This window comes from Pseudomonas sp. GW821-FHT02H09, from assembly GCF_059421425.1.
The window spans coordinates 1-57,330 of sequence record NZ_JBWKVA010000011.1; the positions used below are offsets into that span (position 1 = coordinate 1).

The following is a 57,330-nucleotide window of genomic DNA, read 5'->3' on the forward strand; positions in this document are numbered from 1 at the left end:
TAGCATCACCGCGGTGTTTCAGATACACCGAGGTGTCTGCATCGCGAGCAAGCCCGCTCCCACATTAGATTGGTGTCGCCAAGGGGATTGCGCTTGAGGGTTAAGCCTTAAAACCCATCTCCACCGAGATCATCCGCGCACTGTCCAGCAGCATGTTCTTGAAGCGTTCGCGATTGTCCGGGGAGTCCATGATTGCATCCGGGCCGGACAGATTGATTGCAGCGACCACCTCGCCGCGGTGGTCGCGGATAGCGGTGGCAATGGCGGTGGAGTAATCGGAGCGGTGCAGTACCCAGCCCAGTTGTCGATCCTGTTCGGCGATCTGCTGCAGCTCGGGCAAGGTCTTGGGCGCGGGCGCCGGGTAGTCGTCGAGCCGTACGTGCTGGTACAGGCTGACCAGGGTGGCTTCGCTCAAATCGCTGAGCAGCACCCGACCCATTGCGGTGCAATGGCAGGCAATGCGCGTACCGATGGGCACGTTGACCGACAAGCGTTGGGAGGCGAAAGCCCGGTAGATGTAAACGCTGTCGGTCTGCTCACGCACGGCCAGGTGACAGGACAGCGAGCTGCGGTCACGCAAGGTGTTCAGGTGTGGGATCGCGATGTCCACCAGATCACGGCTGGCCAGGTAGGTGAAGCCATTGGCGATCACCTGCGGGCCGAGTTCATAGGTGTTTTTCCCGGCTTTTTTCAGATAACCCATGCCATTGAGCGTCTGCACGATGCGGTAGATCGACGACACGCTGAGCGCCAGGCGCTCGGCGATATCGTTCATGCTCAGCACCCGTTCGCTGCTGCTGAACAACTGCAGAATCCACAGCCCGCGCTGCAAGGCCGGGACACGGTAATCGCTGTCGAGGGTGGGGTCTTCGATGCTGTTCATGGAGTCTCCTGCAGGAGTAGCCGGGCCATCACGCGGTGAGTCAGGTACGCCGTCTCGCGAGCAAGCTCGGCTCCTACAGTGGAATTGCGCCAGATCTGGATGGTGTGATTGGCACATAACCTGTAGGAGCCGAGCTTGCTCGCGAGGCGGCCTATAAGGCACGAAAATCCCTCAGGCAGACCTCATCCCGCCAACAACGCATCAATACCCACCGGTTCGCCACCGAACTCCTGCATCGCATCCAGCAACGCACCCCACAAATATTGCGCCGAAGCCCGGTCGCAGAGGATGTGGAACAGCGGCAGGTCCGGTTGCGAGGCATTGATGATGATCGCGCTCATGCGCGCCACCGAGGTCTGTGCCACGGCACCGGTGGCGAACGCCTGTTGCCGCAGATCGACGCCACAGACCTTGGCCATTACCGAGCTGACGTGTTCGCCGGTCAACACCAGCCAGGCGTGGCTGTCCTGCCGCGGCAGCAGGTAGCAGGCGCTGGAGGACAGTTGCCATTGGGCTTCGAGCTTCTGAAGCCTGGCTCCCGCGTCCTGCAAGCTGCCGAGCAGGAAATACTCGGTCTGGGAAAGGCGTGCGACGCTGCTGCCATCGGCCTGCACGACGCAGCGGTTAGTCGCGCTCGGCAGTTCGAATTGTTGCGCGTGCAGATGCGCGGCGGCATCGGCACCACGAAAGCCGACCCGCGCCAGATTGCTCAGGTCGAGCAGGGCGCAGCTCGCCAACTGCGCGGTTTCGTCCTGGTCGCCGTAACGGCTGACGATCAGGCTGTCGCCCAGACGTGCCAACCGGGCGTTTTCCTGTAAGGCAGACAATGGGCTGCGTTCGCGAAAATCTTGTGCAGTGACCATGCTCACAACTCCTGGCGTTGGCTATCGACATCGAAGAACGGCAGTTTGACCACCGTGGCCTGTACCACTTGCGCGCCCTCTACCCGAATCGGAATCTGTTGCCCCGGTGTGCTCTGATCGACGGCGGCATAGGCCAGTCCGATGATCATGCCCAGCGTTGGCGAATATTCGCAGGAGGTGACGTTGCCGCTGATGTCTGGGCCCTTGAGCACCAGATGACCTTCCAGCGGCTGGCTGCTGCCCTTGGGCAAGGTGAAACCCACCAGTTTGCGCTTGAGCGGCTGGGCTTCGAGGATGTCCACGGAGCGCCGGCCGACGAAGAACGGCTTCTTGCGCGAGATCGCCCAACCCATGTCGATTTCTGCAGGGTGGGTCATGCCATCGGTGTCCTGGCTGATGATCACGTGGCCTTTTTCCAGCCGCAGCAAGCGCTGTGCTTCGACGCCGAACGGGCGAATGCCCTGTTCACGTCCGGCGTCCATCAGCGTGTCCCAGAGGTATTCGGCATAACGCGCCGGCACATGGATCTCATACCCCAGCTCACCGACGAAGCCGACCCGCATGACCCGAGCGGCGATCCCGGCCACCGTGCCCTGACGCACACCCAGGTAAGGGAAGGCGTCAGGCGAGAGGTCGATATCGGCGCAGACCTTTTCCAGCACCTTGCGCGATTCGGGCCCGGCCAGGTTGACCGCCGCGATGGCCGCGGTGACGTTGGCAATGTCGACGTTCAGCCGCCATTGCACGTTCCACTTGAGCATCGACTGATAGATCCGGTCGACGCCGCTGGTGGTGGCCGTGACATAAAAATGTTGATCGGCCAGCCGCGCACAGACGCCATCGTCGATGACCACACCGTGTTCGTTGGTCATCAACGCATAACGGGTGCGGCCAATCGGTTGTTTGGCGAACGCGAAGGTGTACATCCGCTCCAGCAGTTCGGCGGCATCCGGGCCGCGAATGTCCAGGCCACCCAGGGTCGAGACGTCGATCAGACCGACGCTTTTGCGCACATGACAGGCTTCTTCCTGCATGCAGCGCTCACGGCTGGCCGGTTGGCCATTTTTGTCCTTGAAGCCGTAGTAGGCCGGACGCTGCCAGTTACCGGCCGGCATCATTTTCGCCCCGGCCTGTAGATGACGCTGATGGATGGCGGTACGCCGGATCGGGTCGAAACTGCGACCGGCGATGTGTGCCAGTTTTTCCGCCTCGAACGGCGGGCGAGCGGTGGTGACGCCGGTTTCGCTGACAGTGCGCTGGGTGCTGGCGGCCACCAGACGCGCCGTTGGCAGTGCCGAGTGCCGACCTTGCGAAGGCCCCATGCCCACGGTGGAGAAGCGTTTGACCAACTGCACGTCGCGATAGCCGTGGCGCGTCGCGTTGATGATGTCGCGGATTTGCAGGTCTTCATCGAAGTCGACGAATTCCTTGCCGCTCGGGTGCGCGAAGATTGGCCAGTCGAAGTTGACCCGATATTCGAGGCTCAGCGCCTGCTCCTGATGCTCCACAGCCAGGCCCAGGGCCAACGCCGCTTGCGCACCGACTTTGGCACCGTCCTTGAGTACGTTTTCCAGCAGGTGCCGACCGTTGACGGAACCGGCGATGGCGAGGTTTTTCGGCAGGCCGGTGATGGCGAACTCTGCCACCGGGTCGGCGTAGGCCAACTTGCCACCGGCCTGACAGGCCAGTTGATAGACCGGCATGTAGCCAGCCGTCATGCACAGCAAATCGCAATCGAGTTGCAGACGTTCCTTGCCCACTTCACCACGCGCCGTGATGCGCCGGATATCGACGCCGCTGATGTGGCGCATGCCTTTGCTGTGCAAGGCTTCATAAACGGTGTGTTGCAGGTGCACGGTAACGCCCAGGCGTTTGAGCTCGGTGCTCAGACGCGCATCGTCGGCGCCGTTGCGCATGTCGACTACGGCTGCGACTTCAACCCCTTGCTCCAGCAAATCCAGCGCGGTGCGATAACCGTCGTCGTTGCCGGTCAGGACCACCGCGCGTTTGCCGGGTTTGACCGCGTACAACTTCATCAAGCGTTGCGCGGCGCTGCACAGCATCACGCCGGGCAGGTCGTTGTTGCGGAAAATCACCGGCTGATCGAAGGCGCCCGAAGCGATGATGCATTGGCTGGCGCGCACTTTGTACATGCGCTTGTCCTTGATCACCGGCAGGTAGTTGTCGGTGAACCAGCCGTTGCAGGTCGCTTCAGTGAGAATCTGGATGTTGGCGTGCTGGCTGACTGCGTTCACCAGCGCCTGGCGCACGTCATCGGCCTGAGCGCCCTGCACGTCGAAGCGTGCATAGGTGAGTGCGCCGCCCAATAGACGCTGTTGTTCGATCAGCAGCACTTTGGCCCCGGCATTGGCGGCGGTCAGTGCTGCCTGCAAGCCGGCGGGCCCGGCGCCGACCACAGCCAGATCGACGAACAGGTAAGCCTTGTCGTAATACTGCGGCTTGAAATCCAGGTTGAGGATGCCCAGCCCAGCCTTTTTGCGAATCAGCGGCTCCCAGATTTTCCACATGCCCTTGGGCTTGTAGAACGAGCGGTAATAAAAGCCCACCGGCATGAATCGCGAGAATTTGCCCAGCAGCGCATCCCGGTCATTGTCCAGGGAGCCGGCATAGTTTTGTCCGCTGACCTGGACACCGGCCTGCAGCCAGTGAGTATCGGCCAACACATTAGGCTCTTGCGGCAGTTGCACCAGGGTGTTGGCGTCTTGCCCGGCCATGGTCAACGGGCCGCGTGGGCGGTGGTATTTGAACGAGCGCGAGAGCAAAAAACGGCCGCTGCCGAGCAAGGCGCTGGCGATGCTGTCACCGGCAAAGCCGGAATAGGGCTTGCCGTCGAAGTTGAAGGGCAACGGGCGTTGCCGATCGATCAGCAGGCCCATGGGCAGCGGCAAGCGGCTTTCAAAGGTGGAATCAGGCTGGCTCATTGCTGTGCTCCGCAAGGCTGAACTCGACGCGCTGGTTGTAGATTTCGCGAGCATCGAAAGTGCGCAGGATTTCGTCGGTAACGGTGTGGCGCTCGGCCAGGAACCAGTAGCTCGAGGCGTTGTGCATCCACCACTCGCGAACCACGCCGGCGGCGTTCTCGCTGTTGAACACGTAATGCGCCCATTGCGCGTCGCTGCAGGTCACCGGGTCGGGCATATCCTTGAACTCGCCGCCGTAGGTGAACTCGGTGATATTGCGCGGCCCGTTCAGTGGGCAATTCATGACTTTCATAGGTTTCGCCCCTTAGTGACTGGCCGCGGTCGCGCCCATCTCGTTGACTTGCTGGAAGGTCGAGAAGCGTTCCAGGCCAAAAGGCTTGATCAGGTCCGGAACCTTGCCACCGGAGGCGACCAGTTCGGCCATGGTCTTGCCGCAGATCGGCGTGGCCTTGAAGCCCCAGGTGCCCCAACCGGCATCCAGATAGTAATTGTCGACCGGCGACAGGCCCATGATCGGGCTGTAATCGGGGGTCATGTCGGTGATCCCGGCCCACTGGCGCATCAGTTTGGCATTGGCCAGGAACGGGAACATTTCGATGGCGGCAGAAATCAGGCTTTCCTTCAGGTCCAGGGTCGAGCGGGTGTTATAGAGCGGGTAGGGGTCGGAGCCGCCGCCGAACACCACTTCGCCACGGCTGGTCTGCTGCACGTAACAGTGCAGCGCCGACGAGCTCACCAGCGGATCGAGGAACGGCTTGAACGGTTGGGTGACCATGGCTTGCAGCGGATAGCAGACGATGGGCATCTCGATTTTGGCCTTCTTGGCCATCAATGAACTGTGCCCGGCCACGGCTTGTACCGCGCAGCCGCACTGAATCGTGCCGCGGTTGGTTTTCACTGCGGTGATCCGGCCATTTTCGATAATCAGGTCCTGCACTTCGGTCAGCTGATGGATTTCCACTCCGCGTTTCGCTGCGCCCTTGGCGTAGCCCCAGGCCACGGCGTCATGGCGGGCGGTGCCGCCGTCGATATGCCAGAGGCCGGCCAGGACCGGCAGGTGGCCGGGGTCGAGGTTGAGGCTGGGCACCAGCTCACGGATCTGCTGACGGTCGATCATTTCCGTACGGCCACCGAAATGCTTGTTCACCTCAGCGCGTTGGCGGAAAGCCCGGACCGTTGCGTCGGTGTGGGCGAGGGTCAGTTGGCCGCGCTCGGAGTACATGATGTTGAAGTCGAACTCGTTGGACAGGTCCTTGAACAACTTCACCGACTCGCTGTAGAAACGCACGCCTTCGCTGGTCAAGTAGTTGGAGCGAATCACTGCGGTGTTACGCGCCGTGTTGCCGCCACCCAGATAGGATTTTTCCAGCACCGCGACATTGGTGATGCCGTGGTACTTGGCCAGGTAATAGGCAATTGCCACGCCATGACCGCCGCCGCCGATGATCACTACGTCGTAGGAAGACTTGAGTTCCTTGGGCGGTGGCAGGTCCATCTCAGCCGTGTACTCGGAGGAGAGGCCGTACTTCAAGAGATTAAAGGGCATCACGCCTCCTGGATCGGCGGTTGAGTGGCAGGCGAGTCGGCAGCCCGCTGCAGTTGCAGGCGGGTGGCGATCACGGTGTTTTTCAACAGGTAGGCAATGGTCATCGGGCCGACACCGCCGGGCACCGGGGTAATGGCGCTGGCGACGGTGCGGGCGCTGGCGTAATCGACATCGCCCACCAGGCGGCTGCCGTGTTCAGTCTCGATGCGGTTGATGCCGACATCGATCACCACCGCGCCGGGTTTCAGCCAACTGGCATCGATCATCTGCGCACGGCCGACGGCAGCCACCACGATGTCCGCCAGACGGCACAGGGCTGCGGCGTCGACGCTGCGCGAATGCACCACGCTGACCGAACAGTGGGCCTGCAACAACAGGGTCGCCATGGGCTTGCCGACGATGTTCGAGCGGCCGATCACCACCGCATGCTTGCCGCTCAGGTCACCGCAAGTGTCGTGCAACAGGCGCATGCAGCCGCTTGGCGTACACGGCGTAAGGACTTCCTGGCCCTGGACCAGACCACCGACGTTCTCCCGATGAAAGCCGTCGACATCCTTGATCGGGTCGATCGCCTGAATCACCGCGCCTTCATCGATATGCGCCGGCACCGGCAGTTGCACGAGAATGCCGTTGACCGTCGGATCGGCGTTCAGCTCGGCGATCACCGCGAGCAATTGCGCCTGGCTGGTGGTCGCGGGCAAGCGCTGTTCCAGTGAACCGATTCCGGCCTCTTTGGCGCGCAGAATCTTGTTGCGCACATAGACCTGACTGGCCGGGTCTTCACCGACCAATACCACGGCCAGCGTCGGCGTCACCTGCTGTTGTGCCAGTTCACGGACTTCGGCTGCGACCTCGCTGAGGACCTGGGAAGCGATGGCTTTGCCGTCGATGTCGCGGGCGAGTGGGATAGAACTGTTCATCGGAAGATCACCGTTTTTTCGCGATTGATGAACACCCGGTGTTGCAGGTGATATTTGACGGCTTTGGACAGCGCGACGGTTTCCGTGTCGCGGCCGATAGTCACCAGATCGTCTGCCTTGTAGGCGTGATCGACCCGTTGCACCTCCTGCTCGATGATCGGACCTTCGTCCAGGTCCGAGGTGACGTAGTGCGCTGTCGCGCCGATCAGTTTCACCCCGCGCTGGTGGGCCTGGTGGTAGGGCTTGGCACCCTTGAAACCAGGCAGGAACGAGTGATGGATGTTGATCGCCCGGCCCGACAATTGCTTGCACAGGTCATCGGAGAGGATCTGCATGTACCGAGCCAGTACCACCAGCTCGGTCTGCGTTTCTTCAACGATCTTCAGCAGCGCGGCTTCCTGCTGGGCCTTGGTGTCCTTGGTCACCGGCAGGTAGATGAAACGGATGCCTTCACGTTCGGCCATGTGCCGCAGCTCCAGATGGTTGGAGACGATGGCGGTGATCTGCATGTCCATCTCGCCTTTGTGGTGGCGGTACAGCAGGTCGGTCAGGCAGTGGTCGAATTTGCTGACCATGATCAACACGCGCATCGGTTGGGCGACTGCGTGCAATTGCCAGTCCATGTTCAGTGCCACGGCCACTTCATCGAAGCCCCGGCGCAAGGTTTCGATGTCACCCGTGACGCCGCTGTTGAAGCGAAAGACCGCGCGCATGAAGAACTGACCGGTCTCCTCGTCGTCGAACTGCGCCAGTTCGCTGATGTAGCAGCGGTTCTCGGCGAGAAAGGAGGTCACGGCGGCGACGATACCCGATGTCGCCGGGCAGCTGATCTTGAAAATGAAGTGGTCCGGTTCGGTACTCATTACGGGTCCTCGCAAGGGTGACATACAGGCTAAGGGGGCTGTGGAGTCGATGAATATTCATCGGTGGGAATTAAATTCATCGCTGAATAAAAATTCTCTGTACGAATAAAATATTCCTGTGGCGCTTTTTATAGGTGAAATAAAAAACGCCGTCCAGCGTTGTTTTGGTTTTTTTGCGAGGAGGAAGAAAGGAGGCGCGAGGGGAGGAGGGTTGTTCTGGATGTTGTATCGTGGCCAAGCGCTGATGCCCTGTAGCAGCTGCCGCCGGGCTGCGTCCGGCTGCGAAGCAGTCGTAAAATCGGACCCTGCGGTGTTTCAGGTTAACCGTGGAGGTTGGATTTACGACGGCTACGCCGCCGAACGCAGGCTACGCCAGCTGCTACGGGGGATGTGCTGAGCCTTGATCAGTCGTCGCCGTAGTTCATGATCGACAGCAGGTGGATCGGCACTTTCACCAACTGCTCGGGGCCGTGAGGGACTTCGCCATCGAAGGTCAGGCTGTCGCCGGCTTTCATGTGATAGAGCTGGTTACCGTGGCGGTAGACGATTTCGCCTTTGAGCAGATAGAGAAACTCGGTGCCCGGATGGGAGAAGGTCGGGAACTCTTCGCTGGCATCGTCCATGGTGACCATGTAAGCCTCGAAGGTTTTCTTCGGCCCACGGGTGTGGTTGAGCAGGTGATAGGTGTGGCCTTTCTCGGTGCCGCGACGCACCACCTGCATCCCTTCACCCTTGCGCACCAGCAGGGCGCCACTGCCTTGCTGGTCGTATTGACTGAAGAGTTTCGACATCGGCATACCGAGGGCGTCGCACAGGCGGCTCAAGGTATCGAGGCTGGTGGACACCTGGGCATTTTCGATCTTGCTGAGCATGCCCTGGCTGATACCGGCCAGTTGCGCCACATCGGCAATCTTCAATTCCTGCAATTGCCGCTGCCGCTTGATTTGCATGCCCAGATATTGCTCGAGCCTCAAGCGGGGCTCGGCCTCGGTGGGAATCACTTTGTTCATGCTTCATTTCCGATCATGAATATAAATTTCGCACTATGAATGTGCGATGCACTCCTGCTGCTACCCGTCATTTCTCCAGCCTGAGCGGTTCCAGCATGTCTGAAGTTTGCCCGTTGCGACACTCATTTCCCTGACGAGCCCTTGAAACACCAGTGTTTCCTGGCGCCAGGCGCTGTGCAGCGGCTATCTGAAAGCAAATCTGGCAAGGCAATTGCATTCTCATTAGGAAAGTAAATTTCTTTGTGAGAATAATCGGGTTGGCTTCAGGTCTCGTCCAGCTGAATTCTAGCACTGGGCAATCGTTAACGACTTCGGCCGACCCTCCCAGCAGATCCCGCTGTTTTGCCTTGCTCGAGGAGTCATATGTGATGTTGCCCACAGATACACAACGAATCATCGATGAGCACAAAATCAAATACGTGCTGGCTCAGTTCGTGGATATTCACGGCTCGGCGAAAACCAAGTCGGTACCTGTTTCCGGGTTACAGACGGTGATCGACAGTGGCGCCGGCTTTGCCGGTTTTGCCATCTGCGGCATGGGCATGCAACCCCACGGCCCGGACTTCATGGCCAAGGGCGACCTGAGTACCCTGACCGCGGTGCCTTGGCAGCCGGGTTACGGGCGCATCGTCTGCGTCGGCCATGTCAACAACGAACCCCATCCTTACGATTCGCGTTACGTCTTGATGCGCCAGGTGGAGCGCCTGAGTGCTCGCGGCTGGACCCTCAATACCGGCCTGGAACCTGAGTTCAGCCTGTTGCGTCGTGACGCCGAAGGCAAGCTATGCAGCGTTGATGCCAGCGATAACCTGGACAAACCCTGCTACGACTACAAAGGCCTGTCGCGCTCGCGGCAGTTCTTGGAGAACCTTACCGAAGCGTTGCAAAAAGTCGATTTCGACATCTATCAGATCGATCACGAAGACGCCAACGGCCAGTTCGAGATCAACTACACCTACAGCGATGCGCTGACTTCGGCCGATCGTTTCACCTTCTTCCGCATGGCCGCCGGTGAAGTCGCCAACGACCTGGGGATGATCTGCTCGTTCATGCCCAAGCCTGACCCCAAACGTGCGGGCAACGGCATGCACTTTCACTTGTCGATCGCTGACGCTGTGAACAAGAACCTGTTCCATGATTCCAGCGACTCAAGTGGCATGGGCCTGTCGAAAATGGCCTATCACTTCGCGGCCGGCCTGCTGGCCCATGGTCCGGCGTTGTGTGCTTTCGCCGCGCCGACGGTCAACTCTTACAAACGCCTGGTGGTCGGCCGTTCGCTTTCCGGTTCGACCTGGGCTCCAGCGTTCGTTGCCTACGGCTCCAACAACCGCTCGGCGATGGTCCGTGTCCCTTATGGGCGCCTCGAGTTTCGCCTGCCGGATGCCGGTTGCAACCCATACCTGGTCAGCGCCGCGATCATCGCTGCCGGCCTGGACGGCATCGACCGCAAGCTGGAAGCAGGGCCGCCGTGCAACGAAAACCTCTACTCCCTGAGCCTCGAAGAAATCGCTGGCCGTGGCATCGCCACCTTGCCGCAAAGCCTCAAGGAAGCCTGTGACGCGCTGGATGCCGATCCGTTGTTCCGGGAAAAACTCGGAAGCGAAATCGTCAACGAGTTCATCGAGCTCAAACGCATGGAATGGGTCGAGTACAGCCGCCACGTCTCCGATTGGGAGATCCAGCGCTACACCGAATTTTTCTAAACGAGCCTTTTCAACCACCCGTTTTGTATCGACCCGGTACCTCTGATCGAGGAACCGGCTGCCCAGTAGGAGAAATGTATGTGCGGAATCGTAGGTCTGTACTTGAAGAATCCAGCGCTGGAGTCCCGGCTTGGCAAACTCTTCGAACCCATGCTGCTGTCGATGACCGACCGTGGCCCGGACAGCGCCGGCTTTGCCATTTATGGCGATGAAGTGGCTGAAGGCTCGGTCAAGCTGACCCTGCAAAGCACGGTGCCCGGTTTTGACTTCAATGCCCTGATGGGCGCGCTGGAAGGCCGGCTCGGCCAGTCCGTGAACTGGTTTCAGAACGCCAGCGCAGTGGTGTTGAAAACCCCCGCCAAAGAAGCCGCTGTTCGCAGTGCGCTGGCCGAACTGGCGCCGGGCGTGCGCATCATGAGCGCCGGTCAAAGCATTGAAATCCTCAAGGGCATGGGCTTGCCCAAGGAGATCTCCGAGCGTTTCAACCTCGCCGGGATGAAAGGCAGTCACATTATCGGCCACACCCGCATGGCCACCGAAAGCGCCGTGACCATGGAAGGCAGCCACCCGTTTTCCACCGGTGCCGACCTGTGCCTGGTGCACAACGGCTCGTTGTCCAACCACTTCCGCCTGCGCCAGGAACTCAAGCGTCAGGGCATCGTGTTCCAGACCGAGAACGACACTGAAGTCGCCGCCGGTTACCTGGCCTGGCGCCTGCAACAGGGCGACTCGCTGAAAGTGGCGCTGGATCACGCGCTGGACGACCTCGACGGCTTCTTCACGTTCGCCATCGGCACCCGCAACGGCTTCGCGGTGATCCGCGACCCGATTGCCTGCAAGCCGGCGATCCTCGCCGAAACCGACGACTACGTCGCCATGGCCTCGGAATACCAGGCGCTTTCGAGCCTGCCCGGCATCGAGAACGCCAAGGTCTGGGAACCGGCGCCATCCACCATGTACATCTGGGAACGCAAAAGCGCCTGAGGAGCCCCGTTATGAAAACTATCGATCTATCTGTCAGTGAAGTACGCGAGCTCAATCAGGGGCTGCACGACCAGGCCAGACAACTGAGCTTTGCTGAGTGGGTGGTGACCCATTCCAACGGCGCGCACAACATTGCGGTCGGCGTTGACCAGGAACTGTTCATCGATATCCAGGGCCACGCCGGTTACTACTGCGCAGGCATGAACAAGAAAGCCCACATCACTGTGCACGGCAACGTCGGCACCGGTGTGGCGGAAAACATGATGTCCGGTTCGGTACGGGTCAAGGGCAGCGCCTCCCAGGCCGCTGGTGCCACCGCTCATGGCGGCTTGCTGGTGATCGAGGGCGACGCCGGTGCGCGTTGCGGGATTTCCATGAAAGGCATCGACATCGTGGTCGGCGGCAGCATCGGCCACATGAGCTGCTTCATGGGCCAGGCCGGGCGTCTGGTGGTCTGCGGCGACGCCGGGGATGCCTTGGGCGATTCGCTGTACGAAACCCGGATCTACGTACAGGGCAGCGTGCAGTCGCTGGGGTCGGACTGCATCGAAAAAGAAATGCGCGACGAACATCTTGCCGAGCTCAAAGCGTTGCTGGATCAAGCCGGTTTCACCGCTGACCCGAAAGCCTTCAAACGCTACGGTTCGGCCCGTCAGTTGTACAACTTCAAAGTCGATAACGCGTCCGCGTACTAAGGAGAACACAATGAGCGACAAACCTGTTCCGGTCCTGCGCGAATCCGCGACCTTCGACCGCCTGAGCATTCAGGAAATCCAGCGCGCCGCCGAAACCGGCATCTACGACATTCGCGGTGGTGGCACCAAGCGCAAGCTGCCGCACTTCGATGACTTGCTGTTGCTCGGCGCCAGTGTTTCCCGCTATCCGCTGGAAGGCTATCGCGAGAAATGCGGCACCGATGTGATTCTCGGCAACCGCTTCGCCAAAAAGCCCCTGCACCTGAAGATTCCGGTAACCATTGCCGGCATGAGCTTCGGCGCCTTGTCGGCGAATGCCAAGGAAGCCCTGGGCCGTGGCGCGACCATCGCCGGGACCAGCACCACCACCGGCGACGGCGGCATGACCCCGGAAGAGCGCGGACAGTCCCAGCACCTGGTTTATCAGTACCTGCCATCGCGTTACGGCATGAACCCGGATGATCTGCGCAAGGCCGATGCCATCGAAATCGTCCTGGGGCAGGGCGCCAAACCAGGTGGCGGCGGCATGCTGCTGGGCATGAAAGTCACCGAGCGCGTGGCCGGGATGCGCACGCTGCCCATCGGCGTCGATCAACGCAGTGCCTGCCGTCACCCGGACTGGACCGGGCCGGACGACCTGGCGATCAAGATCGCCGAAATCCGTGAAATCACCGATTGGGAAAAACCGATCTACGTGAAGATCGGCGCGAGCCGTCCGTACTACGACGTCAAACTGGCGATCAAGGCCGGTGCCGATGTGATTGTGCTCGACGGCATGCAAGGCGGCACAGCGGCGACTCAGGAAGTCTTTATCGAGCACGTCGGCATTCCGATTCTCGGCGCCATCCCGCCTGCGGTGCAGGCGTTGCAGGAGGAGGGCATGCATCGCAAGGTGCAGTTGATCGTTTCCGGCGGTATCCGTAACGGTGCCGACGTGGCCAAGGCCATGGCCCTCGGCGCGGATGCGGTGGCCATTGGTACGGCGGCGTTGATCGCCCTGGGTGACAACCATCCACGTCTGGACGAGGAACTGCGCAAGCTTGGTTCGGCCGCCGGTTTCTACGATGACTGGCAAGCGGGCCGCGACCCGGCGGGCATCACCACCCAGGACCCGGAGCTGTCCAAACGGCTTGATCCGGTGGAGGGCGGTCGACGTCTGGCCAACTACCTGCGGGTGTTGGTCCTCGAAGCCCAGACCATGGCCCGGGCCTGCGGCAAGTCGCACCTGCATAACCTCGACCCTGAGGATCTGGTGGCCTTGACCGTGGAAGCCGCCGCCATGGCCCGCGTGCCGTTGGCCGGGACTTCGTGGATTCCCGGGCAGCAATACTAAACGCGGAACCTGTGGGAGTGGGCTAGCCCCAATGCCAGTGAGTTAAGGGTATGTGTAGGAGCGAGCTTGCTCGCGATAGACGTTAACAATAACGCGCGCTTGCTGAATCAACGCGCCGCCCTTGAGCCCATCGCGAGCAAGCTCGCTCCTACATACCCTTAACTGCCCGGCATTAGGGCAAGCCCGTTCCTACAGGTCTCCGGTTTTACCCCTAACGGGCACAGACCCGTATGCACCGCGAGGCCTCATGGCCTCGCACTTTCCTTGCTCTGCCAGCCCCCTTTAGACGACTTTCCTGCTCTGGAGCTTGCTGACAATGATTCCATTCCCTGATTCACGGCTGACCTTCTCCCGGCTGACGCTGATGTTCGCGGCACTGTGCCTGTCGCCTCTGGCCTCGGCGGCCGATGTCACCCTGGACACTGGTACCACCGCCTGGATGATGACCGCGACGATGTTCGTGTTGTTGATGTGCATTCCGGGCCTGGCGCTGTTTTATGGCGGGATGGTCCGGGCAAAAAATTTCCTCTCGGTGTTCACTCAGTTGCTTGCCATCGCCGGGGTGATCGGTGTGCTGTGGGTGGTCTACGGCTACAGCATCGTCGTCGACGCGACCGGTATGGTCGCCGGTGAAGTCAATCTGAACAGCTTTATCGGCGGTTTCAGCAAAGTGTTCATGCTCGACATGACCCACGACAGCCTGGTCGGCAGTATTCCCGAAGGCGTCTACAGCGTGTTCCAGATGTCCTTCGCGATCATTACGCCGGCGCTGATTGCCGGTGGTTTCGCCGAACGCATGAAGTTCAGCGCCGCGCTGGCGTTCATGGCGCTGTGGTTCACCTTTGTCTACGCGCCAGTCGCACACATGATCTGGGGCGGCCCCGGCGGCTTGATGGTCAATTGGGGGGTACTGGATTTCGCCGGCGGCACCGCGGTGCATATCAATGCGGGCGTGGCGGCACTGGTGGCGTGCCTGGTACTGGGCAAACGCAAAGGCTACCCGAACGTCGCGATGCCACCGCATAACCTCGGTTTCACCCTGATGGGCGCCGGTCTGCTGTGGGTTGGCTGGTTCGGATTCAATATCGGCTCGGGAGCCGCGGTGAATACCGGTGCCGGGATCATCATGCTGACCACCCAGGTGGCAGCGTGCGCCGGGGTCGTCGGCTGGATGCTCACCGAATCCCTGATCCAGGGTCGGCCCAGCGCGCTCGGTGCGGCCTCAGGTGCATTGGCCGGCCTCGTCGGTATCACCCCGGCCTGTGCTTTTGTCGGTCCGGCCGGCGCCTTGGCGATTGGCCTGATCACCGGGGCCGCATGTTTCTTCGGCGTCAGCCAGTTGAAGCAGAAACTTGGTTACGATGATTCGCTGGATGTGTTCAGCCTGCACGGCATTGGCGGAATCGTCGGTGCGATCCTGACCGGCATCTTCGCGTCTCCTGCATTGGGCGGGTATGTCGAGAATCTGGATATCGTGACTCAGGTGCTGACTCAGTTGAAGGGCGTCAGCTTCACCTTCGTCTATTGCTTTGTCGTGAGCCTGATCATCCTCAAGGTACTGGAATGGAGCATTGGCCTGCGCACCAGTGGCGAGAACGAGACAGTGGGCCTGGACCTGGCCGAGCATGACGAGCGTGCTTACAGCGTGTGATCCGGCAGGTTAAAAAAGATGAGGAGCCTTGGTTCCCAATGCCAGTCAGTTAAGACATTACGCGGACCGTAGCAGCTGGCGAAGCCTGCGTCCGGCGGCGAAGCCGTCGCAAATCCTGCTTCCACGATTTGTCTGGAATACCGCAGTGACTGTTTTACGACTGCTGCGCAGCCGGACGCAGCCTTCGGCAGCTGCTACGGGGTACAGTGCTGAACTTAAAAATCCTTAACTGACTGGCATTAGCCTTGGTTCCGGCTTTTTTGTAGGAGCCGAGCTGAACTGCGATGAGGGCGTTGCTGCCACAGCAAATTTCTGGCGGTCAAGCTCATCCGCTTTACCGCTTCTCAGCTAAGTCTTTGCTTCTGTTGATTAATCCCGGAGAATCGCGCCCCTGTTACGGCCGGGGCGCTGCCTGTCAGCTTTTTCTGACTCGCTCCGGCTGTGTGGCAAATGACCGGAATGCGGAGATCCGACCGGATGAATGATCAGGCCAATAGCGTCGACGAACGCTTTGATGCGGCGGTACCAGCAAGCCTAAGTAGCTGGAATCGTCATGACACTACCTGGATGCTGGGCCTGTTTGGCACGGCAATCGGTGCGGGTACCCTGTTTTTGCCTATCAACGCTGGTCTAGGCGGCTTCTGGCCGTTGTTGATTCTGGCGCTGCTGGCGTTTCCGATGACTTTTTATGCGCACCGCGGCCTCAACCGCTTCGTGCTCTCCGGCCGTGCGGGTGCGGACATCACCGAAGTGGTCGAAGAGCATTTCGGGATCAAGGCTGGCGCGCTGATCACCTTGTTGTATTTCTTCGCCATCTTCCCGATTCTGCTGATCTACAGCGTAGCCCTGACCAACACCGTGGGCAGTTTCCTCGAGCACCAGTTGCACATCATGCCGCCACCGCGGGCGATTCTGTCGTTCGTGCTGATTCTCGGCCTGTTGGCAGTGGTGCGCTGTGGCGAACAGGCGATCGTCAAGGCCATGAGCCTGATGGTCTATCCGTTCATCGTTGCGTTGCTTTTCCTGGCAGTGTTCCTGGTTCCGCACTGGACCGGCGGCATTCTCGCCACTGCGACCACGCTGCCTGAGCCTTCGGCCTTGCTGCACACGCTGTGGCTGGCGATTCCAGTGATGGTGTTCTCGTTCAACCATTCGCCGATCATCTCGGCGTTTGCGGTGGACCAGAAGCGTCGTTATGGCACCCATGCTGAAGAGCGCAGCTCGCAGATCCTGTCTCGCGCCCACGGCTTGATGGTGGTGATGGTGCTGTTCTTTGTCTTTAGCTGCGTGCTGACTTTGTCGCCAGCGCAATTGGCTGAAGCGAAGGCGCAGAACCTGTCGATCCTGTCGTACCTGGCCAACCACTTCAGCAACCCGACGATTGCTTTCGCCGCACCGCTGATTGCCTTTGTGGCCATCTCCAAGTCGTTCCTGGGGCACTACATTGGCGCCAGCGAAGGCCTGAAGGGCTTGATCGTCAAGAGTGGCCGTCGCCCGGCACCGAAGACTCTGGATCGCATGACCGCTGCCTTCATGCTGGTGGTGTGCTGGATCGTCGCGACGCTCAACCCGAGCATCCTGGGCATGATCGAGACCCTGGGTGGCCCGGTCATCGCGGCGATTCTGTTCCTGATGCCGATGTATGCGATCCGTCGTGTGCCGGCCATGGCTGCGTATCGCGGCCAGGCCTCCAACGTCTTCGTGACACTGGTCGGCCTAGTGGCGATTTCGGCGTTGATTTATTCGCTCACCGCCTGAGCCTGTGCAGGGTCAGCCTGGACCTCCAGGCCGACCCTCGACTCATAAGCGTGCGCTTGAACAAAGTGACGGACGCCGATTTAGCGTGCAATGCGCTGTGGCGGTTTTGCTGACGTTGCCTTACCGATTCGTTGAATATTTGATGGGTATCAAGGCCATAGCGCCATTGCCGTCTAAGCTTGGGACTTATGCCCCGCGCCGTGCAGTTCCTGCTGTTAGAAACAGGTGAACTCGCCAAACGTTTCGGGCTTTCTCATCTGGAGGCTCTACATGGCTCGTGCTCATCCGCAACTGATCACTGGTAAGCTGGAAAAACTGCATCCAACGCAGCTCACCGTCGGCCTGGCCGAAGTGAATGCCAAGCGCAAGGACTGGGGAAAACTCAAACGCAAGGAGCGCGCTGCGGCGCTGGAGAATCATTGGTTTCCCTCTATTCTGGGGCCTGAAGGGCGTTATTACATCGTCGATCACCATCATTTCGGTTTGGCGCTGCTACAAGAAGAGGTCAAGTTCGTAGCGCTGCTGGTGCTCAAGGATTTGTCTTTTGTCGAGCCGGTGACGTTCTGGAATGTGATGAACTTTAACCAGTGGGCACACCCCTACGACGCCCAGGGCGAAAGGCGTCCATATGAGGCCATCCCTCGGCGTATCGCCGATTTGCAAGACGATCCCTATCGCAGCCTGGCCGGGCAGTTGCGACGTGCCGGTGGTTACGCCAAGGACGCGACGCCCTTCAGTGAGTTTCTCTGGGCTGATTTTTTCCGCAGCCGGATTGCCAGTGAACTGATCAACGATCAGGGCCCGAAACTTCAGGACAGAGCCCTGACTCTTGCACGCAGTCAGGAAGCCCGATATCTGCCGGGCTGGGTCGGTCCGATTGCTGATTAGTCCGCGCGCGCCAATCTCTGCGTCCCCCCCGGAGCAGGCTGCACCACCACCGCAAAACCGCACGCGGGATCTGCTTGCAGGCCTGTCGATTGCTGGTTTGCTGTTGCCTGAAGCCGTTGCCTATTCGAGCATCGCGGCGTTACCACCTCAGGCCGGGGTCATCGCATTGTTCGCCGGTTTGCTCTGTTATGGGTTGTTCGGTACCAGCCGCTACGCCATTGTTTCCGCGACGTCCTCTTCGGCAGCGGTGCTGGCGGCGGCGACCGTGACGCTGGCGGGTGGCGATTCAGCGCTGCGATTGACGCTGGCGATCGCTCTGGTGCTGGTGACCGGGGCGTTCTTTCTGCTGGCGGGGCTGCTCAAGCTCGGCAGCGTGACGTCCTTCATCGCCAAGCCGGTATTGCGCGGGTTTACGTTTGGTCTGGCGATCACCATCGTCATCAAGCAGGTCGCCAGTATCGTCGGCGTGCACCTGACCAACAGCAATCTGATCCGTTTTCTGCCTGAGTTACTGGAGCAGTTACCGCACTGGAACCGGGCCGGTGCCGGCGTTGCGGCGCTAGCCTTGGCGCTGTTATGGCTGTTCGCACGGGTCAAACGCTTGCCGGGAGGACTGCTGGTGGTGATGGTCGGTATTGCGGCCGGCCAATGTCTGAACCTTCCGGCCTATGGGGTGAAGTTGATCGGTGTGATTGATTTGAGGCTGGAGATCCCGAATCTTCCGGTGTTGCCGTTCGCCGACTGGTTGCGCCTGGGTGAGTTGGGCTTTGCCATGGTCATGATCTTGTATGCCGAGTCGTACGGCTCGATCAGCTCCTTTGCCCTCAAGCACGGCGATCGGGTGTCGTCGAACCGGGATTTGCTCGCGCTTGGGGCGGCTAATCTGATTTCCGGCCTGTTTCATGGTATGCCAGCGGGCGCTGGTTATTCGGCGACCTCTGCCAATGAGGCGGCGGGTGCCGACTCGCGCCTGGCAGGTGGCATCGCCGCATTGGTGGTGCTGGCCATCGTGCTGACGGTGCTGCCGTACATTGCGTTGACACCGGAGCCGGTGCTGGCGGCCATCGTCATTCATGCCCTGGCTCGCGGGCTGAGCCTGCAGCCATTAGGGCGCTATTTTGTCTGGCGCCGCGACCGATTGCTGGTCACCTGTGCCGTGGTGGCGGTGCTGGTACTCGGTGTGCTGGATGGATTGTTGGTGGCGGTCGCCATCAGTGTCGTGCTGATGCTGAGGCAGATGTCCTCGGCAGATATCCAGATCCTTGGGCAAATGGGTGGAGGGCATGATTACGTCGATCTGCAACGCCATCCCTTGGCCCTGAAAATTCCCGGGATGATCATTCTTCGCCCCGGTGAGCCGCTGTTTTTCGCCAATGTCGAACGGATCCTGGGCGGGGCGCTCAGATTGATACGTCACAGTGAAGAGCCGATTCATACGGTCATTTTGAGTCTGGAAGAGTCGCCTGACCTGGACGGCACCAGCATCGAGGCGCTGGAGGAGTTCTTTGGGCATGTCAGTGTTGAAGGCAAGCGATTGGTGCTGGCGCGTTTGAAGCACGAGGCCAAAGAGGCATTGCGGGCCTTGCCGGTGACCGAGCGTTCGCAGGTGATACTCAGTGGTTTGAGTGTGGACGGCGCGGTTCAGGAGGCGCTGAAGGCATGGACTGATCAGCAGGTATAAAAAAACGCCGCGTATCGCAAGATACGCGGCGTTTTCTATAGCGTTGTAACGTTAGGCTTGAATGACCGGAATGTTGGCATTCGCAGCAGCTTCACGGAACTCGGCGATCTGGTCGAAACTCAGGTAGCGATAGACATCGCTGGCCATGGTGTCGATTTCCTTCGCGTAGGCCATGTACTCCTCGACGGTCGGCAGGCGACCCAGGATCGAAGCAACAGACGCCAACTCAGCCGAAGCCAGGTAGACGTTTGCGCCGTCGCCCAGACGGTTCGGGAAGTTACGGGTCGATGTCGACACTACGGTGGAGTTCGGTTCAACGCGAGCCTGGTTACCCATGCACAGCGAGCAGCCCGGCATTTCCATGCGCGCGCCAGCCTTGCCGTAGATGCCGTAGTAGCCTTCTTCGGTCAACTGGTGAGCGTCCATTTTGGTCGGCGGCGACAGCCACAGACGGGTTGGCAGCTGACCCTTGACCTGATCCAGCAGTTTACCGGCAGCGCGGAAGTGACCGATGTTGGTCATGCACGAACCGATGAACACTTCGTCGATCTTCTGGCCAGCAACGCTGGACAGCAGACGGGCGTCGTCCGGATCGTTCGGCGCGCAGAGCACAGGCTCTTTGATGTCGGCCAGGTCGATTTCGATGATTTCAGCGTATTCGGCGTCAGCATCGGCAACCATCAACTCAGGGTTGGCAATCCAGGCTTCCATCGCTTGAGCGCGGCGTTCCAGAGTACGCGCATCGCCGTAGCCTTCGCCGATCATCCAGCGCAGCAGGGTGATGTTGGAGCTCAGGTACTCGGTGATCGACTCTTTGGACAGCTTGATGGTGCAACCGGCAGCGGAACGCTCGGCCGAGGCGTCGGACAGTTCGAATGCCTGTTCGATGCTCAGGTTGTCGAGACCTTCGATTTCCAGGATACGACCGGAGAAGGCGTTCTTCTTGCCTTTCTTCTCTACGGTCAGCAGGCCAGCCTGGATCGCGTAGTAAGGAATGGCGTGAACCAGGTCACGCAAGGTGACGCCCGGTTGCATTTTGCCTTTGAAGCGAACCAGGATCGATTCCGGCATGTCCAGTGGCATCACGCCAGTGGCTGCGGCGAAAGCGACCAGACCGGAACCGGCCGGGAAGGAGATCCCCATCGGGAAACGGGTGTGGGAGTCACCACCGGTACCGACGGTGTCCGGCAGCAGCATGCGGTTCAGCCAGCTGTGGATGATGCCGTCACCCGGACGCAGGGAAACACCGCCGCGGGTCATGATGAAGTCTGGCAGGGTGTGGTGGGTGGTCACGTCGATCGGCTTTGGATAAGCCGCGGTGTGGCAGAAAGACTGCATTACCAGATCGGTCGAGAAGCCCAGGCACGCCAGGTCTTTCAGTTCATCACGGGTCATGGGACCGGTGGTGTCCTGGGAGCCGACGGTGGTCATTTTCGGTTCGCAGTAGGTACCTGGACGAACGCCAGCTACGCCGCACGCCTTGCCGACCATTTTCTGCGCCAGGGTGAAGCCCTTGGTGCTTTCAGCCGGAGCTTCCGGCTTCTTGAACAGATCGGACGGCGGCAGACCCAGCTCGGCACGCGCTTTCTCGGTCAGGCCACGGCCGATGATCAGCGGAATACGACCGCCAGCACGGACTTCGTCGAGCAGGACCGGGGTCTTCATTTCGAAGGTGGTCAGGATTTCGTCGCTGTTGTGCTTGGTGACTTTACCGGCATGAGGGTACAGGTCGATCACGTCGCCCATGTTCATGTTGGTCACGTCGAATTCGATTGGCAGTGCGCCGGCATCTTCCATGGTGTTGTAGAAGATCGGAGCGATTTTGCTGCCGAAGCAGAAACCGCCAGCGCGCTTGTTCGGCACGTAAGGAACGTCGTCGCCGAAGAACCACAGCACCGAGTTGGTGGCCGATTTACGCGAAGAACCGGTACCCACTACGTCGCCGACGTAGGCGATCGGGAAGCCTTCGCCGCGCATGGTTTCGATCTGCTTCATGGGACCGGTGACGCCTTGCTCATCAGGCACGATGCCGTCACGGGCCATTTTCAGCATGGCCAGGGCGTGCAGCGGGATGTCTGGACGGGACCAGGCATCAGGAGCAGGGGACAGGTCGTCGGTGTTGGTTTCGCCGGTGACCTTGAATACGCGCAGGCTGATCTTGTCGGCCAGAACAGGGCGGTTCTTGAACCACTCGCCGTCAGCCCAGGATTGCAGTACGCCTTGAGCGTGAACGTTGCCGTTCTTGGCTTTTTCCGCGACGTCGTGGAAAGCATCGAACATCAACAGGGTGTGCTTGAGTTGCGCGGCAGCGACCGGAGCCAGTTCGGCTGAGTCGAGCAGGTCAACCAGCGTCACGATGTTGTAGCCGCCTTGCATGGTGCCAAGCAGTTCAACAGCGCGCTTTTTGTCGAGCAGAGGGGAAGTGGCTTCGCCTTTGGCCAGAGCAGAGAGGAAACCGGCCTTTACATAGGCTGCTTCGTCCACGCCAGGCGGCACGCGATTGGTGATCAGGTCAACGAGGAAAGCTTCTTCGCCAGCCGGGGGATTCTTCAGCAGCTCGACCAGGCCTGCAGTTTGTTCGGCGTTAAGCGGCTGGGGAACGATACCCAGTGCTGCACGCTCTTCGATATGTTTGCGGTAGGCTTCAAGCACAGTTATTACCCTCATCAGTGGTCCCAAATGGGTGTCCGGGACGCTCATCCCGAAATTGCCGTACTCATGCGCTGCGTAGCGTTGTGGGCCACTTAGCCAGAATTACCGGCAATTCCTTACAGAAGCTGCTTTCAAAGTTTTACGCCTGCAGAACGGGGAGCTGATGAGGGTTGGCGTTGGGCTTTTCCCCGCTGGAAAAACCCTTCGCCAACACCGCTCTGAAGGAACGACTGTGCTCGTGACGCTTTGAAAACAGCTTCTAACGGACATTGGCGCCTTAAAAGGCTGGCTGATTCTACGGCAAAAAAAATTTTAAGGTAAGTTAGCCTCTGAACTTTGAGGGGTGATGAATGTTAGACAAAGGGCTAACATGCCGACCTGTTTTGCTTCTCACGTTCTGCTTACCTATGCCCAATCAGACCATCAAGACCCCCTGCGTCGGCCTCTGCTCCACTGTTTACGGTGATCTGGTATGCCGTGGCTGCAAGCGTTTCCACCATGAAGTGATTCACTGGAACGGCTACAACGAGGAAGAAAAACGTGCGGTCTGGCTGCGTCTGGAGCAGCTGCTGGTGCAGGTGATGGCCGGCAAACTGGAAATTTTCGACCCCAAACGGCTGCGTCAGCAGCTGGAGCAGCGAAAAATCCGCTTCGTGCCCCATCAGTCCGAATATTGCTGGGCCTATCAGTTGATTGCCCGTGGCGCGCGGGTCATCAGCCAACTGGACGCCTACGGCATGGTGTTAATGCCCGAGTTTCGCGGCTGGAGCCTGCCGCAGCTGCGTGATGCCATTGATCGGGAGTTTTTCCTGCTGTCTGAAGCTCATTATCAGCGTTACATCGCGCCGGGCTTTCTCAGGGATGCCTTCGGTTCCTGATTGCTGAAACCTAGTGGCGAGGGAGCGGCCACTCCCTCGCCACAGGTGATCATCACCTCAATGCTTCAACGCCACTTCCTCCAGGTGGTCCATGATCTGGTCCGGCTTGAGCACCAGTACGTCGCTTTCCAGCGAGTCGAGCACCACTTCCGCGGTATTGCCAATCAATGCACCTGACAATCCGGTACGCGCCACGGTACCGATGACCGTGACCGATGCCTGCAACTTGTGGGCAAAGTGTGGAATCAATACGTCTGCCGGGCCTTCTTCGATATGCAAATGGTCGTCATCAATGTCGAACTCGGCCTGAAACGCCTTGCACTGCTCGCGGTAGCGGGCTTCGATGGTTTCCTTGAGCTGAAACACTGGATCGGCCGCCGACAGCATCGGTGACGGATGGGCGCTGATGACATGCAACTGCGCCTTGGCCAGGCTGGCGATGTCAAAGCCGTGATCGACGATGCTGGCGTGCAGGTTGCGGTGTTCGCCATCGGTATTGCCGACGTCGATGGCCGCCAGAATGGTTCCGCCAGTCCAGGGGGTGGAGGTCTTGACCAGTAACACCGGAGTCGGGCAATAGCGCAGCAGTTTCCAGTCCGCCGGGGTGAGCAGGGCCTTTTTCAGCGGGTTGTCGGGGTAATGCTGCTTGACCACCAGGCCGCAGCCTTCGGCCTGCTGCACGTCGATAATGGTTTCGTGCAGGCTTTCATTCCACGCCTGTTCGGTGGTGACGCTGTAGCCTTCGCTCAACAGGCTGCTCTTGAGCACGCTCAGGAGCGCCGAGTGCTCATGCTTCTTGTCGCAGACCAGCAAATGCAGGTGCGCCTGGGTCACTCCGGCGATCAGCTTGGCGCGTTTGAGTGCGAGACTTTCCGAATGCTCGGGCTCAATGACCACCAGGATGCTGCGAATGGCTTGCATGATCGGGATCTCCAGAAGGTGATAGACGCTACGTTGCACAACTATAGTTGCTGTGCGCTGACTGTGATGTTGACGCACATCAAGTCGGCCGACTGGTGGTCTGCGGCCCGGCCGGTATAATCAGCGCCCTTCGCTGTGAACCTTTCTTTCGTGAGCCTCATGTTACCGATCCTTGAAGTCGCTGCCCTCCTGCCTTGCCACGCTCCTGAACGTACGGAAGTGTCCCTATGATTTTTCCGGAAATTCACGAGTTTTTGGGTTGCCGCACCCCGGACGGTTGGGTCCAGGCCGCGCTGGCGGATCAGGAAACCCTGCTGATCGACCACAAGAATTGTGAGTTCAAGGCCGCTAGCACTGCTCTGAGCATGATTGCCAAGTACGGTGCTTACTCTGATCTGGTGATCATGATGTCTCGGCTGGCCCGTGAAGAGCTTGTGCATCACGAACAGGTTTTGCGGCTAATGAAAAAGCGTAAAATCGAATGGCGCCCGCTGTCGGCTAGTCGGTATGCCTCTGGGCTAAGAGCTGTTGTACGAAGCCATGAGCCAGTGAAGCTCGTTGATACGTTGGTGGTGGGAGCCATTATCGAGGCCCGTAGCTGTGAGCGCTTCGAAGCGCTGGTGCCGCATTTGGACGATGAGTTGGGGCGATTCTACTTCGGCTTGCTTAAAAGCGAAGCACGGCACTTCCAAGGCTATCTAAAGCTTGCGTATCAGTACGGGGATGCCGCTGACGTGGATCGTGTAATCGAAAAGGTCAGGACGGTTGAGGCTGGCTTGATTGACAGCCCGGATAGCGAATTCAGATTCCATAGTGGTATCCCGACGCTGACGTGACGTAGTTTTGAATCATGATCTGTCCGCCATATATAGAAAAGCCCCGCAGATTAAGGTCTGCGGGGCTTTTTAATTTTTGCATTGAACGCACCCCGAGGGAGTACTCTCGCTCGCCGACCCAGTGCAGCCAAGCGAGAGCGCTCGGTTGTTTCAGGTGGGATCGCTATCGAGAAAGACATAGAGCGCCGCTATCTTCCCATCGCGAACGATGATCACATCCCAACCCGTGTAGTCGGGTGACTCGCCGCGCGGACCAGAGCCCCATGCCAGGCGACCGGCATTGTGGAGCGCCTGCGGTTTACTGTGTGGCGTGTACACGAAGTGCGGGTGCATCGCGCGAAGATCTCCGGCAAGTTTGTCCAGCGCGTCGTGCCCGACAAACACACCTGGAGGCACGTAGATCATGCAATCCTCTGTGTAGAGCTCCATGATGGCCTCACGACGACGGGACGCGTCACCTTCACCAAAGACCTCCTGAAGGTTGCGAAGCAGCAGTTCATTGATGCGAGCATTCATGATTCTTTTCCTCAGTCATTGACTGTTGAGCCGATTCCGGGCGTATGGCGTGGACCTCTCTCGCATCCGGCGCCCTCAGGCGGCCGCTTTGCCCCAGGGGGTTGAGAGAGTGGGCGTTGCGTTATTGAGCAAGCGCCAAGGTCTTCTTGATGGCCGTAACGACTGCGGGCCGCGCCGAGACTTCTTCGTACCAGCGAGTCACGAACGGGAACTGGGCGAGAGAGGCGCCGATTGCCTGGTGACGCCACACCCACCCAAAATGTGCGATGTCCGCAATGCTGTACGTCTCACCAGCCACATAAGGACTCTGCTCAAGGTTGTGGTTGAGCACCCCCAGAACTCGATCTACTTCCGATAAAGCACGCGCTTGGGCCTCAGCTTGCGGTGAGGACTGCAGGTTGACCAGGAACGCCTGCAGGAACGCGGGACTCAGGCCGGACGCGTGGAAGAAGAGTTGTTCGAATACCTTGCCGCGATGAATGCCATCATTCGCAAGCAGTTGCCCGGTTTTCTCTGCAAGGTAGACCAGGATAGCGGCGGACTCGCCGAGCACCACATCGTCGACGCCTGGCTCGGAGGAGCGGTCAATAAGCACGGGCACTTTGGCGTTGGGATTCAAGGCTCGGAAGGCTTCGCTCTTCTGTTCCCCCTGACGCAAATTGACGGGGACGAGCCGGTAGTCCAGCCCCAACTCTTCCAGCGCGATGGAGACCTTGAGGCTGTTGGGCGTGGCAAAGGCAAACACTTCAAGCATGGTCATATCCTCTTTCATTCAATTGACGAACCAGCCGCCCAGGCCAGTCGTCAGACTTGGGCCTGCCCTCCATCGACGAAGAGCTCCGTACCCGCGATGCAAGCTACGTCGGAGGAAGTTGGGTGAGACAAATCTATGGCCATGCGCTATTTTTCGAAATAGAAATGAATGAAAACCATCGTTGCAGGAATGTCATGTCGAAGCTGCCAGATTTCGAAGGACTCGCGATGTTCGGGAAGGTCGCCGAAGAAGGTTCATTTGCGGCGGCGGCGACAGCCATGGGTGTCTCGGTCGCGACGGTCTCGCGGGCCGTTACCCGCCTTGAAGAGCGGTTGGGAGGTCGATTGTTCAACCGCACCTCCCGACGACTTGCGCTCACGGACTATGGCCGCTCGCTCGCCGATCGAGCGGCAAGGATCTACGCGGAGGCTGAGGACGCCGAGGATTTCGCACGTGAGACATCGAGTCGACCACGTGGTCTCGTAAAGCTCGCGGTACCGCTTTCCTTTGGGGCGCGCTGGGTCGCCCCGTTGCTGCCCGAGTTCTTTCGGACCTATCCAGACATTTCCATCGATCTCCATTCCGCGGACGCGCAAGCTGACTTGATTGGCGAGGGCTTTGACGCCGCCCTGCGTATCGCGGTCATGGAGGATTCGTCACTCGTTGCCCGTCTCATTGCACCGGTGCGCCGGTTCGTGGTGGCGTCCCCTGACTATCTGTCCCACTACGGTCGCCCGCAACACCCGAGCGAGTTGGGTGCTCACCGGTGCCTGAGTTACATCAACAGAAATAGGCATGACATCTGGCGCTTTACGCACACAAAGAGCGCTGAGGAATGCACTGTTGTGCCCGCCGGCGGGTTGCGGGCAACGAGCGTGGAGGCATTATTACCTACCGTCCTTGCCGGACTGGCCATCACGGAGATCCCCGAGTTCATCGCGACACAGTATTTGCGCGATAAGCAGCTCGAGCCGCTGTTGACCGATTGGCGTTTGCCTGAAGGGGGTCTTTATTTCGTCACACCCACGGCTCGTGCACGGCCAGCGAAAGTTAGCGCCTTGGCAGAGTTCTTTACCTCCAGACTCGCCGCGGCGCAATGGAGAGCCGAGACGGTCCTGGAACAGAAGCCATCAAACCGGCGCAGACGGTGAAGATGGCGGGGGGAGTGAATGGCCCGCTCCGGCAGCGCTCGGGGCAATAGCGCACCTCGCCAACGTCGCCATACATGCAAAAATGGGGACGCCAGCTCTCCGCAAGCTGCTATGCCTCGGGGTTGCGCAAAGTAGTGCGCAACCCCGAACCGGTCAAACTGGTGGATACCCTGGTGGTCGGTGCCTTTATCGAGGCTCGAAGTTGCGAACGCTTCGAAGCGCTGGTGCCGCATCTGGATGAAGAACTGGGCAAGTTCTACTTCGGTCTGCTGAAAAGCGAGGCCCGGCATTTCCAGGGATATCTGAAACTGGCTCACCAGTACGGGGACGCCAAGGACATTGCCCAGGTGATCGAGAAGGTCAGGGCGACCGAGCGGGTGCTCATCGAGTCATCGGATACCGAGTTCCGCTTTCGCAGCGCGATTCCAGCGCTCTCTTCGGTAGCCTGATTTTTCGGGCAAACCTGTCAAATAATTCATAGGCAGGGGGAACAGCTTCGAAGACCCCGGTGGGCTTAACTAAACTAATGTTTAGGTTCAGGGGAACGCTCTGCTAGGTGCCCATTGTTATCTTCGCGCCATTCGTGGTGGCCAAGCCACACAGGCTTTGCCGGAGATGATCAGTAGATGCCCGTCGTTACGTTACCTTCGTCTTTCAGACCGTCCTCAGCCTCGCTTCGACTTTCTAAACGGCTGACGCTCCTGGGCATGCTGTTGTTGAGTGGTTGCTCGCTGGTGCCGACCTATCATCAACCCGCATTGGCAGTTGCGCCGGCGTGGGCCGGCGCGGCTTCCAGCGCACCGGCAGCGGGCGGGCAGTGGTGGACAGAGTTTCACAGTCCGGAGCTCGACGCTCTGATCGCCCGCGGTCTGGATCACAATTACACCCTGCAAGCGGCTCTCAGCCGAATCGATGAAGCCCGTGCTTCGGCCCAGGTGGCGGGTGCCGCGCAATACCCGGCAGTGGCTTTGGGCGGCAGCTATCAGCGGCAGAACGGTAGCTCGACGAGCCAGACACGCAGCGTGTTTGCCCAGGCGTCCTATGAGGTGGACTTCTGGGGCAAGCACCGGGCAACGGCTGACGCAGCCCAGACACTGGCGCAAGCGAGCGCTTTCGATGCGCAGACCTTGCGCATGACCTTGGGAGCGTCGATTGCCGACAGCTATTTCCAGGTGCTCTCGCTCGAAGAGCGGCTGCGTCTGGCTCAGTCGATCGCTGACGACGCGCAACAAGTGCTTGAGTTGGTCCAGGTGCAAGCCAGCCAAGGCGCGGTTTCCAACCTTGAGGTCGAGCAGCAACGCAATGCCCGACAAACCTTTCAGGCCGCGGTGCCGGCCCTGCGCCAGCAACGCGATCAGGCGCTGTATCAATTGGCGGTGCTGGTCGGCGCTGCGCCACAAGGATTCACCGTGTCTCAGACCGGCCTGGACCGGTTCGACGTACCAAAGCCTACGCTTGGATTGCCGATCGGCCTGCTGCGCCAGCGGCCGGATATCCAGTCGGCCGAGGCACGCCTGAAATCGGCCAATTTTGATGTCGGTGTGGCGCGAGCTGCCTTTTTACCCAATCTATCGCTGGATCTGATGGGCGGCCTCGACACCCTGGCTGGAGGGCGGATCTGGAGCGTGGTCGGCACACTGGCCCAACCGGTGTTCATGGGTGGCCAACTGAACGGCCAATTGCACTTCGATCAGGCTCATGTCCAGGAATTGACGGCCAGCTATCGGGAGTCGGTGATCGAAGCCTTGCAGGATGTCGAGACGCAGTTGAGTGCTGCCCATGAACTGGATCAAGCCTATGAGCTGAACCGCGCTGCAGTGGCCTCGGCCCGTGAGGCCGCGAGGCTGGCGCAGGTTCGTTACCGTCTGGGCTCGACCGACTTCCAGACGCTGTTGGTCGTGGAGCGTACCCAGTACCAGGCCGAAGACACCTTGCTGCAGGTGCGCCTGCAGCATTTGCAGGCCGCAGTCGGTCTGTTTCGCGCACTGGGCGGTGATTTCACGGCTGCCGCCATCTCGTCTAACACCATGCCCACTCCGTCTTCTTCAGCTCTTCAGGCCACACGCCCATGAACGTCCCACTCGTTTCGCCTCCTTTTCGCCGCTGGCGCCATGCCGGACTGCTCATCATCCTGCTGGGCGCCGGGTGGGTGATCAGCACCCCATGGCGCGCATCCGCCGAACCCGCCAAACCGGCGGACAGTGCGGTGCCGGTGGTCATGCAGCAGGCCCGCCAACAAGATTTGCCCATCTGGCTGGATGCGATCGGCAACGTCCAGCCGCTCAACACGGTGAATGTGCGGGTAAGGGCCGATGGCGAGTTGCAGAAGGTGCTCTTCAATGAGGGCCAGATGGTGACTGCTGGCAGCCAACTGGCGCAGATCGATCCGCGGGTCTATCACGCTCAGTTGGCGCAGGCCCAGGCCGTGGTCGCCAAAGATCAGGCGCAACTGGCCAATCTGCGCGTCAGCCTGGATCGGGCCAGTAAACTGGCTGCGGCCAAGGCCGGTCCGACCCAGGATGTCGATACCTATCGGGCGCAGCTGGCCGCGCAGCAAGCCAGCGTACAGGCGGATCAGGCCGCGCTGGAGAATGCGCGTCTGCAACTGGGATTCACCCAGATCCTCGCACCGCTGACCGGGCGCACCGGCCAGCGTCTGCTGGACGTCGGCTCGATTGTTCATGGCACGGACGCGACGGGGTTGGTGACCATCACTCAAATGGACCCGATCTCGGTGGCCTTTGCCGTGTCCCAGGATGAGCTGTCCGAAATCCTTGAAGAGACTGCGCGCCAGCCCTTGCAGGTGGTTGCCATGAGCCGTGATGGTCGGCAACAGATTGCCAGCGGGCACCTGAGCTTCATTGATAGTCAGGTCGCTGCCGCCACCGGCCAGATTCAGCTCAAAGCCCAATTCGACAATGCCGATAACAAGCTTTGGCCCGGGCAGTTGGTCAACGCCCGCCTGTTGCTCAATACCCAGCGCAAGGCAACCGTGGTTCCAGCCAACGCGGTCCAGTTAGGACAGAAGGGCAGTTTTGTTTATGTGGTCAACGCTGATCAGCGAGTAGCGCCGCGACAAGTCCAGGCGGCGGCCGTGGTCGATGGCCAGCAATGGATTCGTGCAGGGCTGGAACCGGGTGAAACGGTCGTGGTTCAAGGGCAGTCGCGTATCGCACCGGGAGTCAAGGTGTCTGCGGTTCAGGCTGATCCTGCGCAAGTCGATACGTCCGTATCGATTGCCTCCAGCAACGGCGTGGAGGGTGGGCGATGAAAGCCTTGTCCGGTTTGATCCAGCGACGTGTCGGTTTGGGCTTGCTGGCGTTGGGGGTGATGCTGCTGGGAAGCTTCGCGTATTTTCAGTTACCCGTAGCGCCGCTGCCGACCGTGGATTTCCCGACGATTCAGGTCACCGCAAAACTCTCCGGCGCGAGTGCCGAGACTATGGCGACTTCGGTGGCGACACCATTGGAGCGTGCTTTCTCGGCAGTCCCTCAAGTCACATCCATGACCTCGTCCAGCGCCTCGGGGAAAACCCAGATCGTGCTGCAGTTCGATTTGTCCCGCAACATTGACGGCGCCGCCCAGGATGTCCAGTCGGCGATCAATACCGCCAGCGCCAGCCTGCCCAAAAGCATGACCAGTGCGCCGACCTTCAACAAGGTCAACCCGGCCGAGTTCACCGTGCTTTCGTTGGCGCTGACGTCACCGACTCGCACGCTGCACGAACTGGATCGCTATGCCGACAATTACCTGGCTCAGCAGTTATCGCAGGTGCCGGGCGTTGGTCTGGTGGACTTTCATGGTGAACAGAAACCCGCTGTGCGCATTCAGATCGACCCGGATGCCCTGGCAGCCCGCGGCTTGACACTGGAGGACGTGCGTAGCGTCATCGGTCTGAGTACGCTCGACCAGCCCAAAGGGAGCCTGGACGGTGCCAGCCGTAACGTGACCCTCAACACCACCGACCAGTTGCTCGACCCGCAGGGCTATCGCGACCAGGTGGTTGCCTACAAGAGCGGGATGCCGATCAAACTGGGCGACCTTGGCCGGGTGATCGATGGTGCCGAAGATACCCAGCAGGCGGCGGCCATCGGCGGGGAGCCGACGATCATTGTCGACATCCATAAACAGCCGGGTTTCAACGTGCTGGCGACCATTGCAACGATCAAGGCGCGTCTGCCGTCGTTGACGGCATCGTTGCCCCGTGACGTTCAGGTTCAGGTGGTGGGCGATCGCACGCAGACGATTGAAGCGTCGGTGCATGACGTGCAGTTCACGTTGTTGCTATCCATCGCGCTGGTCGTGGTAGTGATCTTTGTGTTTCTGCGCAAAGCCACCGCGACCCTGATCCCGAGCCTGACCATACCTCTGTCACTGGTGGCGACCTTTGCGGTGATGTACTTGCTGGGTTATAGCCTGGATAACCTGTCGATCATGGGGTTGGCGATCGCGGTGGGATTCGTGGTCGACGACGCCATCGTGGTGATGGAAAACATCGTGCGTCACCTGGAAATGGGCAAGTCACGCCTGCAGTCGGCGGTCGATGGCTTGCGTGAAGTCGGTTTCACCATCGTCTCTATGACGGTTTCGCTGATCGCGGTATTCCTGCCGATTTTGTTGATGGGAGGGATCGTCGGACGCCTGATGCGCGAGTTCGCGGTCACGGTCAGCGTGGCGATTGTCATGTCCTGCATCGTTTCGCTTACGGTGACGCCAATGCTCTGCGCGTGGCTCTTGAAACCCCACGCCGAGGACCGCCCCGGGCGATTCGCGCAGGCCTGTGAAGCGGGGTTCACACGCTTGCATGAGGGTTACCGACGCAGTCTGGATTGGGTACTGGAGCATCAGCGCCTGACCCTGGCAGTCGCGCTGGCGACACTGGTGGCGACGGCTGCGCTGTATGTCTACATCCCCAAAGGCTTTTTCCCACAGCAGGACACCGGGCTGATTCAGGGCGTCGCCGAGGCGGCGCCGGATATTTCGTCGCAGGCAATGCGCGAGGACGTCGCGCGCCTGACCGATATCATCGGTCAGGACCCGGCAGTGGCCAAGGTCTATTTCTGGATCGGACCCAACCCGACGATCAGCCAGGGCAAGGTGATGATCAACCTCAAGCCCTTCAGTGAACGTACTGCCAGCGCCCAGCAAGTGATCGCCCGACTGCAACCGCAGCTTGATGCAGTGCCTGCTATCAAGCTGTTCATGCAGGCCAACCAGGACATTCAGATCGGTGGGCGGGCGAGCAAGACCCAGTATCAATATACCCTCCAGGACCCGAACAGCCTTGAGCTGGACCACTGGAGCGCGGTTCTGTTGGCGAAGTTCAAGACGCTGCCACAGTTGCAGCATGTCACCTCCGATCAGCAGCACGCCGCACCCCAGGCGACACTGGTGATCGACCGCCCCACGGCGGCACGGCTGGGTGTCACCGTCCAGGCTATCGATGACGTGCTTTACGATGCGTTCGGGCAGCGACAGATTGCCACCATGTTCACCCAGCTCGATCAGAATCATGTGATTCTTGAACTCGATCCGCGCTGGCAGTTGTCGCTCGATACGCTTGCGCATCTGTACGTTCGTTCAGCCGCCGGCGATAGGGTGCCGTTGAACCTGTTGGCCAGCGTCAAGAACGAGCTGGCGCCGATCGTGATCAACCATCAGGGGGTATTCCCGGCCATCACGCTGTCGTTCGACCTGGCGCCGGGTCAAGCCCTGAGCAACGCCGTCGCGGCAATTCAGCAGGCCTCGCTGGATGTCGGATTGCCGGATAGCGTCCGTGGGAGCTTTCAGGGAACCGCCCAAGCGTTTCAGGATTCCATCAAGTCGCAGCCGTGGCTGGTGTTGGCCGCGATTCTGACGGTCTACATCGTCCTGGGTGTGCTGTACGAAAGCGCCATCCATCCGTTGACGATCATCTCCACGTTACCCTCGGCAGGCTTCGGCGCCTTGCTGGCATTGATCATCTGCGGTCAGGATCTTTCAGTCCTGGGCATGATCGGGATCATTTTGTTGATCGGGATCGTCAAGAAAAACGCCATCATGATCGTCGATTTCAGCCTGGCTGCCGAGCAGCAAGGGATGAGTCCCCGCGATGCTGTGCGCGAAGGTTGTCTGTTACGGCTGCGTCCGATTCTGATGACTTCTCTGGCTGCCTTGCTGGGAGCGGTACCGCTGGCTTTTGGTCATGGCGCCGGCTCCGAATTGCGACAACCGTTGGGGATTGCCATCGTCGGCGGGCTGGCGGTGTCACAACTGCTGACGTTGTACACCACCCCGGTGGTCTACCTCTGGTTCGATCGTTTTCGCCGTCGTAGCGAGGTCGAGCACTCGCTGGTCAAGAGTTAAAGGTTCACAAAGGATGTGGTGAGGGCGCAGAGCCTGTAGGAGCACGGCTTGCCGGCGATGGCGTCCTCGAGATCGCCATCGTCGGAACGCCGCCCGGACCAATCGAGCGTCGAGCGGCTGCTCCTACAAAAAGCCATCTATTTCAAACGCAACGGCTTATCGGTTCAAACCAAGCCGCTCATGCCACTGGGCGATGGATTCTTGCGGGTAGACCTCGAACTGCTGGTCGCCGGGGTGCGCCTGGACTTCAACCCAATCGGCTTTTGAGCCAAGCATCAGATGCGTATGTTCCGGCGGCACCGGCAGCGGTGTGTCGATGGCCGAGGCAAACGGGTGGATCAGCTCCGGCCACTGCGGGCTGAACAGCCACAGCGCACTACCGCAGAGCTTGCAGAAGTGACGCTCGGCGGTGCTGCTGTGGGCGCGGCGATCACCTTCATCCTTGAGTCGGGCGTGATAGATCGCGACGTTTTTGCGGCCGCGGACTTTCAGGCTGTTGGCGTCACCGCCCAGATTGATCGCATAACCGCCACCCCCCTGAGTCTTGCGACAGATCGAGCAATAGCAGCGCTGGTAAGGGTAGGGGTGTGCACTGCTCAGGCTGAACGTGACCGCACCGCAATGACAGGAACCTTCGAGCTGCATGGGAATCTCCGGCTGTTCTTGGACGTACTTAGGACAGCCTAGACCTTCAGCACCCTTCGACCGGCACCAGAATCGCGTCGCCGGTTGCCAGTTGTGGCTACTGTCAGATCTTACGGGGACACAGCAGTTTCCGATCAGCGGTTATGCGACCTTCGTCGCTTTCATTTGTTCGGCACCCGCCACAAATACCAGGCCGCCGTCGTCCGATACGGACTCCACCACAACCCCATCTCGATCATCTGCTTGCGCGTCGGCTGCACCTCCAGCCCCTTCAACCGCCGATACCCCTCGCGCACGCCAAAATCATCGGCCGGCAAAATATCCGGCCGTTCCAGGCTGTAAATCAGCAGCATCTCAACCGTCCAGCGTCCAACCCCGCGCAAGGTAATCAACCGCTCGATCAATGTCTCATCGTCCATGGTCAATGCCGTGGCGTAATCCGGCACCACACCACTCAACGCCGCCTCAGCAATCCCCTGAATGGTCGCGATCTTGCTGGCCGAAAACCCGCAACTGCGTATCTGGTCAATCCCGGTTGCAATAATCTGCTCAGGCCTCGGAAACGCGCCCGAGGGAAACAACGCCAGCAACCTCCCGACAATCGCATCCCCGGCCTTGGCATGCAGTTGCTGGTAGGCAATCGCCCGCACCAGCGACTCATAAGGATCGCGCGCCGGATGGGGCTGATGCAGGCAAGGGCCGATGGCGGCAATGTGGCGCCGCCAGTCGTCATCGATGGACGACAGAAACTCGGTCGCGGGCAGATAGGGATCGAGCATCGCGATCAGGCTTTCCCGGAGGGTTTGAGCAGGGCGTTCACTTCGCCATAGGTGAAGGCCTTCAGGTGGCTGCTGTCGAGCTTGCCGGTTTGCAGAAAGCTTTTAGCCAACCCGGCCATGGCGCCGTAAAGAAACTCGGCGATGCCCGATCCTGCACTCAAGCGGCGTACGCCGAGGGTTTTGAGCTCGTCTGGCGACGGCAGGCCGGGTAATCCGAGTACGTTCACCGGTAGCGTGGTGCCCTGGCAGAGCGCCGCAATTTCGTACTCCGCGGTCACGCCTGCGGCGAACAATCCATCGGCGCCAGCGGCTTGATACAACGCCGCACGCTTGAGCGTTTCTGCGACGCGATCTTCGGCGGGCACCAGACCCTTGAGGTAGACGTCGGTGCGCGCATTGATGAACAGCTTCACATCGCGGCGCCTGGCAACCTGACGAGCGATCTCGATCTTGCGCGCCAACAGTTCGGGCGGTGAGGCGCCATCTTCGATGTTGATCCCGACGGCCCCGGCGGCGATCACCGCATCGATCACATCGGCAACCCGTGCCAGGTCATCGGAATAACCGGCCTCGATGTCCACGGTCAACGGCACGCAAATCACTCGGGCAATGGACTCGACGGTCGACACCAGGCGTTCGAGGGGCAGGGTGTTGCCATCCGGATAGCCATGAACCCATGCCACAGCCGCGCTGCTGGTGGCAATGGCTTTGCTGCCCAATTGCTCCACCAGCCGCGCCCCGGCGGCATCGGCGACGTTGGTGAGGATCAGCAAACCCTCGTGGTGCAGCTGGTGAAATTGATTGTCGAGCGTGTCCATCGGATGTCCTTCCCTTATGACTTTGTTGATATAGACGGGGTTGAAATAAACGGGGAGCGATCAGAACGCGAGTTGTTGAATGACCTGCACCTTGGCCTTTTCCAGTCTAAGCAAAAACGCCTTGCGCGGTTGTCCTCCACCATAGCCTGTCAACGAGCCATCTGCACCGATCACCCGGTGGCAGGGCACGACAATCGAGAGACGGTTATGCCCGTTTGCCAGGCCCACGGCACGACTGGCGCCGGGTTTGCCCAGCAACGCGGCGATGGTGCCGTAGGTGCTGGTCTCGCCATAGGGGATTTTCGTCAGTTCGGCCCAGACCTGCCTGGCGAAATCGCTGCCCGGCAAATGCAGCGGGACCTTGAACTCGGTCAGCTTGCCTGCGAAATACTGCGCCAGTTCATTTTCGATTTGTCGCAAGTAGGCGTTGTGCCCTGGCGCCACGGCATAGCTGTAGCGGTTTTGTAGTGCTTCTACCTCCCGGGTCAACGCGGGTCGATCGAGGAATTCCAGGAGCACCAGCCCACGGCGCTCGGCCATGGCGATCATCGGCCCCAGCGGTGTGGTCAGGCGGGTGAACAGCAGTGGCTCGCTGTTGGCGGCGCGGCCGGGGGTGATATGGAAGGACTTTTGAAATGCGTCGCGGAAACCGCTCAGAGATTCGTAACCCGAGTCGAACGCGACGTTATCAATGGAATTGCCCTGTTTGATGCCGCCTAACGCCATGCCGAGGCGCCGGGTGCGCAGCCAGGCATGGAAGGTCATGCCAAAATGCTGTTTGAACCAACGCCGCAGCTTCAGCGGCTCGATGCCCTCGGCCAGTAACTGGGCATCGGTCCAGCGCTGGTCGGGGTCGGTATCCACCGCCGAGAGCAGCTTTTGCACCCAGTCCGGTGCGATGGCCGCGGCGTCCAGCGGCTTGCAACGCAGGCAAGCGCGATAGCCCGCCGACATCGCCTCGTCGACATGGGCGAAGAACTCGACGTTTTCCGGCTTCGGCTTGCGCGCTGTGCAGGTCGGGCGACAAAAGATGCCGGTGGTTTTGACCGCGGTAAAGAACACCCCCTCATAGGCGGTGTCTCGTTCGAGCATGGCGCGAACCATCTCGGTATGGGGCGGGAGTAGGGTGTTTTTTAGGTTCATGGACACGAGTCTAGAGTGACCGGCGCTGAGCCTCCACCGGAAAATCGACAGCGAATTCCGGCTTTTGCTTGAGCGTGACCTCAGTGCTTGTGCCGGTGATGAATGTCTGGAAAGTGCGGATGGCTGTGGCGGATCGGCGCATGGTCGTGTACGTGGCTGTGGGGCTGCGTTCCATCCCATTCAAACGAATGCTCGTGTTGATGGTGCTCGTCGTGAACATGACGGTGTTCGTGCGTGAGCGGGTCGTGTTGGTGATCGTGGGCATGGCTTTCGGTGAGATGAATCCAGACACCTGTGCCCATCAACAAGGCCGCCGCCCAGAACGTGAAGGACACAGGCTCGCCCAACATCAAAATCGAAATGGCTGCGCCCAGAAACGGTGCCGTAGAGAAGTACGCGCCGGTGCGTGCGGTGCCAAGCCCTCGAAGCGCCAGAACGAACAGCACCAGGCTGATGCCGTAGCCCAGAAATCCAACGATGAGCGTAGGGCCAAGCACGGAAAAATCTGGAAGTTGAGCCCCCAGGAAAAGTGCCAGAGAACAGTTCACCAGACCGGCGATCAAGCCTTTGATACCAGCAGTAAAAAGAGCATCCGAGGCTGAAACCTTGCGCGTCAGATTGTTATCGATAGCCCAGCAAGCACAGGCCAAAGCGACAGCCAATGGCCCAAGCCACTCATAAGACCGGGTTGTACTCTGCGGCCACGCCAGGACGAGGCCTCCGGCAACGATGGCGAGCATACCCGCCACGATCCGGCGATCAGCATTCTCTTTGAAAACGACCCACGCCAGTAACGCTGTCAGTACGGCTTCCAGATTAAGCATGAGTGACGCTGTCGAGGCTGATGTTCGGGTTAAACCAAACATCAGTGCGATCGGGCCAAGAACACCACCAAAAGCGATCGCACCGATAAGCCACGGCCATTCTGACGGCGTAAGACCGGTTTTTTGCCAACGGCGGTCGCGGATAAACCTGACGACTGTCAGACCAATTCCGCTACCCAGGTACAGGAGGCCGGCGAGCAGGATCGGGGAGAGATTCAGGCCTAACAGTTTGGCGAGTGGTGTACTCGCACCAAATAGTGCGGCGGCCGCCAGTGCGTAGAAAATGCTGATGTTCATTCAACTGCTACTCCGAGTCTAACGCTGGAATTTCTCAAGCCCGGCGGGCCATCAGCAACACCGAAGCAGCACCCGACAACAACCCGGCACAGCAGCGGTTGAACATCCGCTTGCCGCGTGGCTCGGCAAACCAGCGGCGCATGTGCAAGCCCATGTAGGCGTAGGCGCTGATGGCGATCCATTCCAGGCACAGGAACAACGCACCGAGCACAGCGAACTGCGGTGTGACCGCTTGTGTCGAGTCGACGAACTGCGGCAGGAAGGCGGTGAAAATCAGGATCGCCTTTGGATTGCCGGCAGCCACCAAAAACTCTTGCCGCGCCAGAGCCAGCACGCCGACCGGCGCTTTCACCGCCTCGGTTTCAGTTTCAGGATTGGCGCGCCACAACTGCAGCGCCAGGTAAAACAGATAGGCCGCGCCCAGAATCTTGATCCCGTAGAACAACAGTTCCGAGGTCTGCAGCACCACGGCCAAACCGGCCGAGGCGAGGGCGATCATTCCGGCAAAGGCCAGCAGGCGACCCACCCCGGCGACGCAGGAGGTGCGATAGCCGTAGCGGGTCGAGTTGCTCACCGAGAGCAGGTTGTTCGGACCGGGGGCCATGTTCAAAGCGAAACAGGCGGGAAGAAATAAGGTGAGTGTTGCGAGATCCATGATGGGCTCCATGGGATATTTTTATTTCAGGCAGTGTGGCTAATGCCAGTCAGTCAAGACATTACGCGGACAGTGGCAGCTGGCGAAGCCTGCGTCCGGCTGCGCAGCAGTCGTAAAACAGTCACTGCGGTATTCCAGGCAAATCGTGGAAGCAGGATTTGCGACGGCTTCGCCGCCGGACGCAGCCTTCGGCAGCTGCTACGGGGGGCAGTGCTGAACCTGAAATTCCTTAACTGACAGGCATTAGGCAGTGTGGCTGCATTGTGCCTTGGATTCAGGTGTCACCCGCAGATGCAGAGAGTGTATGTGATGTGTCGGGGAACAATCAGCCTCTTTTTCAGGGTGGCGATATCGCCAAAACGAGACCAGGATTGGGGGATCTGCCCCGTAAACGGGGGCAAGGGGATTGTCTTGTTCCTGGGTGTTTGTCTTCTTTCATTCAAAAGAAAACCTATAAAGCCTGCCCCCAAGACTTTATAGGTTGTCAGTCAATGCAGCCTTTCAGGTCCCGCTCTTGTCATCTCCTGGCTCACCGCCTACATGAACGCCCCGATCATCCCCAGGCTCGCCTGCTGCGTGAACACCGTGGTCATCCCCAAGCTCGCCTGCTGCGTGAACACCGTGGTCATCTCCAAGCTCGCCGGCTGCGTGAATGCCGTGGTCATCGCCAGGTTCGGCATGACTTCCATCGCGGCCAGAAGCCGAACTCCCTGAGTGGCCTTCGCCGGCATGACCATCGCCATGCCCGCTACCACTTCCACCACTGTGGCCTGCGCCGCCCCCATCACCATGGCCGCTGCCACCCTCCCTGGCATAGGCACTCGAAAATCCAGAAATTGTGTCAGGTACCAGGACGGTTGATGTCGATAAGATTGCGCCGATAGCTAATGCCAATAAAGGCTTTGTGATAAGCATATTGACCTCCAACTTGACTCCCAGGATAGGAAGCCCGATGGGAGAGGGAGCAAATCACAGGCCAACTGCTGGATCGACTGCTGATACCCCGGCAAGGCTTACGCCTCCCCATCCATTGTAAAAAAACCATGCTGATAGCGAGCGTCTGCCTCATCCCGGAGGTGGCGCCATTGGGAGAAGACAGGATGTCTATTGCTCGACCTGCTGCCTGGCAGTCACCCGCTGGTGTGAAGATCCATACAGCCAATGGGCGTACAGCGCGCTATAGCAACGCTGACACCCGGTGACCAACGCGCTGCGCGTTATGCCATTGACACTAACCTGATACTTGAGGCCGGTTTGCTCGACATTGGTAATGTTTGCGTCGTGTTTTGACTGCCAGCCATGTTGTGTCATTGACGGATGAAGAAACGGCGGGAGCGATCATCCCGGGAAAGGTCAGCAGACGACCCGTTCATACCGCACTCCCTAGGGGGGCATTTTTCTTCAATACAGGCATGGGAGCGCTCTTTATCCTGAGTGCTGGAATTACCCAACTGGCTTGAAGAAGGTACGTGATGAGTTTGATTATCTCCATGGCCGCATTTGCCCTGGCCTCCTCGATTAACCCTGGACCGGTCAATATCTTCGCCTTATATCAACGAAATATTGGGCTGGGCTTGCGGCAGGAATGTAAGTCGGCGCAAACAGACTATGAATTTTGTGGTAATGGGGTTGTTTGAAACTCAAGAGACACTCTCTGCGTTTCTGATTCAACCCAACCATCTGCAGGGTGTGTTGAAGTGGCAAAAAATTGCCTGTTGGCAAGTAGTTGATATCGACATCGGTAGTGACACTACAAAGTTTGCCGGGCTGCTCGATGGTTGGGCTGACTTCAGTGTGACAAAGCTCAAAGAACTGAAGATTTATTGTTAGTTGTGGAGGATTCAATGAATTTCGATGCTGCCGTTCACAAATGCGTAATTGTAGTCGACAAAGCACTGGGGCTGGGACATGCGGCCAATGCCGTCAGCGTCATCGGCGTCAGCCTGGGGCGTTCGGTAGAAGGTCTGGTCGGACCTGACATGCAAAGCCGTGACAATGTTAATTACCCCGGAGTCATCTACGCACCGTTGCCGATTTTGCTATCCACCAATGAGTATTTGCAGGCGCTTCAAGAGAAAGCGCTGGCGGATGATGAAATCCATACCATGCCATTCAGCGCGCTGGCGCAATCCTGCAAAACTTATCAGGAGTATGAGACGCGTATCTCCGAGGCCGATAGTTCAGCCATAGAATTGGTTGCCATTGGCTTGATCGGGCCACAGAAAAAAATCAGTAAGTTGACCGGTAATCTTTCGCTGTTTAAATGACAAGGAGGTTGTAGTGTGCGCTTTATTCAAGCCTGAACCAGGGCGTGACGATCTTCAAGCCGGTCGGATTAGCTATGCAGGATCTGGTTTTTTCCCGGGAAGTCGTCAGGCAGTGGGTCGCTGCATCCTGTTGAAGCCGTTGATAACCTTGCTTGCCGGAAGCGGAAATCATCGAGCAATACAATAATAAATTACCTGAGGAAAGCGACATGCTCGATTTGACACAAGTACTTACCTATTCGGCAGCGCTGGGCATCGCGGCCGCCATTCCCGGCCCCGGCATGGCGGCGCTGGTGGCGCGCAGCGTCAGCGGTGGCGCGTTGTCGGGCTTTTGTCTGCTGTTTGGGTTGATTCTCGGCGATCTGACCTACCTGTCATTTGCGGTCTTTGGTCTGGCGATGATCGCCGAGCACTTCAATGCGTTGTTCCAGCTGGTACGCTGGGCGGCGGCGCTGTACCTGTGCTATCTGGCCTGGCAGTTTTGGTTCGCCAACCATCAGGCTATCGAAGTCGGCAAGCAGGTGAAGAAGAAGGAGCTGCTGTCGGCGGCGATATCCGGTCTGACCATTACCCTGGGCAACCCGAAGACCATCGCCTTTTATCTGGCGTTGTTGCCGCTGGTGATCAACCTTGAGACGGTCTCGTTGCAGACCTGGGGGCTGATGCTGGTGCCACTGACCATTCTCGTTCTGCTGGGCGTTGGCGCGCTGTTCATTGTCGGCGCGGTGCGCATCCGGCACCTGCTGTCGAGCTTGCGAGCGCAACAGCGGCTGTTCCGCGGCGCGGCGGCGATCATGGTAGCGGCTGCCGCGGCGATGCTGATTCGTTGAGGCCCTCAGTGGCCGTGGCTGCGCCCTGCATCGGAGTGTTCCGCTTGCGGCGCGGTCACGGCGCCACTCATTGCCGGCTCTTCAACTCACAGCTTGTAACCGATCTGTCGCAACAGGTTCTTGCGCCACAGGATGTCTTCGTCGCCTTCAATGTCCTTGGCGCAGAAGCTATCCACTACGCCCAGGATCGCTCGTCCTTGCTCTATTTCAGCGAGAATGACTTCAGTTGGATTGGCTGTCGCACAAGGAATTTGTGAGGCCATGAGGGGAACTCAACCGCGATATTGCCCCGGCGTCGCCGCCAGATGTTGCTTGAACGCCCGCTGAAAATGCGCCTGATCGGCAAACCCGGCTTCCAGTGCGACATCGGCAATCAATTTGCCGCTGCGCAGTTGCGCTCGGGCGAACTGGATACGCCGATTCACCAGAAACGCATGAGGGGTCATGCCATAGTGCTGCTTGAAGGCGCGGGTCAGGTAGGAGGCCGATAGCTGCGCAGCCTCACAGATGTCATCGAGCTTCAACGCCAACGTGCAATTGTCCCGGATGTACTCTGCCGCCCGTTCGAGCTTGAGGTTGATCTCACGGCCCAGGAGTTCGGAGGGGTTGAGTCTTTGCTGCAAGTCAGAGAAAAACGCCACTGCGCTGTTGTGTTTTTGCAGTGGTTCGGCCTGTTCGTCGATCAGTACCTCATACAGCCGGTTCAGCCCTGCATACAGGCTGGCGTCGGTGGTATGGGTGGTGGAGAAAGCCCGAAAGTCCAGCTCCGGACTGAACCCCAGCGTGTGCTGAAGATCGGTCAGCCAAGGCGTGTCGACGTAGAACATGCGATACGACCAGGGCTGATCGTCGATCGGGTTGCAGGCGTGGACATCACCGGGATTCATCAGCACTACGGTACCGGCGCCGACCCTCAGGTGACTGTTCTCATGAATGTAGGTGCTTTGCCCTGCGGTAATTGCACCGATGGAAAAGTGCTCGTGTGAATGTCGGGCGTAGCAGACCTCGCGGCCGTCCGCGATGGAGCGGACTTCGATAAAAGGCAAGGCTTCGTCACGCCAGAAGCGTGGCGCCTTGTCAGCATCTTTCGCAGGGTTATGGGTCATCGTCGGGCGTCCATCGGCAGGCCAGCTATAGAGTGTATTAGCTCTGACCGGCAAAGGCTTGCTCGAGTGCGGCAATATCGATTTTCTTCATCTGCAACATGGCTTGCATGGCCCGTTGGGATTTTGTTGTGTCGGGATCTTTCATCATCTGCATCAGCACGGTCGGAACAATCTGCCAGGAAACGCCAAATTTATCCCTGAGCCAGCCGCACTGCTGGGCTTGTTTGTCACCGCCTTCAGACAGGGCGTTCCAGAAGTGGTCGACTTCATCCTGGGTCTGGCAGTTGACCTGGAACGAAATGGCCTCGCTGAAGGTGAACACCGGTCCGCCGTTCAGGCCGGTAAAGGTTTGACCGTCCAGCTCAAAACTGACAGTCATCACCGAACCTTCGGGCCGGCCATGAAGCTCGAAACCGGCTTTGCCATAGCGAGTGATAGCGGTGATTTTCGAGTGATCGAAGAGTGAGCAATAAAACCCGGCGGCGGCTTCGGCCTGGTCGTCAAACCACAGGCATGGAGTGATCTTTTGAATGCGTTGCATGGCGGTTCTCCTTTTCGGTAGTCACGGCGCAATAACAGCGTAGCCCCCCGATAGTCGTCCGGCCGCGCCGTAGATCGACAATTATGTCCTGATCTGGAAAATGAGAATGCTTCAATATGCAGTCTTAATGACTGCGCATATGGTCATTAAGACCAGTTATGCTTATGGTCATATTGACTATTGTTGTCTTAAATGGCTAATACATATGGTATTTAAACTTGGCGCGGGACTTGATCGGTCAACAGTACAACTGAACCATTTCAGGAGTACGCCCAAGTGTTTGAATTCTTCAGCTCCCCTCAGAATGTCCTGCACCTATCGAGCAAGGTCCTTGGGCTCGGTGTGGTCCTGCTGTGCACCGGCGTCATTGGTGCCTATGGTTACGAAGGTCAACTCGGGATCGTGACGCTGGTGTCCATGCTGTTTCTTATGCGTTACACAGGGATTTTGTTCGGGCCACGGCTATAAGGAAATTGATGGGTGTCAGCAAAGGGCGGCTTCGAAAGAAGCGGCCCTTTTTCGTGACCGGTGGTCGCTGAAAATGAACCGCTTGGCAAAGTGCGCTTAGCTCTATGGATAACCCAATGCGCGCGTAGACCGGGTCGGCCACAGCGTCGCAGCTCAAGGACCCCGTGAGTCCTGTCATCGGCATGAGGGATAACCATGCTTACGCTCAACATCAACGGCAAAGCGCAGCAGTTCGACGTCGCCGATGACATGCCACTGCTTTGGGTGCTGCGCGACGTGGCACACCTGACTGGCACCAAGTTTGGCTGCGGCATTGCGCAATGCGGTGCCTGCACCGTGCATGTCGATGGCGCGCCGTTGCGCTCCTGTATCACCCCGGCCTCGGCGGTGGCCAAAGGGCAAAAAATCCTCACCATCGAGGGCCTGTCGAAAGACGGCTCGCACCCGGTGCAGCGGGCCTGGGCTGAGCTCGATGTGGTGCAGTGCGGTTACTGTCAGTCCGGACAAATCATGTCGGCAGCAGCCTTGCTGGCGAAAATTCCCTCGCCGAGCAACCGCGATATCGATCAGGCCTTGTCGGGGAATATCTGTCGTTGCGGTACCTATCCACGTATTCGCGCTGCAGTGAAGCGCGCGGCCGAGCTCGGCTGAAAAGCCGCGGTGCGCCGTTGGCACGTACTTGTGGACCTGGAGGCTTGGCGATGAATCGCGTGATAGAGACTTCGCGGCGTAACTTTCTCAAAAGCACAGTACTGATAGGCGGAGGCCTGGTCGTGGCCTTTGTCATTCCCGGGGCCCATCGTTTCACCCAGGCTGAGTCAGGGACGGACAGACCTTTTGCGCCCAACGCCTTTCTGCGCATCGCCAGTGATGGCAGCGTCACGGTGCTGCTGGGGCATTCGGAAATGGGTCAAGGCATCTGGACCGGGTTGTCCATGCTGATCGCCGAGGAGCTGGACGCCGATTGGTCGAAGATTCGCGTCGAACATGCTCCGGCAGCGGCGGTTTATGGCTTGCCGGCGTTTGGCGGGATGCAGATGACCGGTGGCTCGACGTCCACCTGGATGGAGTTCGACCGTTACCGTCTGGCCGGAGCGACCGCCCGGATCATGTTGATCGAGGCGGCTGCCAAACGCTTTAACGTCGCTCCCTCCGAAATTCGTACCGAGCAAGGACAGGTCATTGCCGGTGATCATCGGGCCAGTTATGGCGAGTTGGCCAATGACGCCGGTCAGCTACCGCTGCCGGATCCGGCCTCGATAAAGCTCAAGGAGGCGAAAGACTGGAAAGTGATCGGCAAGCCGACCAAACGTCTCGACACCCCGGAGAAAATCACTGGGCGGGCCCGGTTCGGCATGGACGTGCAGTTCGAGGGGCTGCTGACGGCGATGGTCGCTCGTTCGCCGGTGTTTGGCGGTACCGTCAAATCCTTCGACAGCGCAGCAGCCATGGCGATACCGGGGGTACGCAAGGTGGTGCAGGTGCCCACCGGCGTTGCGGTGGTTGCCGAGCATTTCTGGGCGGCGAAACTGGGCCGTGATGCACTGAAGGTCGAATGGGACCTGGGGCCCCATGCCGATCTGGACAGTGGGACGCTACTGGAAACATTTCGCAAGTTGGCCACCACGCAAGGCGTGTCTGCGACCCAGGCTGGCGATGCGGCTGGCACCTTGGCCAAGGCGGTGAAAACCGTCGTCGCCGAATACAGCGTGCCGTACCTGGCCCATGCGCCGATGGAACCGCTCAACTGTACGGTCAAGCTCACTGCGGACAAATGCGAAATCTGGACTGGCACTCAATTCCAGACCATGGATCAGCAAACTGCAGCGAAAATCACTGGCCTCAAGCCCGAGCAAGTCGAGATCCATACGACCTTTCTGGGCGGAGGTTTTGGCCGGCGAGCCAACCCGTCGTCGGACTTTGTCAGCGAAGCGGTGCAGGTGGCCAAAGCGGCCCAGGCACTGGTCAAGACTGTCTGGGCCCGCGAGGATGATGTGCGCGGCGGTTACTACCGTTCGGCGTTTTTGCATCAGGCGCGTATCGGTCTTGGTGCTGATGGGCTACCGATTGCCTGGAAGCACGTGGTGGTGGGGCAGTCGATCATGGCTGGCACACCGTTCGAAGCAGGTTTTGTAAAGAACGGTATCGACGGTACGTCCGTCGAGGGGCTGGCCGACGGGCCTTATATGAAAGGTCTGGCGAATCATCAGGTGGATCTGCATTCACCGAAAACCGGGATCCCGGTGTTGTGGATGCGTTCGGTGGGGCACAGTCACACCGCGTTTGTCGTGGAGTCGTTGATCGATGAGTTGGCCACAGCGGCCGGTAAAGATCCGGTGGAATACCGGCGGATGTTGCTCAAGGACCACCCGCGGCATTTGGGCGCGCTGAATCTGGCGGTGGAGAAGGCCGGGTGGGGAGCGCCCTTGCCCGATGGGCATGCGTTGGGGGTTGCCGTGCATGAGTCGTTCGGCAGTTACGTCGCTCAGGTGGCCGAAGTTTCGCAGGACAACCTGGCGATCCGTGTACATCGGGTTGTCTGCGCCGTGGACTGCGGAATTGCGGTGAATCCGGCCAGCATTGCCGCGCAAATGGAGTCCTGCATCGCCTTTGGCCTGAGTTCGACCTTGCACAGCAAACTCACGATCAAGGCGGGACGCGTTGTGCAGTCCAACTACCATGACTATCAGGTGCTGCGCCTGAACGAAATGCCGCTGGTCCAGGTGCATATCGTGCCCAGCAGCGACAAGCCCGGTGGCATCGGTGAAGCCGGTGTACCGCCCACGGCGCCGGCGGTGGCCAACGCGGTGTTTGCCTTGACCGGTCAACGCTTGCGCGAATTACCGTTGCGCCTGGCAGGGGTTTGAGATGAAAAGACAGTTGTTTCTGGGCACGTTGATATTGATCGGCTTTGGTGGCTATGCCGACGATCTGTTTGCCAGGGATGAGGCGGCGCTGGCAGCCTTTGCCACGGTGCAGAAAGTCTTCCAGAGCCCGCGTTGCCAGAACTGCCACATACCCGGCGATTCGCCGTTGCAATTCGATGCCGGCGTTCCTCATGCCATGGACGTGGTGCGCGGTGAGGACGGCAAGGGTGCGGCGGGATTGCCTTGCGCAACCTGCCACGCCGAGACCAATCCTCCCGCCAGTTACGGACCTCACGCGCCACCGGGCGCGCCGAACTGGAGCCTGCCGCCGCCCGCGCACAAAATGGCCTGGATTGGCCTGCCGGCCGATAAGCTGTGCCAGCTCATCAAGGATAAATCGAGTAATGGCGACCGCGACTTTGCCGCGCTGATCAAACACGTCAGCGACGACAAACTGGTGCTGTGGGGCTGGAACCCCGGCGGAACACGGGCACCGGTGCCGGTCGCCCATGACATTTTTGTCACCCAGTTCAAACTGTGGGCCACAGCGGGTGGGCCGTGCCCGCTGGGGCACGGCATGGAGACGACTCAGCTAAGGTGAGAGATATCGCGGAGTAAATCCGCGTGTGGACTGATCAACGGAACATACATGCCAAAGGAGTGCGTGATGCTGGCCCCAATCAAACCTGTCAATGAGAATGCCCGCGTAGAGACTCTGCGCTCGTTGAATGTCCTCGACACCTCCCCGGAGGAGCGCTTCGACCGCCTGACCCGTCTGGCCAGGCGCGTGTTCAATGTGCCGATCGCCTTGGTCAGTCTGGTGGATGCAGACCGGCAATGGTTCAAGTCCGGCGCTGGGCTGGCGGTCAGTGAGACCGGGCGTGATATTTCCTTTTGCGGCCATGCGATCCTCGAGGACCAGATGCTGATGGTGTTGGATGCGCAGCGCGATGAGCGCTTCCATGACAACCCGCTGGTCGTCGGCGAACCAGGCGTTCGTTTTTATGCGGGCTGCCCGCTGACCGCCGCTAATGGCGACACACTCGGTACCTTGTGCCTGATCGACACGAAACCCCGCCAACTGAACGACGAAGAGCGCGAGCTGCTAAGTGAGCTTGCGCGCATGGCTGAGCAGGAGTTGGCGGCAGTGCAGGTGGCGAGCATGGATGAACTGACGCTGCTGTCTAATCGCCATGGTTTCGAGGCCTTGGCCCAACACGGGTTGAGCGCTTGTAAACGGCTGAAAAAACCGGCGACGCTGCTATTTTTTTACCTCGACGACTTCAAACGGATCAGCGATTGGTACGGCCATGCCGAGTGTGATAACGCGCTTAAAACCTTCGCTGACGTGCTTCGCATCGCGTTTCGTGAAAGTGATGTGATCGGCCGTTTGGATGGGGATGAATTCGTGGCGTTGCTGACCGGCTCCCATCACGTGGAGACTTCGGCAATCATGGCGCGCCTGCAAGAGATTCTGGATGAGCGTAACTCGACCTTGCAGCGCGGCTACGCCATCCGCTTCAGCGTCGGCCAGATCGAATATGACCTGCAGCGTCACGAATCGATCGAGGATTTGCTGGCCGATGCCGACTGGGCGATACATACACATAAGCAGGTTTTCAGGAAACGTTAATACCTCGTCCTCAGGCTTACTTGGCGAACAACTGATCGATGTCCTTGAATGCCTTGAACTCCAGGGCATTGCCGCAAGGGTCGAAGAGGAACATGGTGGCTTGTTCGCCCACCTGGCCCTTGAAACGGATGCAGGGTTCGATCACGAACCGGGTGTCGAGGGATTTCAGTCGTTCGGCCAGGGTTTCCCACTCATCCATCGCCAACACCACGCCAAAATGCGGGACCGGAACGTCATGACCGTCCACGGCATTGGTGTGTGCGGATTCTTGCGAAGCGGTTTTGGCATGTTCATGGATGACCAGTTGATGGCCGAAAAAATTGAAGTCGACCCAGTGATCGCTGGAACGACCTTCTTCCAGGCCGAACACTTGGCCATAGAAACGGCGCGCTGCAGGTAGATCGAAAACCGGGATGGCCAGGTGAAAGGGAGAAAGTTTCATAGGATCAATCCTCGGTTGTAGGGAGTCGAACTGATTCTAGACTTGTTGTTTTTGATTGAAAGACCCAAATTTTTGCGTCCAGCTCAAATTATTTCGATCTGTTGAGTCAGGTCGACACTGGCGAAGTCGATCTGGCGATGCTGATCAAACCGCCCTTTGAGCTACCCAAGGAGCTGTCTGCACAGGTCATTCGCCGGGAGATCGTGCTACTTGTACTGCATGACCAGGGTAATTTGCCCATTCAACAGCTGTTTGCCCGGTGTTTGCCGGAAGGCGTTCAGGAGGCGTAGTTCAGTGGGGGAGCGGGCTCATAAAAAACCCGCCAATTGGCGGGTTTTTTCACAGCGTGGGCATCACTCTTCGAGGTTGCCCATGGCGGTGGTGTTGAAGCCGCCGTCTACATACATGATTTCGCCGCTGATGCCGGATGCCAGGTCCGAACACAGGAAGGCGCCGGCATTGCCGACTTCGTCGATGGTTACGTTACGACGCAGCGGAGTTTGCGCTTCGTTGGCGGCCAGCATTTTGCGGAAGTTCTTGATGCCGGAGGCGGCGAGGGTGCGGATCGGGCCGGCCGATACGGCGTTGACGCGAGTGCCTTCCGGGCCCAGGGAGCCAGCCAGGTAACGAACGCCCGCTTCCAGGGAAGCCTTGGCCATGCCCATCACGTTGTAGTTCGGCATGGTGCGCTCGGCACCCAGGTACGACAGGGTCAGCAGGCTGCCGTTACGGCCTTTCATCATTTCGCGACCGGCTTTGGCCAGGGCCACGAAGCTGTAGGCGCTGATATCGTGAGCGATGCGGAAACCTTCACGGGTGGTGGCTTCGGTGAAGTCGCCGTCCAGTTGGTCGCCCGGGGCGAAGCCGACGGAGTGGACGATGCAGTCCAGGCCATCCCACTTCTTGCTCAGATCGATGAAGACCTTGGCGATTTCTTCATCGCTGGCCACGTCGCAAGGGAAGCACAGCTCAGGGCCCGAACCCCAGCCAGCGGCAAACTCTTCGACACGACCTTTGAGTTTGTCGTTCTGATAAGTGAAGGCAAGCTCAGCGCCCTCGCGATGCATGGCGGCAGCGATGCCGGATGCGATGGACAGCTTGCTGGCGACACCGACGATCAGTACGCGCTTACCGGCGAGAAAACCCATGTGTTGCTCCTCTCTTCAGGTTATTCGACAGCTGTTGGGGCCAGAAAAGCGGCCTCCAGCAGCTGCTGTGTATAGGGATGTTGCGGTGCGGCAAAAATGTTTTGCGCCTCACCTTGTTCGACCACCTGGCCGTGCTTGACCACCATCAACTGGTGGCTGAGCGCTTTGACTACCGCCAGGTCATGGCTGATAAACAAATACGTCAGGTTGTACTTGGTTTGCAGTGAACGCAGCAGCTCCACTACCTGGCGCTGGACTGTCCGGTCGAGCGCCGAAGTGGGCTCGTCGAGCAGAATCAACGCCGGTTTTAGCACTAATGCCCGGGCAATGGCGATTCTTTGTCGTTGCCCGCCGGAGAACTCATGGGGGTAGCGGTTCCGGGTTTCCGGGTCCAGACCTACTTCCTTGAGCGCTGCGATAATCGCTTGTTCCTGTTCGGCCTGCGTGCCCATCTTATGAATCCGCAGGCCTTCGCCGACAATCTGGCCCACGCTCATCCGTGGGCTCAGGCTGCCGAAGGGGTCCTGAAAGACCACCTGCATTTCCCGCCGCAGCGGTCGAACCTGTTGCTGCGTCAGGCAGTCTAGCTGCTTGCCCTCGAAACGGATCGCGCCTTTGCTGCCGATCAACCGCAAGATCGCCAGGCCCAGGGTGGATTTGCCGGAACCACTTTCACCGACGATCCCCAGGGTCTGGCCCTGAGGCAGGCTGAAATTGATGCCATCTACCGCTTTCACGTAATCGACGGTGTTGCGCAGAAAGCCTTTCTTGATCGGGAACCAGACTTTCAGATCCTCGACTTCCAGTAACGGCGCGCCGGCCATATTGGTCGCCGGGTTGCCGCGAGGCTCCGCTGCCAGCAGCTCCTGAGTGTAAGGATGCCGTGGTGCGCGGAACAACTCTTCGCACGATGCCTGTTCGACGATACAACCACGCTGCATGACACATACCCGATGCGCAATTCTTCGTACAAGGTTCAAGTCGTGGCTGATCAGTAGCAACGCCATGCCCAGACGGGCCTGCAACTCCTTGAGCAACTCGAGGATTTTCAGCTGAACGGTGACGTCCAGGGCGGTAGTCGGTTCGTCGGCGATCAGCAGTTCCGGCTCGTTTGCCAGGGCCATGGCGATCATCACCCTTTGCCGCTGGCCGCCAGATAACTCGTGGGGAAGGGCTTTGAGGCGTTTGTGTGGCTCGGGGATGCCTACCAGCTCAAGCAATTCCAGTGTGCGTTTGGTCGCGACTTTGCCGCTCAGGCCTTTGTGCAGACCGAGCACTTCGTTGATTTGTTTCTCGATCGAGTGCAGCGGGTTCAGCGACGTCATCGGTTCCTGAAAGATCATCGCGATCCGGTTGCCACGGATGTGGCGGATGGTTTTTTCTCTCTGGCTCAGCAAGTCCTGTCCGGCGTACAGGATGGCGCCGGTCGGATGGTGTGCCAAGGGGTAGGGCAGCAGGCGCAGGATCGAATGCGCGGTCACCGATTTACCCGATCCGCTTTCGCCCACCAGGGCCAGGGTTTCACCGCGTTTGATATTGAAGCTGACGCCTTCGACCACCCGCTGGCGGCGTTCGCCGACGACAAACTCGACGGAGAGGTCGCGGACTTCGATCAGATTGTCCTGATGCATTTCACTTCCTCGGGTCGAAGGCGTCGCGAGCGGACTCGCCGATAAACACCAGCAGGCTCAACATTATCGCCAGCACGGCGAAGGCGCTCATGCCCAGCCACGGCGCTTGCAGGTTGGATTTACCCTGGGCCACCAGCTCGCCTAGGGACGGCGCGCCGGGGGGTAGACCAAAGCCGAGGAAATCCAGAGCAGTCAGGGTGCCGATGGCGCCGGTGAGGATGAACGGCATGAAGGTCATGGTCGACACCATGGCGTTGGGCAGGATGTGGCGGAACATGATCGCACCGTTCTGCATGCCCAGCGCCCGGGCGGCACGTACGTATTCGAGATTGCGACCACGCAGGAACTCCGCGCGCACCACGTCCACCAGGCTCATCCAGGAGAACAGCAGCATGATCCCCAGCAGCCACCAGAAGTTCGGCTGCACGAAACTGGCGAGGATGATCAGCAGATACAGCACCGGCAACCCGGACCAGATCTCCAGAAAACGCTGCCCGGCCAGGTCGACCCAGCCACCATAGAAACCCTGCAAGGCACCGGCGATCACGCCGATGATCGAACTGAGGATGGTCAGCGTCAGGGCGAACAACACCGAAACCCGAAACCCGTAGATTACCCGGGCCAGCACGTCGCGACCCTGATCGTCGGTGCCCAGCCAGTTATCGGCCGAAGGCGGCGCGGGTGCCGGGACTTTCAGGTCGTAATTGATGCTCTGATAGCTGAATGGAATCGGCGCCCACAGGATCCAGGCGCCCTTGGCCTTCAGCAGTTCGCGGATGTACGGGCTCTTGTAGTTGGCTTCCAGCGGGAATTCGCCGCCGAAGGTGGTTTCCGGATAACGCTTGAGCGCCGGGAAATACCAGCCGCCGTCGTAATGCACGGCCAGCGGTTTGTCGTTGGCGATCAGCTCGGCACCCAGGCTTGCGCCGAACAGGATCAGAAACAGCCATAGCGACCACCAGCCACGCCTGTTGGTCTTGAACAGTTCGAGACGTCGGCGATTGAGGGGGGAAAGATTCATCTCAATGCTCCCGGCTTTCGAAGTCGATACGCGGATCGACCAGGGTATAGGTGAGGTCGCCGATCAGTTTCACTACAAGACCCAGCAGGGTGAAGATAAATAGCGTGCCGAACACTACCGGGTAGTCGCGGTTGATCGCCGCTTCGAAACTCATCAGGCCCATGCCGTCGAGGGAGAAAATCACTTCCACCAGCAAGGAGCCTGTAAAGAAGATCCCGATGAAGGCTGACGGGAAACCGGCGATCACCAGCAGCATGGCGTTGCGGAACACGTGACCGTAAAGCACTCCGTGATTGGTCAGGCCTTTGGCCTTGGCGGTGATCACGTATTGCTTGTTGATCTCGTCGAGAAAGCTGTTTTTCGTCAGCAAGGTCATGGTCGCGAAGTTGCCGATCACCAGTGCCGTCACGGGCAGTGCCAGGTGCCAGAAGTAGTCTCGGATCTTGCCGACCCAGCTCAGTTCATCGAAGTTGTTCGAGGTCAGGCCTCGTAATGGGAACCAGTCGAAATAACTGCCACCGGCGAACACCACGATCAGCAGGATGGCGAACAAAAACGCCGGGATTGCGTAGCCGACGATGATCGCCGAACTGGTCCAGACGTCGAAATGGCTGCCGTGCCGAGTGGCCTTGGCAATCCCCAGCGGAATCGACACCAGATACATGATCAGCGTGCTCCAGAGCCCAAGTGAAATGGACACCGGCAATTTTTCCTTGATCAGGTCGACGACCTTGGCGTCGCGGAAAAAGCTGTCGCCAAAATCCAGAGTGGCGTAGTTCTTGACCATGATCCACAAACGTTCCGGCGCCGACTTGTCAAAGCCGTACATGTGCTCGATCTCTTTGACCAGTGCCGGGTCCAGGCCCTGGGCACCGCGGTAGCTGGAACCGGCCACCGACACTTCTGCGCCGCCGCCAGCGATGCGGCTGGTGGCACCTTCGAACCCCTCGAGTTTGGCGATCATCTGTTCTACCGGTCCACCGGGGGCCGCCTGGATGATCAAGAAGTTGATCAGCAAAATACCGAACAGGGTCGGGATAATCAGCAACAGTCGCCGAAAAATATACGCCAGCATCTTATTGCTCCACGCCTGCAGGTTCGGCTTGCACCTTGGTTTGAACTTCTATCGCCGGTTTGGCGTCGGGTTTGATCCACCAGGTGGAAATGCCCACCTCATTGGTCGGCGAGACCTTGGGGTGACCGAGATGATTCCAGTACGCGACGCGCCAAGTCTTGATGTGCCAGTTCGGGATCACGTAGTAGCCCCACTGCAATACCCTGTCGAGGGCGCGAGCATGGGCTACCAGGCTTTTGCGCGAATCGGCGTTGATCAACTGATCGACAAGCTGGTCGATGACCGGGTCTTTCAAGCCCATGGAGTTGCGGCTGCCGGGTTTGTCGGCACTTTCGGACTTCCAGAACTCGCGCTGTTCGTTGCCCGGCGAACTGGACTGCGGGAAGCTGCCGACCACCATATCGAAATCCCGCGAGCGCAGGCGATTGATGTACTGGGAAACGTCGACCCGACGGATCACCAGATCGATCCCCAGATCGCTGAGGTTGCGCTTGAACGGCAGCAGTACCCGCTCGAACTCGGTCTGGGCCAGTAGAAACTCGATGATCACCGGCTTGCCGTTAGCGTCGACCATTTTGTCGTCGACGATGCGCCAGCCAGCTTCTTGCAAGAGTTGATAGGCCTTGCGCTGCTGGGTGCGGATCATGCCGCTGGCGTCGGTCAGCGGGTTCTGGAACGCCTCGCTGAACACCTGCTCGGGAATTTTTCCTCTGAACGGATCGAGGATCGCCAGTTGATCCTGATCCGGCAGACCAGTGGCGGCCATTTCCGAGTTTTCGAAGTAGCTGCGGGTGCGTACGTAGGCGCCGTTGAACAGTTGCTTGTTGGTCCATTCGAAGTCCAGCAACAGGCTCAGGGCCTGACGCACCCGAACATCCTGGAACACCGGGCGGCGCAGATTGAAGACAAAACCTTGCATGCCGGTAGGGTTGCCGTTGGGGATCTGTTCCTTGATCAATCGACCCTCGGTAACCGCCGGAATGTTGTAGGCATTGGCCCAGTTCTTCGCGGTCATTTCCAGCCAATAGTCGAACTGACCGGCCTTCAGGGCTTCCAGTGCTACGGTGTTGTCGCGGTAGTAATCGATGGCCATGGTGTCGAAGTTGTAGAAACCACGGTTGACCGGCAGATCCTTGCCCCAGTAGTCCTTGACCCGCTCATAGCGAATCGAGCGCCCGGCCTTCACCGAAGTGACTTTGTAGGGGCCACTGCCCAGCGGGATCTCCAGGTTGCCTTTGCTGAAATCGCGGTTTTCCCACCAGTGTTTGGGCAATACCGGCAATTGCCCGAGGATCAGCGGCAATTCGCGGTTGTTATTGTGTTTGAACTTGAACAGTACTCGCAACGGGTCTTCGGCGACCACCTCTTCGACGTCAGCGTAGTAACCGCGGTACAGCGGGGCGCCATTTTTTATCAGGGTCTGAAAGCTGAACACCACGTCGTCGGCACGAACCGGGTGGCCATCGTGGAAACGGGCCTCGGGTCGCAGGTAAAAGCGCACCCAGGTGTTGTCCGGGGCCTTTTCGATTTTGCTGGCGATCAGGCCGTATTCGGTGAATGGCTCGTCGAGCCCCTGTTTGGCCAGGGTGTCGTAGATCAGGTTGATGTTGTCGGCTGGAACGCCCTTGTTGATGAACGGATTGAGACTGTCGAAGCCACCAAAACCGGCCTGGCGGAAGGTGCCGCCCTTGGGCGCATCCGGGTTGACGTAATTGAAGTACTTGAAATCTTCCGGGTATTTAGGCGGTTCGTTGTACAGCGTCAGGGCATGTTGCGGGGCAGCTTGGGCAGCGCACGCAAGTCCCGTGAACAACAGGCCACAGGCCCGCAGGAGCAGGGCACGCAAGGGCATCATTGGGCTTTCTCCGAAGGCTTCAGCCACCATGCGCTCAGACCCAGGTCGTAAGGGGGCGTGGTGACGAAGGCGAACCGGTTGCGGTACGCCAGGCGGTGATAATTGAGATACCAGTTGGGGATAATGTAATGCTGCCACAACAGTACCCGGTCCAGGGCTTTGCCTGCGGCCAGTTGTTCGTCGCGGGTCTTGGCCGCGAGTAACTGTTCCAGCAGATGATCGACCACCGGGTTGGCGATACCCGCATAGTTTTTGCTGCCCTTGACCCCGACCTGGCTGGAATGGAAGTACTGCCATTGCTCCAGGCCCGGGCTGAGGGTTTGGTCGAGAGTCATCAGGATCATGTCGAAATCGAACTGGTCGAGGCGCTGTTTGTACTGCGCGCGATCCACTGTGCGCAGGCGGGCGTCGATGCCGATGCTGGCGAGGTTCTCGGCGTAGGGTTGCAGAAGCCGTTCCAGGTTGGGATTGACCAGCAGGATTTCGAAACGCAGGGGCTGGCCGGCGCTGTTCTGCAGGCGTTGACCATTGAGCTTCCAGCCGGCTTCAGCCAAAAGCCCGAGGGCGCGACGCAGGGTTTCCCGCGGGATGCCGCGGCCATCGGTTTGCGGCAGGCTGAAGGGCTGGGTAAACAGGTCGGCGGGCAACTGGTTGCGATACGGCGCGAGCATCAGCCATTCGTGGCCGACCGGAACGCCTGTGGCGGAAAACTCGCTGTTGGGGTAGTAGCTCATGGCCCGTTTATAGGCACCGCTGAACAGTGTGCGGTTGGTCCACTCGAAATCGAACATCAGGCCCAGTGCTTCGCGCACCTTGATATCGGCGAAAGTACTGCGGCGGCCGTTCATGAACAGCCCTTGGGTCTGGGTCGGAATCTGGTGGGCGATCTGCGCCTTGATCACCTCCCCACGGCCTGCCGCCGGGAAGTTATAGCCATTGGCCCAGTTCTTGGCCTGGTGTTCGATGTAGATATCGAACTCGCCGGCCTTGAACGCTTCGAAGGCCACATCGCTGTCGCGGTAGAACTCAACCTCGACCCGGTCGAAGTTGTATTTGCCGCGATTGACCGGCAGGTCCTTGCCCCAGTAATCCTTGACCCGCTCGAACACCAGCTGTCGACCGGGTTGTACCTGGGTGATTCGATAAGGACCACTGCCCAATGGCGGCTCAAAGGAAGTAGCCTTGAAGTCGCGGCCTTCCCAGTAATGCTGTGGCAGCACCGGCAGTTCGCCCAGACGCAAGATCATCAGTGGATTGCCAGCACGTTTGAAGACGAAGCGGATACGTTGCGGGTTGAGGATGTCGACCCGTAGCACTTCCTGCAGGTTGGTCCGGTATTGCGGATGGCCTTCCTTGAGCAGCAAGCGGTAGGAAAACGCTACGTCGTAGGCGGTGATCGGCGTGCCATCGTGAAAGCGCGCTTCGGGCCGCAGGTTGAACACCACCCAGCTGCGGTCTTCGCTGAATTCCACGGATTGGGCGATCAGGCCATAGCTGGACGTTGGCTCATCG

At 59.3% G+C, this 57,330-nt stretch carries 50 protein-coding genes and 4 pseudogenes (1 of these 54 only partly in view); 25 read left to right on the forward strand and 29 right to left on the reverse strand.

The genetic code is table 11. From position 1 onward, the window contains the following. Positions 1-100: 100 nt before the first annotated feature. The 8 genes from AC07VR_RS16275 to AC07VR_RS16310 all read right to left on the reverse strand — a co-directional run bounded on the left by AC07VR_RS16275 (position 101) and on the right by AC07VR_RS16310 (position 9,027). A complete protein-coding gene (locus AC07VR_RS16275) occupies positions 101-883 on the reverse strand; it encodes an IclR family transcriptional regulator (protein ID WP_495011830.1) in 783 nt (260 codons plus the stop codon). Positions 884-1,065: 182 nt separating this feature from the next. Continuing rightward, positions 1,066-1,746 carry a sarcosine oxidase subunit gamma gene (locus tag AC07VR_RS16280; protein WP_495011831.1) on the reverse strand — a complete coding sequence of 227 codons (681 nt, stop codon included), beginning with the start codon at positions 1,744-1,746 and terminating at the stop codon, positions 1,066-1,068. Between the two features lie 2 nt (positions 1,747-1,748). Next, positions 1,749-4,688, reverse strand: coding sequence for a 2Fe-2S iron-sulfur cluster-binding protein (locus AC07VR_RS16285; RefSeq protein WP_495011832.1), 2,940 nt, complete (start codon positions 4,686-4,688; stop codon positions 1,749-1,751). Further along, a complete protein-coding gene (locus AC07VR_RS16290; RefSeq protein WP_494991408.1) occupies positions 4,675-4,980 on the reverse strand; it encodes a sarcosine oxidase subunit delta in 306 nt (101 codons plus the stop codon). The genes AC07VR_RS16285 and AC07VR_RS16290 overlap by 14 nt, the downstream gene beginning before the upstream one ends. Before the next feature lie 12 nt (positions 4,981-4,992). Further along, a complete protein-coding gene (locus AC07VR_RS16295; RefSeq protein WP_495011833.1) occupies positions 4,993-6,234 on the reverse strand; it encodes an FAD-dependent oxidoreductase in 1,242 nt (413 codons plus the stop codon). Further along, entirely contained in the window at positions 6,234-7,154 is a 921-nt protein-coding gene (folD, locus tag AC07VR_RS16300; RefSeq protein ID WP_495011834.1) for a bifunctional methylenetetrahydrofolate dehydrogenase/methenyltetrahydrofolate cyclohydrolase FolD, read from the reverse strand. The genes AC07VR_RS16295 and folD overlap by 1 nt, the downstream gene beginning before the upstream one ends. Continuing rightward, positions 7,151-8,017, reverse strand: a complete 867-nt coding sequence (gene purU / locus AC07VR_RS16305) for a formyltetrahydrofolate deformylase (protein ID WP_494991411.1) — start codon at positions 8,015-8,017, stop codon at positions 7,151-7,153. Before purU ends, folD begins: the two co-directional genes overlap by 4 nt. A 404-nt stretch (positions 8,018-8,421) precedes the next feature. Next, a complete protein-coding gene (locus tag AC07VR_RS16310) occupies positions 8,422-9,027 on the reverse strand; it encodes a helix-turn-helix domain-containing protein (protein ID WP_494991412.1) in 606 nt (201 codons plus the stop codon). Positions 9,028-9,395: 368 nt separating this feature from the next. Here AC07VR_RS16310 and glnT point away from each other — a divergent pair, with 368 nt between their 5' ends. The 8 genes from glnT to AC07VR_RS16350 all read left to right on the forward strand — a co-directional run bounded on the left by glnT (position 9,396) and on the right by AC07VR_RS16350 (position 19,720). Beyond that, the gene (glnT, locus tag AC07VR_RS16315) at positions 9,396-10,730 is read left to right on the forward strand and encodes a type III glutamate--ammonia ligase (protein ID WP_495011835.1); all 1,335 of its coding nucleotides are present in this window, start codon (positions 9,396-9,398) and stop codon (positions 10,728-10,730) included. Positions 10,731-10,808: 78 nt separating this feature from the next. Then, on the forward strand, positions 10,809-11,714 hold the full coding sequence (locus tag AC07VR_RS16320; protein WP_494991414.1) for a class II glutamine amidotransferase: 906 nt from the start codon (positions 10,809-10,811) through the stop codon (positions 11,712-11,714). An 11-nt stretch (positions 11,715-11,725) separates the two neighbouring features. Next, entirely contained in the window at positions 11,726-12,409 is a 684-nt protein-coding gene (locus AC07VR_RS16325) for a protein glxC (RefSeq protein ID WP_495011836.1), read from the forward strand. A 10-nt stretch (positions 12,410-12,419) separates the two neighbouring features. Further along, complete coding sequence (locus tag AC07VR_RS16330; RefSeq protein WP_419115674.1) at positions 12,420-13,742, forward strand: FMN-binding glutamate synthase family protein; 1,323 nt, start codon at positions 12,420-12,422, stop codon at positions 13,740-13,742. Positions 13,743-14,058: 316 nt separating this feature from the next. Beyond that, the gene (locus tag AC07VR_RS16335; protein ID WP_495011837.1) at positions 14,059-15,393 is read left to right on the forward strand and encodes an ammonium transporter; all 1,335 of its coding nucleotides are present in this window, start codon (positions 14,059-14,061) and stop codon (positions 15,391-15,393) included. Between the two features lie 477 nt (positions 15,394-15,870). After that, entirely contained in the window at positions 15,871-17,151 is a 1,281-nt protein-coding gene (locus AC07VR_RS16340) for a serine/threonine transporter (protein ID WP_495011838.1), read from the forward strand. Between the two features lie 270 nt (positions 17,152-17,421). Beyond that, complete coding sequence (locus AC07VR_RS16345; RefSeq protein WP_495011839.1) at positions 17,422-18,039, forward strand: ParB-like protein; 618 nt, start codon at positions 17,422-17,424, stop codon at positions 18,037-18,039. A 13-nt stretch (positions 18,040-18,052) separates the two neighbouring features. After that, positions 18,053-19,720: a SulP family inorganic anion transporter gene (locus AC07VR_RS16350; RefSeq protein WP_495011939.1), complete on the forward strand. Its 1,668-nt coding sequence runs from the start codon at positions 18,053-18,055 to the stop codon at positions 19,718-19,720. A gap of 51 nt (positions 19,721-19,771) precedes the next feature. Here the strand turns inward: AC07VR_RS16350 and acnB are convergent, their stop codons facing one another. Further along, positions 19,772-22,372 carry a bifunctional aconitate hydratase 2/2-methylisocitrate dehydratase gene (gene acnB / locus AC07VR_RS16355; protein WP_494991725.1) on the reverse strand — a complete coding sequence of 867 codons (2,601 nt, stop codon included), beginning with the start codon at positions 22,370-22,372 and terminating at the stop codon, positions 19,772-19,774. A gap of 407 nt (positions 22,373-22,779) precedes the next feature. On the opposite strand from acnB, the gene AC07VR_RS16360 reads away from it, so the two are divergent. Beyond that, positions 22,780-23,250: a DUF1289 domain-containing protein gene (locus AC07VR_RS16360; protein WP_494991419.1), complete on the forward strand. Its 471-nt coding sequence runs from the start codon at positions 22,780-22,782 to the stop codon at positions 23,248-23,250. 57 nt (positions 23,251-23,307) lie between these two features. On the opposite strand, the gene AC07VR_RS16365 is transcribed toward AC07VR_RS16360, so the two are convergent. After that, positions 23,308-24,171 (reverse strand): universal stress protein, encoded by an 864-nt coding sequence (locus tag AC07VR_RS16365; RefSeq protein WP_494991420.1) that lies wholly within the window; start codon positions 24,169-24,171, stop codon positions 23,308-23,310. 227 nt (positions 24,172-24,398) lie between these two features. Here AC07VR_RS16365 and AC07VR_RS16370 point away from each other — a divergent pair, with 227 nt between their 5' ends. After that, positions 24,399-25,007: a MiaE family protein gene (locus AC07VR_RS16370; RefSeq protein ID WP_489072876.1), complete on the forward strand. Its 609-nt coding sequence runs from the start codon at positions 24,399-24,401 to the stop codon at positions 25,005-25,007. 150 nt (positions 25,008-25,157) lie between these two features. Here the strand turns inward: AC07VR_RS16370 and AC07VR_RS16375 are convergent, their stop codons facing one another. Both AC07VR_RS16375 and AC07VR_RS16380 read right to left on the reverse strand, forming a co-directional pair. Further along, entirely contained in the window at positions 25,158-25,523 is a 366-nt protein-coding gene (locus AC07VR_RS16375; RefSeq protein ID WP_493060885.1) for a nuclear transport factor 2 family protein, read from the reverse strand. 121 nt (positions 25,524-25,644) lie between these two features. Beyond that, complete coding sequence (locus AC07VR_RS16380) at positions 25,645-26,277, reverse strand: glutathione S-transferase family protein (protein ID WP_495011840.1); 633 nt, start codon at positions 26,275-26,277, stop codon at positions 25,645-25,647. Positions 26,278-26,471: 194 nt separating this feature from the next. Here AC07VR_RS16380 and AC07VR_RS16385 point away from each other — a divergent pair, with 194 nt between their 5' ends. The 5 genes and pseudogenes from AC07VR_RS16385 (at position 26,472) to AC07VR_RS16405 (ending at position 33,773) form a co-directional block, all read left to right on the forward strand. Further along, positions 26,472-27,428: a LysR family transcriptional regulator gene (locus AC07VR_RS16385; protein WP_495011940.1), complete on the forward strand. Its 957-nt coding sequence runs from the start codon at positions 26,472-26,474 to the stop codon at positions 27,426-27,428. Between the two features lie 89 nt (positions 27,429-27,517). Beyond that, positions 27,518-27,877: pseudogene (gene miaE, locus AC07VR_RS16390) on the forward strand (tRNA isopentenyl-2-thiomethyl-A-37 hydroxylase MiaE); the annotation flags it as partial. Between the two features lie 258 nt (positions 27,878-28,135). Next, positions 28,136-29,500: an efflux transporter outer membrane subunit gene (locus AC07VR_RS16395; protein ID WP_495011841.1), complete on the forward strand. Its 1,365-nt coding sequence runs from the start codon at positions 28,136-28,138 to the stop codon at positions 29,498-29,500. Continuing rightward, complete coding sequence (locus AC07VR_RS16400; RefSeq protein ID WP_495011842.1) at positions 29,497-30,699, forward strand: efflux RND transporter periplasmic adaptor subunit; 1,203 nt, start codon at positions 29,497-29,499, stop codon at positions 30,697-30,699. The genes AC07VR_RS16395 and AC07VR_RS16400 overlap by 4 nt, the downstream gene beginning before the upstream one ends. Further along, positions 30,696-33,773: an efflux RND transporter permease subunit gene (locus tag AC07VR_RS16405; RefSeq protein ID WP_495011843.1), complete on the forward strand. Its 3,078-nt coding sequence runs from the start codon at positions 30,696-30,698 to the stop codon at positions 33,771-33,773. Before AC07VR_RS16400 ends, AC07VR_RS16405 begins: the two co-directional genes overlap by 4 nt. Positions 33,774-33,929: 156 nt before the next feature. Here AC07VR_RS16405 and AC07VR_RS16410 read toward each other — a convergent pair whose 3' ends face one another. The 7 genes from AC07VR_RS16410 to AC07VR_RS16440 all read right to left on the reverse strand — a co-directional run bounded on the left by AC07VR_RS16410 (position 33,930) and on the right by AC07VR_RS16440 (position 39,849). Next, the gene (locus AC07VR_RS16410) at positions 33,930-34,418 is read right to left on the reverse strand and encodes a GFA family protein (protein WP_495011844.1); all 489 of its coding nucleotides are present in this window, start codon (positions 34,416-34,418) and stop codon (positions 33,930-33,932) included. Positions 34,419-34,579: 161 nt separating this feature from the next. Then, the gene (locus AC07VR_RS16415; protein ID WP_494991426.1) at positions 34,580-35,197 is read right to left on the reverse strand and encodes a DNA-3-methyladenine glycosylase family protein; all 618 of its coding nucleotides are present in this window, start codon (positions 35,195-35,197) and stop codon (positions 34,580-34,582) included. A 5-nt stretch (positions 35,198-35,202) separates the two neighbouring features. Beyond that, a complete protein-coding gene (locus tag AC07VR_RS16420) occupies positions 35,203-36,015 on the reverse strand; it encodes an isocitrate lyase/PEP mutase family protein (RefSeq protein ID WP_495011845.1) in 813 nt (270 codons plus the stop codon). 60 nt (positions 36,016-36,075) lie between these two features. Beyond that, complete coding sequence (locus AC07VR_RS16425; protein WP_495011846.1) at positions 36,076-37,158, reverse strand: bifunctional transcriptional activator/DNA repair enzyme AdaA; 1,083 nt, start codon at positions 37,156-37,158, stop codon at positions 36,076-36,078. A gap of 80 nt (positions 37,159-37,238) precedes the next feature. Then, positions 37,239-38,279: a DMT family transporter gene (locus AC07VR_RS16430; protein WP_494991429.1), complete on the reverse strand. Its 1,041-nt coding sequence runs from the start codon at positions 38,277-38,279 to the stop codon at positions 37,239-37,241. A gap of 34 nt (positions 38,280-38,313) precedes the next feature. Continuing rightward, on the reverse strand, positions 38,314-38,934 hold the full coding sequence (locus AC07VR_RS16435; RefSeq protein ID WP_495011847.1) for a LysE family translocator: 621 nt from the start codon (positions 38,932-38,934) through the stop codon (positions 38,314-38,316). A 501-nt stretch (positions 38,935-39,435) separates the two neighbouring features. Then, positions 39,436-39,849, reverse strand: a complete 414-nt coding sequence (locus AC07VR_RS16440) for a hypothetical protein (protein ID WP_495011848.1) — start codon at positions 39,847-39,849, stop codon at positions 39,436-39,438. 557 nt (positions 39,850-40,406) lie between these two features. Here AC07VR_RS16440 and AC07VR_RS16445 point away from each other — a divergent pair. The 4 genes and pseudogenes from AC07VR_RS16445 to AC07VR_RS16460 form a co-directional block, all read left to right on the forward strand. Continuing rightward, positions 40,407-40,484: pseudogene (locus AC07VR_RS16445) on the forward strand (LysE family translocator); the annotation flags it as partial. A gap of 58 nt (positions 40,485-40,542) precedes the next feature. After that, positions 40,543-40,764, forward strand: coding sequence for a hypothetical protein (locus tag AC07VR_RS16450; protein ID WP_495011849.1), 222 nt, complete (start codon positions 40,543-40,545; stop codon positions 40,762-40,764). A 14-nt stretch (positions 40,765-40,778) separates the two neighbouring features. Then, complete coding sequence (locus AC07VR_RS16455) at positions 40,779-41,201, forward strand: DUF2000 domain-containing protein (RefSeq protein ID WP_494991433.1); 423 nt, start codon at positions 40,779-40,781, stop codon at positions 41,199-41,201. 209 nt (positions 41,202-41,410) lie between these two features. After that, positions 41,411-42,031 carry a LysE family translocator gene (locus AC07VR_RS16460; protein WP_494991434.1) on the forward strand — a complete coding sequence of 207 codons (621 nt, stop codon included), beginning with the start codon at positions 41,411-41,413 and terminating at the stop codon, positions 42,029-42,031. Between the two features lie 86 nt (positions 42,032-42,117). Here AC07VR_RS16460 and AC07VR_RS16465 read toward each other — a convergent pair. The 3 genes and pseudogenes from AC07VR_RS16465 to AC07VR_RS16475 form a co-directional block, all read right to left on the reverse strand. Further along, positions 42,118-42,276, reverse strand: a pseudogene (locus AC07VR_RS16465) (adenosine-specific kinase); the annotation flags it as partial. A gap of 27 nt (positions 42,277-42,303) precedes the next feature. Beyond that, positions 42,304-43,137, reverse strand: coding sequence for an AraC family transcriptional regulator (locus AC07VR_RS16470; RefSeq protein WP_495011850.1), 834 nt, complete (start codon positions 43,135-43,137; stop codon positions 42,304-42,306). A gap of 37 nt (positions 43,138-43,174) precedes the next feature. After that, the gene (locus AC07VR_RS16475) at positions 43,175-43,678 is read right to left on the reverse strand and encodes a VOC family protein (protein WP_495011851.1); all 504 of its coding nucleotides are present in this window, start codon (positions 43,676-43,678) and stop codon (positions 43,175-43,177) included. Positions 43,679-43,954: 276 nt separating this feature from the next. Between AC07VR_RS16475 and AC07VR_RS16480 the strand changes: the two genes are divergently transcribed. From AC07VR_RS16480 to AC07VR_RS16500, 5 genes are all read left to right on the forward strand, one after another. Further along, the gene (locus tag AC07VR_RS16480; protein ID WP_495011852.1) at positions 43,955-44,146 is read left to right on the forward strand and encodes a hypothetical protein; all 192 of its coding nucleotides are present in this window, start codon (positions 43,955-43,957) and stop codon (positions 44,144-44,146) included. 195 nt (positions 44,147-44,341) lie between these two features. Further along, the gene (locus AC07VR_RS16485) at positions 44,342-44,797 is read left to right on the forward strand and encodes a (2Fe-2S)-binding protein (RefSeq protein ID WP_494991439.1); all 456 of its coding nucleotides are present in this window, start codon (positions 44,342-44,344) and stop codon (positions 44,795-44,797) included. Between the two features lie 50 nt (positions 44,798-44,847). Further along, positions 44,848-47,013, forward strand: coding sequence for a xanthine dehydrogenase family protein molybdopterin-binding subunit (locus AC07VR_RS16490; protein ID WP_495011853.1), 2,166 nt, complete (start codon positions 44,848-44,850; stop codon positions 47,011-47,013). Position 47,014: 1 nt separating this feature from the next. Next, positions 47,015-47,614: a hypothetical protein gene (locus AC07VR_RS16495; RefSeq protein WP_495011854.1), complete on the forward strand. Its 600-nt coding sequence runs from the start codon at positions 47,015-47,017 to the stop codon at positions 47,612-47,614. 66 nt (positions 47,615-47,680) lie between these two features. Further along, complete coding sequence (locus AC07VR_RS16500) at positions 47,681-48,646, forward strand: GGDEF domain-containing protein (protein WP_495011855.1); 966 nt, start codon at positions 47,681-47,683, stop codon at positions 48,644-48,646. A 16-nt stretch (positions 48,647-48,662) separates the two neighbouring features. Here the strand turns inward: AC07VR_RS16500 and AC07VR_RS16505 are convergent, their stop codons facing one another. Continuing rightward, entirely contained in the window at positions 48,663-49,088 is a 426-nt protein-coding gene (locus AC07VR_RS16505; protein WP_495011856.1) for a VOC family protein, read from the reverse strand. 95 nt (positions 49,089-49,183) lie between these two features. Here AC07VR_RS16505 and AC07VR_RS16510 point away from each other — a divergent pair. Next, a pseudogene (locus AC07VR_RS16510) lies at positions 49,184-49,339 on the forward strand (LysR family transcriptional regulator); the annotation flags it as partial. Between the two features lie 102 nt (positions 49,340-49,441). Here AC07VR_RS16510 and fabI read toward each other — a convergent pair. The 6 genes in view from fabI to AC07VR_RS16540 are tightly spaced (at most 20 nt apart) and all read right to left on the reverse strand, a layout consistent with a single transcriptional unit that may run on beyond the window. Continuing rightward, the gene (fabI, locus tag AC07VR_RS16515; RefSeq protein WP_494991444.1) at positions 49,442-50,236 is read right to left on the reverse strand and encodes an enoyl-ACP reductase FabI; all 795 of its coding nucleotides are present in this window, start codon (positions 50,234-50,236) and stop codon (positions 49,442-49,444) included. 20 nt (positions 50,237-50,256) lie between these two features. Further along, a complete protein-coding gene (locus AC07VR_RS16520; RefSeq protein WP_495011857.1) occupies positions 50,257-51,867 on the reverse strand; it encodes an ABC transporter ATP-binding protein in 1,611 nt (536 codons plus the stop codon). Between the two features lies 1 nt (position 51,868). Beyond that, positions 51,869-52,888: an ABC transporter permease gene (locus AC07VR_RS16525; protein ID WP_495011858.1), complete on the reverse strand. Its 1,020-nt coding sequence runs from the start codon at positions 52,886-52,888 to the stop codon at positions 51,869-51,871. A gap of 1 nt (position 52,889) precedes the next feature. After that, the gene (locus AC07VR_RS16530) at positions 52,890-53,963 is read right to left on the reverse strand and encodes a microcin C ABC transporter permease YejB (protein WP_495011859.1); all 1,074 of its coding nucleotides are present in this window, start codon (positions 53,961-53,963) and stop codon (positions 52,890-52,892) included. 1 nt (position 53,964) lies between these two features. Next, entirely contained in the window at positions 53,965-55,818 is a 1,854-nt protein-coding gene (locus AC07VR_RS16535) for an extracellular solute-binding protein (protein ID WP_495011860.1), read from the reverse strand. Next, on the reverse strand, positions 55,815-57,330 hold the 3' portion of the coding sequence (locus AC07VR_RS16540; protein WP_495011861.1) for an extracellular solute-binding protein. It continues 317 nt past the right edge of the window; the window shows 1,516 of its 1,833 coding nt (coding positions 318-1,833); the start codon falls outside the window, past its right edge; the stop codon is at positions 55,815-55,817. The genes AC07VR_RS16535 and AC07VR_RS16540 overlap by 4 nt, the downstream gene beginning before the upstream one ends.

Bases quoted from the DNA above. Each gene is read 5' to 3' on its own strand.
- AC07VR_RS16340 (WP_495011838.1), top strand. From the start codon at position 15,871: ATGAATGATCAGGCCAATAGCGTCGACGAACGCTTTGATGCGGCGGTA.
- AC07VR_RS16395 (WP_495011841.1), top strand. From the start codon at position 28,136: ATGCTGTTGTTGAGTGGTTGCTCGCTGGTGCCGACCTATCATCAACCC.
- AC07VR_RS16530 (WP_495011859.1), bottom strand. From the start codon at position 53,963: ATGCTGGCGTATATTTTTCGGCGACTGTTGCTGATTATCCCGACCCTG.
- AC07VR_RS16290 (WP_494991408.1), bottom strand. From the start codon at position 4,980: ATGAAAGTCATGAATTGCCCACTGAACGGGCCGCGCAATATCACCGAG.
- AC07VR_RS16405 (WP_495011843.1), top strand. From the start codon at position 30,696: ATGAAAGCCTTGTCCGGTTTGATCCAGCGACGTGTCGGTTTGGGCTTG.
- AC07VR_RS16495 (WP_495011854.1), top strand. From the start codon at position 47,015: ATGAAAAGACAGTTGTTTCTGGGCACGTTGATATTGATCGGCTTTGGT.
- AC07VR_RS16335 (WP_495011837.1), top strand. From the start codon at position 14,059: ATGATTCCATTCCCTGATTCACGGCTGACCTTCTCCCGGCTGACGCTG.
- fabI (WP_494991444.1), bottom strand. From the start codon at position 50,236: ATGGGTTTTCTCGCCGGTAAGCGCGTACTGATCGTCGGTGTCGCCAGC.
- AC07VR_RS16325 (WP_495011836.1), top strand. From the start codon at position 11,726: ATGAAAACTATCGATCTATCTGTCAGTGAAGTACGCGAGCTCAATCAG.
- AC07VR_RS16370 (WP_489072876.1), top strand. From the start codon at position 24,399: ATGATTTTTCCGGAAATTCACGAGTTTTTGGGTTGCCGCACCCCGGAC.
- AC07VR_RS16460 (WP_494991434.1), top strand. From the start codon at position 41,411: ATGCTCGATTTGACACAAGTACTTACCTATTCGGCAGCGCTGGGCATC.
- glnT (WP_495011835.1), top strand. From the start codon at position 9,396: ATGTTGCCCACAGATACACAACGAATCATCGATGAGCACAAAATCAAA.
- AC07VR_RS16525 (WP_495011858.1), bottom strand. From the start codon at position 52,888: ATGAATCTTTCCCCCCTCAATCGCCGACGTCTCGAACTGTTCAAGACC.
- AC07VR_RS16320 (WP_494991414.1), top strand. From the start codon at position 10,809: ATGTGCGGAATCGTAGGTCTGTACTTGAAGAATCCAGCGCTGGAGTCC.
- AC07VR_RS16415 (WP_494991426.1), bottom strand. From the start codon at position 35,197: ATGCTCGATCCCTATCTGCCCGCGACCGAGTTTCTGTCGTCCATCGAT.
- AC07VR_RS16310 (WP_494991412.1), bottom strand. From the start codon at position 9,027: ATGAACAAAGTGATTCCCACCGAGGCCGAGCCCCGCTTGAGGCTCGAG.
- AC07VR_RS16360 (WP_494991419.1), top strand. From the start codon at position 22,780: ATGCCCAATCAGACCATCAAGACCCCCTGCGTCGGCCTCTGCTCCACT.
- AC07VR_RS16275 (WP_495011830.1), bottom strand. From the start codon at position 883: ATGAACAGCATCGAAGACCCCACCCTCGACAGCGATTACCGTGTCCCG.
- AC07VR_RS16485 (WP_494991439.1), top strand. From the start codon at position 44,342: ATGCTTACGCTCAACATCAACGGCAAAGCGCAGCAGTTCGACGTCGCC.
- AC07VR_RS16470 (WP_495011850.1), bottom strand. From the start codon at position 43,137: ATGACCCATAACCCTGCGAAAGATGCTGACAAGGCGCCACGCTTCTGG.
- AC07VR_RS16365 (WP_494991420.1), bottom strand. From the start codon at position 24,171: ATGCAAGCCATTCGCAGCATCCTGGTGGTCATTGAGCCCGAGCATTCG.
- AC07VR_RS16450 (WP_495011849.1), top strand. From the start codon at position 40,543: ATGAATTTTGTGGTAATGGGGTTGTTTGAAACTCAAGAGACACTCTCT.
- AC07VR_RS16385 (WP_495011940.1), top strand. From the start codon at position 26,472: ATGTCGAAGCTGCCAGATTTCGAAGGACTCGCGATGTTCGGGAAGGTC.
- AC07VR_RS16330 (WP_419115674.1), top strand. From the start codon at position 12,420: ATGAGCGACAAACCTGTTCCGGTCCTGCGCGAATCCGCGACCTTCGAC.
- AC07VR_RS16490 (WP_495011853.1), top strand. From the start codon at position 44,848: ATGAATCGCGTGATAGAGACTTCGCGGCGTAACTTTCTCAAAAGCACA.
- AC07VR_RS16535 (WP_495011860.1), bottom strand. From the start codon at position 55,818: ATGATGCCCTTGCGTGCCCTGCTCCTGCGGGCCTGTGGCCTGTTGTTC.
- AC07VR_RS16285 (WP_495011832.1), bottom strand. From the start codon at position 4,688: ATGAGCCAGCCTGATTCCACCTTTGAAAGCCGCTTGCCGCTGCCCATG.
- folD (WP_495011834.1), bottom strand. From the start codon at position 7,154: ATGAACAGTTCTATCCCACTCGCCCGCGACATCGACGGCAAAGCCATC.
- AC07VR_RS16400 (WP_495011842.1), top strand. From the start codon at position 29,497: ATGAACGTCCCACTCGTTTCGCCTCCTTTTCGCCGCTGGCGCCATGCC.
- AC07VR_RS16505 (WP_495011856.1), bottom strand. From the start codon at position 49,088: ATGAAACTTTCTCCCTTTCACCTGGCCATCCCGGTTTTCGATCTACCT.
- AC07VR_RS16380 (WP_495011840.1), bottom strand. From the start codon at position 26,277: ATGCTTGAAGTGTTTGCCTTTGCCACGCCCAACAGCCTCAAGGTCTCC.
- AC07VR_RS16280 (WP_495011831.1), bottom strand. From the start codon at position 1,746: ATGGTCACTGCACAAGATTTTCGCGAACGCAGCCCATTGTCTGCCTTA.
- AC07VR_RS16520 (WP_495011857.1), bottom strand. From the start codon at position 51,867: ATGCATCAGGACAATCTGATCGAAGTCCGCGACCTCTCCGTCGAGTTT.
- AC07VR_RS16410 (WP_495011844.1), bottom strand. From the start codon at position 34,418: ATGCAGCTCGAAGGTTCCTGTCATTGCGGTGCGGTCACGTTCAGCCTG.
- AC07VR_RS16500 (WP_495011855.1), top strand. From the start codon at position 47,681: ATGCTGGCCCCAATCAAACCTGTCAATGAGAATGCCCGCGTAGAGACT.
- purU (WP_494991411.1), bottom strand. From the start codon at position 8,017: ATGAGTACCGAACCGGACCACTTCATTTTCAAGATCAGCTGCCCGGCG.
- AC07VR_RS16455 (WP_494991433.1), top strand. From the start codon at position 40,779: ATGAATTTCGATGCTGCCGTTCACAAATGCGTAATTGTAGTCGACAAA.
- AC07VR_RS16475 (WP_495011851.1), bottom strand. From the start codon at position 43,678: ATGCAACGCATTCAAAAGATCACTCCATGCCTGTGGTTTGACGACCAG.
- AC07VR_RS16420 (WP_495011845.1), bottom strand. From the start codon at position 36,015: ATGGACACGCTCGACAATCAATTTCACCAGCTGCACCACGAGGGTTTG.
- AC07VR_RS16345 (WP_495011839.1), top strand. From the start codon at position 17,422: ATGGCTCGTGCTCATCCGCAACTGATCACTGGTAAGCTGGAAAAACTG.
- AC07VR_RS16440 (WP_495011848.1), bottom strand. From the start codon at position 39,849: ATGCTTATCACAAAGCCTTTATTGGCATTAGCTATCGGCGCAATCTTA.
- AC07VR_RS16375 (WP_493060885.1), bottom strand. From the start codon at position 25,523: ATGAATGCTCGCATCAATGAACTGCTGCTTCGCAACCTTCAGGAGGTC.
- AC07VR_RS16430 (WP_494991429.1), bottom strand. From the start codon at position 38,279: ATGAACATCAGCATTTTCTACGCACTGGCGGCCGCCGCACTATTTGGT.
- AC07VR_RS16295 (WP_495011833.1), bottom strand. From the start codon at position 6,234: ATGCCCTTTAATCTCTTGAAGTACGGCCTCTCCTCCGAGTACACGGCT.
- AC07VR_RS16435 (WP_495011847.1), bottom strand. From the start codon at position 38,934: ATGGATCTCGCAACACTCACCTTATTTCTTCCCGCCTGTTTCGCTTTG.
- AC07VR_RS16425 (WP_495011846.1), bottom strand. From the start codon at position 37,158: ATGAACCTAAAAAACACCCTACTCCCGCCCCATACCGAGATGGTTCGC.